Origin of the sequence: Massilia violaceinigra (genome assembly GCF_002752675.1) — a bacterium.
In the GTDB taxonomy this organism is placed as follows: domain Bacteria; phylum Pseudomonadota; class Gammaproteobacteria; order Burkholderiales; family Burkholderiaceae_D; genus Telluria_A; species Telluria_A violaceinigra.
Genome location: NZ_CP024608.1, coordinates 3,795,666 through 3,853,336 on the forward strand (window position 1 = coordinate 3,795,666; position 57,671 = coordinate 3,853,336).

Consider the following 57,671-nt stretch of genomic DNA (forward strand, 5'->3'; position numbering starts at 1 on the left):
ACGCTGGAAGGGCATCTCCGGCCGCCCGTCAATCGGATCGGCGGCGGTAGAGTCGTCCGACAGCACCAGTTTGTGGCCCGCTTCGGTATGCTCGAACCAGTAAAAGATGCCAGCCCTGGCCCAGCGCCGCTCCAGATAGTTGCTGTCGCTCTCGTCGAACTGGCAGGCGTCGGTCATCACGCCGCTGGCGCCCTGGACGCGCCAATCCCACTCGGCCAGGCTGCCATAGTCGCCGAAGATGCTCGACGTTTGCTGGTACAAGGTGGTGTTGTGGAACAGGTAGTTGTCCTTGCGCATAGTCAGGTACTTGGACCACGGACCCAGTTTCGCCTCGTAGTAAGACACGCCGCCGTCGACCGTTTTCAGGCCGAAGCTGAACACGCGTCCGGTGAAATAGCGCATCGTGCCATCCCCACGTACGAGCTGGACGCACATCATCTTTCCCTGCAAGTCCTTGAGCGCCACGTTGGGGTTGTTGGACAGCAGTTCGACCGTGAATTCAAACGGGCGCGACAGCGCCTCAAACGCGTCCAGACGGTTAACCAATAGTTGTGATGCGGGGCCGTCGCTGTTCGGAAAGGACAAACGCAAAATGCGATCATGCTGCCGATCGCTGATCAGGTCCTGGAGGCTAAAAGACGATTCGCTCATGCGATGTTCCTGTTCATTCAAAGTCAGTCAATTCGGGCGAATTGAAGCGGCAAGTTCGGTAACCCGACTGCCTGAGCGAGGGGCAAAAAAGGTGAGAACCGGGGTGGTACGAGCGCGGGAAGGATGGCCTGGCGTTATCGTTTGCACTCGTTCTTGCTGTATTTATTAATGATATTTTATCATCATTTTACATGCAAAAGTGCAATTTTTGTTACTGTGGGTAGTGCCGAAACAACACGCGCTCGGGCGCTTGGCAGGGGGCTGGCAGCACCTGCGTGTTCGGCCCGGAGGGGACGAAAGCAGGGGATATGAGCGCGGAAACGTGGCCCCGGCAACCGCGCAAAGAGTGATCGATGCGAGCTGGCTGCGGGATTGGTGGAGGCAGGCGGGAGAGGCGGCGTGGGCAGGGCGCCCACGCGTTGCGGGTTTAAGCTGGCTGCTTGCCTACCACTTGAACACCTTGGCGATTGCCAGGTACCAGGTGATGAGAGTATCGATAAATCCGGTCAACACCGGCACCACCTGAATCATCAAATCGTCCATGCTTTGTTCTCCACAGTGCGTTGACGCGGCCCGGGCGGGCCACCCAGCGAGTGTAGGGGTGTTGGCATTTCGTTATCTTGTGCGCGCCCAACAAAGCTGGCGGCGTAAAAAACCCGGGAGGACCCGGGTTCTTGAAGTGGCAACACCTGCTTAGTGAAAATGCTCCGTGCCCGCGGGCGCGTCCTCCGGCATTTCCGCATGCACCAGTTCGCCAGTTGGATCGGCAAACAGGGGCGCGTCGCAGTCGTCGCAATACTCGGTCACGAAACGCTCGTTGTGGCGCTTGATGTGGGTTACGCCAGCTTCGTTCAGGTGCCCGATGATTTCGTCAAGCGGCGCCTTCGGCTCGCCCATGCCGCCCAGGGCGGCGGCCGACAAGCCTTCGACCGGCGTGCCGTCTTCGTCTTCCTGCCCGTACAGCGGCCACACGATGCCGTAGATCACATCGGCCGTCTGGCGCATGGTGAAGCCGACGCGGTACTCGTCGATCTGGCCTTCGGCCGACTCGTCGCCGAAGCCGGCAATGACGGCGCGCAGGTCGGACGCTTCCACGCCCAGGGTATTGGTCAGGTAATGCACGGCGGCACGCACCGATACCGGACGGATCAGCTTATCCGCTTCGCGGCAGGCCACGTAGTACGCTTCCGGCAGCAGCAGTTCCACGCCGCAGCCCGGCAGCAGGCGCGTGATGGTCGGGCCGGCCTGCGCGCGCCACTGTTCGAGCGCATTGGCGCGTTCGACCATGAAGGTCGACTGGAACTGCGGCTCCTGCCAGCGGAACAGCGGGACGCCCAGCGGCGCCACGATGGCCACCATCAGGTAGCGCGTGTCGGCCAGGAAAGGCGCGGTCTCGGCCGGCTTGGCGATCGGCTTGACGGCCGTGCCCTTGTGCGCGGCCTGGGCCAGCTTGTGCGTGGTGGTGTAGGTTTCGGCGTGGGTGCGCGGCAGCTGGTCGATCGAGAACAGGGTCGGCGCCATGGCCATCTGCACGCCATCGGCCAGCAGGTGCGCCGAAAAGTGGGCGGACAGGGTCTGCAGCAGCTCGGCCGGAACGGTGCCGGACGCGATCGAAAAACGCGTCCATGCCAGGATCGGCGCCGCCACCAGCAGTGCCTGGAAGGTCTTTTCCGCGCCGTCGTGCTGCTCGACCATGGTCGACGATTCGCTGACCGCTTCGACGCCCTCCATCAGGGTGTCGTAGGCGTTCAGGTCTTCCTTGAACAGCACGTTGAGGGTGGTGTCGACGGTATCCTGGTGGCCGCTCTTGAGCAGGCGTTGGAGCTGCGTGTCGAGCTGGCGCTCCCAGGCCCGTTCTTCAATGCGGCTGGACGCCTGTACGATAGCCTGGCTGATGCTGACCAGGCGTTGGCTCTCGGCCGACAACTTATGGGATGAATCTTTGGTTGGACGACGCATGGCGTATAAGAGTCTTTGTAAGTGAATGAACGGATCAATAATGTCGGAACAATGATAAACCCTTATCAGCCGTATTGTAGTTCATTCGTCCGCCGACCATGAAGACGGCGCAAGAAGTGTGAAAAAAGTTGAGCGGGAGGGTGGGTAGCAGGCACTCACTTGGCCTTGTCGCAACACCGCGGGACGAAAAAAAACGCCGGACGAATCCGGCGTTTTTGCTCCAGCCCCGCGCTGGCGCGGGGTAGCGGATATTACGCGGCCAGCAGCTGGCGCAGCACGAACGGCAGAATCCCGCCATGCTTGTAGTAGTCGACTTCGATCGGGGTATCGATACGCAGCAGGACTTTGACTTCCTGCACGTCGCCATTGGCGCGCGTGATGACCAGGGTCGCCAGTTGCTGCGGCTTGATCTCGCCTTCCAGGCCCTTCAGGTCGAACACTTCGTTACCCGTGATGTTCAGGGTCTGCACGCTGTCGTCGCCGATGAATTGCAGCGGCAGCACGCCCATGCCCACCAGGTTCGAGCGGTGAATACGCTCGAACGAACGGGTGATGACCGCTTTCACGCCCAGCAGCTGGGTGCCCTTGGCCGCCCAGTCGCGCGACGAACCGGTGCCGTACTCTTCGCCGCCAAACACCATCGTCGGCACGCCGTCGGCCACATACTTCATGGCTGCGTCGTAGATCGACATCTGTTGACCGCTCGGCTGGTGAATCGTGATGCCGCCTTCAACCGCGGAACCGTCGGCCTTGGCGGGAATCATGCGGTTCTTGATACGCACGTTGGCAAAGGTGCCGCGCATCATGATCTCGTGATTGCCGCGGCGCGAGCCGTAGGAGTTGAAGTCGGCCTTCATGACGCCGTTGGCCAGCAGCCATTTGCCCGCTGGGCCGCTTTCCTGGATCGAACCGGCCGGCGAAATGTGGTCGGTGGTGATCGAGTCGCCGAACACGCCCAGTGCGCGCGCGCCGGAAATGCCGGTCGCTGCCGCTTTCGGGATCATCTCGAAGCCGTCGAAGAATGGTGGCTCGGCGATGTAGGTCGACTTCGGCCAGTCGTAGACCTGGCCGGTGGTGGTGGTCACGTCTTCCCACAGCTTGCCCGGTGCGCCCTTGACGTCGGCGTAGTTGGCCTTGAAGACCTTGGAGTTCATCGCGAACTTCATCAGCTTGCCGATTTCCTTCGAGGTCGGCCAGATGTCGCCCAGGTAGACGTCCTTGCCGTTGGTCCCCTTGCCGACTGGCTCGGTCATCAGGTCGCGCGTCATGTTGCCGGCGATGGCGTAGGCCACGACCAGCGGCGGCGAGGCCAGGAAGTTGGAACGGATGTTCGGGTGGATCCGCGCTTCGAAGTTACGGTTGCCCGACAACACGGCCGAAGCGACGATATCGTTTTCGGCGATGGCCGCGTTCAGTTCAGGAGTCAGGTCGCCGGCATTGCCGATGCAGGTGGTGCAGCCATAGGCGGTCACGCCGAAGCCCAGTTGCTCCAGGTACGGCAGCAGGCCGGCGGCGGTCAGGTACTCGGTGACCACGCGCGAGCCAGGGGCCAGCGAGGTCTTGATGTGCGGAGCGACCGTCAGGCCGGCTTCAACCGCCTTCTTGGCCAGCAGGCCCGCTGCCAGCAGCACGCTCGGGTTCGAGGTGTTGGTGCACGAGGTGATCGCCGCGATCAGCACGTCGCCGTTCTTGACGTGCACGCCGTTGGTGGTTTCGTAGTGGTTGGTCAGGTCGGCCGGGTTCTTGTTAAAACCGTTTTCGGTGGTCGGCTTGGAGAACAGTTCGATGAAGTTGTTCTTGACGTTGCCGATTTCGATACGGTCCTGCGGACGCTTCGGGCCCGCCAGCGACGGGGTCACCGTGGCCAGGTCGAGCGAGACCACGCGGGTGTAGTCGATGTCGCCTTCCTGCGGCACGCCGTACAGGTTCTGCGCCTTGAAGTAGTTCTTGAACGCGGTGATTTCCTCGGTGGTGCGGCCGGTGCCTTCGAAGTATTCGATGGTGGCGTCGTCAACCGGGAAGAAGCCCATCGTCGCGCCGTATTCCGGTGCCATGTTGGCGATCGTCGCGCGGTCGGTCAGCGACAGCGTTTCGGTGCCGGCGCCGAAGAATTCGACGAACTTGCCGACGACTTTTTCCTTACGCAGCATTTCGGTGATGGTCAGCACCAGATCGGTGGCGGTGCAGCCTTCGCGCAGCGCGCCGGTCAGGTTCACGCCGATCACGTCCGGGGTCAGGAAGTAGACCGGCTGGCCCAGCATGCCCGCTTCGGCTTCGATGCCGCCCACGCCCCAGCCGACCACGCCGATGCCGTTGATCATGGTGGTGTGCGAGTCGGTGCCGACCAGGGTGTCAGGGTAGTAGGTGTTGCCAGCCTTGTGCACGCCGCGCGCCAGGTACTCCAGGTTGACCTGGTGCACGATGCCGAAGCCGGGAGGAACCACGCCGAAGGTGTCGAAGGCTTGCATGCCCCACTTCATGAACTGGTAGCGCTCGTTGTTGCGCGAGAATTCCAGCTTCATGTTCAGGTCGAGCGCGCCCTTTTCGCGGTAGTGGTCGATGGTGACCGAGTGATCGACCACGAGGTCGACCGGTACCAGCGGCTCGATGTTTTTCGGGTTCATGCCCATCTTGTTGGCGACGTTGCGCATGGCGGCCAGATCGGCCAGCAATGGCACGCCGGTGAAGTCTTGCAGCACGACGCGGGCCACGACGAAAGGAATCTCGTCGGTGCGTTCGCCGTTTGGCGCCCAGTTCGCCAATTGCTTGACGTGTTCTTCCGTGACCTTCTTGCCGTCGCAGTTACGCAGCACGGATTCGAGGACCAGGCGGATCGACACCGGCAGGCGCGAGACGTTCACCCCAAGGCTTTTCTCGAGCGCCGGCAGCGAGTAGAACTTGCCTTTCTGGCCGGCCGACAGTTTGAAATCCTTGAGCGTGTTCAGAGTGTTGCGGGACATGACCTCTCCTTCAGTGGGGTATTTGTTATTTCAGTTATTTTGCTGCAGGGGCGTCAAGCGCCGCCGGTGCTGCCACGGGCGGCACCGCTGGTACTGCAAGTTCGCCCGGTGCCGGAGTTGCCGCCGGCATGGGCGCCGGGGCCGCAGGGGCGACGGGCGCCACCGGCGTTTCTACAACCGGCTTCATCTGCTCGGCGTTCTTGCATTCGTTGGCCAGCTGGCGGTTCAGGCGCGAATCGAGCAGCATGCCCTTGGCCGGAATGCCGATCCAGACCAGGCCGAAGGTCGGGTTCTCGAAGCGCTTGGCGCCCGTGGTGGTGCCCACGCGGGTGAGGCGGTGCAGGCGCTTTTTCCAGCGCAGCGCGATGTGGCCGTCGTCGCTGTCGTTATGGTAGGTCGTGACCTTGTTGCCCAGTTCGCAGTCGAAGTCGGTGGTGGTGGTGTCGCTGATGTCCGGTTCCGGCTCGGCCGGGACGACATCGACCGCCTTCGGGTGCGCGCGCGCCTTCGATTTGGCCGCCGGCTTGGCCTTCGGTGCCGCCTTGGCTCCCGGTGTCGGTTGGGCCGCGTTGGCCGACGAGGCCGCGCACAGGGTGGCCGCTGCCATCGCCAGCGAGCAGGCGAGCAGGGTGTTCTTGATCAGGGTTGGCATCGGGAATAGCTTCCGTTCAGGTGGCTGGTTGTGGGTCGTTGACGAGCGCGGCGGCGGCATCGGGCAGGGCCAGGCCCGCCAGTTTCGCGCGCTGCAGCACCGTCCAATAATAGCGATAGCTGGCGCGGTCGTGCAAGCGCCCGTTCTGCGCGATCGGGCCCCAGCTGGCGTTCTTGCCTTCGGTGAGGATGTTGGTCGCTTCGTTCACTTCCGACAGGCGCGGCGTGAACGCCTTGAGGATCGGCTTGATCTGGTCGGGGTGGATGCTCCACATGCGCGTAAAGCCGAATTCGGCGGCGGCGCGCTGGGCATCGTTGGCCACCACGGCGCTGTCCTTGATGTCGGTCGTCACGTTATGCGAGGGCACCTTGCCGTGCGCGTGGCAGGCGGCCGCCATCTCGAGCTTGGCGCGCACCACCAGCGGGTGCGTGAACTGGCCAGGGGTGCGCATGGCCGCGCCGGGAATGGCGCCGTAGTGGCTGGACACAAAATCCATGATGCCGAACGACAGGCACTCGACCTGGGGCAGGGCGGCGATCGCATCGGCTTCGCGCAGGCCGCCATGGGTTTCGATCAGCACGTGCACCGGCAGCGGCGTGGCGCGGCCGGCCTTGGCGGCATGCTGGTTGATCGACTTGATCGCGCGCGCGACTTCCGCCGCGCCATGGACCTTGGGCAGCACGATGTAGGCCAGGCGCTGGGCGGCGCCGCCGACGATCACGGCCAGGTCGCCCTCGAAAAACGGGCTGGCCACGTCGTGCACGCGCACGCCGATGCGGTTGTGGCGGTTGCCGTCGTCGTTAAGCAGACGCACGATCATTTGGGCGTGTTCGGGCTCGGCACCGGCGGTGGCGCCGTCCTCGCAGTCGAACGTGATGTCGAACAGGGGGCCAAGCTCTTGTTGCAGGGCCATCGACTTGAGCATCAGCTTTTCGGAGCCTGCATAGTGGTCGCAGGCGGGGAGCAGCAAAGGCTGGCGTTTGCCCTGGAATAAAACCTCGGAGGGATGCATGTTCATTTTCTCAGGTACAGCAGCGCTCGTGCCGCTCGGGGCGGCACGGCGCGTGCGGCGAATCGGTGGGGTTACGGGATCCACGAATCCGGCCGCGTTGAAACTCAGGCCAGCAGGTGGGCAACGCCTTCACGCTCTTCGGTCAGTTCCTTGAGCGTGAGGTTGATGCGTTCCTGCGAGAACTCGTCGATCGGCAAACCTTGCACGATCGTGTATTCGCCATTCTCGGTCGTGACCGGGAAGCCGAACATGGTGCCTTCAGGGATGCCGTACGAACCATCCGAAGGAATGCCCATCGTGGTCCACTTGCCGTTGGTGCCGAGGTACCAGTCGTGCATGTGGTCGATGGCTGCGTTGGCGGCCGACGCTGCCGACGACAGGCCGCGCGCTTCGATGATCGCAGCGCCGCGCTTGCCGACGGTCGGCAGGAAGGTGTCGCGGTTCCATGCGTCGTCGTTGATGGTTTCCTTGACCGAAGCGCCATCGATCTGGGCGAAACGGTAGTCGGCGTACATCGTTGGCGAGTGGTTGCCCCACACGCACAGTTTTTCGATCGAGGCGACCGGCTTGCCGGTTTTGGACGCGATCTGCGACAGGGCACGGTTGTGGTCCAGGCGCAGCATGGCGGTGAAGTTCTTGGCCGGCAGCGACGGCGCCGATTTCATGGCGATGTAGGCGTTGGTGTTGGCAGGGTTGCCGACCACCAGCACCTTGACGTTGCGCGAAGCGACGGCGTCGAGCGCCTTGCCTTGCACCGTGAAGATCTGGGCATTGGCTTCGAGCAGGTCTTTACGCTCCATGCCAGGACCGCGTGGACGGGCGCCGACCAGCAGGGCGAAATCGGCATCCTTGAAGGCGGTCATCGGGTCGGCGTGGGCGGTCATGCCGGCCAGCAGCGGGAATGCGCAGTCATCGATTTCCATCATGACGCCCTTGAGCGCTTTCTGGGCTTTCTCGTCAGCGATTTCCAGCAGTTGCAAAATGACTGGCTGGTCTTTGCCGAGCATGTCACCGTTCGCGATGCGGAACAGCAGGGAATAGCCGATCTGGCCGGCAGCGCCGGTGACAGCAACGCGCAGTGGGGTTTTAGCCATGATGAATCTCCAAAGTGGGAAAGAAAACGGTCGAAGCTGAGGATACGCTTGTTCGGGAAAACGGTAATGATACCAAATCGGATACCAGGATTGGATACCACGGCCTGAACTTCCCGGCCCAGCCGGAAAAAACCGCGGGGCGATACGCGCGCATGCCGGATCGACCGCGAGTGTAGGCGCGCGAAAGCGATCTGTCAATTCATATCATATATCTTATATAAGACACATAACCTCCGGCGATTGCACTGGACTGGCAAGCCCGTTTGTGTTGAAATCTCGGTCTATGAACCCAGTCCCGACCCCTCCGATCTTGCATGGTACAACGGCCAGCGGGACCGGCGCTTCCGCCGGCGCGTCGGGCAGTTCGCCGACCTTCAGTCCCCTCTATCAGCAGATCAAGGCGCTCATCACGCAGGGCCTGCAGGCGGGCGAGTGGAAACCCGGCGAAATGATTCCCAGCGAAGTCGAGCTGGCCGGCCGTTTCAAGGTCAGCCAGGGCACGGTGCGCAAGGCGATCGACGAACTGGCCGCCGAAAACCTGGTGCTGCGGCGCCAGGGCAAGGGCACTTTCGTTGCCACCCACCACGAGGCGCGCGCGCATTTCCGCTTCCTGCGCCTGATGCCCGACGAAGGCGTGCCGCACCATCCCGACAACAAGATCATCGAAGTCAAGCGCATGCGCGCGCCGGCCGAAGTGGCGCGCCTGCTGGATCTGAAGTCGGGCGACTCCGTAGTGTATATCAAGCGCGTGATGTCGTTCGACGGCACGCCGACAATTCTTGAAGAAATGTGGCTTCCCGGCCTCCTGTTCAAGGGACTGACCGCGGAACGTCTGGTCGAGTACAAGGGTCCAATGTACGGGTTGTTCGAGTCCGAGTTCGGCACGCGCATGATCCGTGCCAGCGAGAAAATCCGCGCGCTCGGGGCCGACGCCGGCGCCGCCCAGTTCCTCGGGGTGCCGGAAGGCACGCCGCTGCTGTGCGCGGAGCGCGTGTCGTTCACTTACGGCGACAAGGCGGTCGAGCTGCGCCGCGGTCTGTACCTGACCACGCATCACCATTACCAGAATGACTTGTCGTAGTTTCAAGACAAGTGTTGCCGAACCGCGATTGACCCTCGATTCAGGGGGCGGCAGTGCGACGGTGCGGTGCACAAAATGCCCGTTCCGTTTAAAATGCATTGATCATAAGAAAGTAGCGAGCATCTGCCCATATTGTTGCTGAACTTGCCAATCCCAAGAGGAATATTGGTGCATTTCGGCAAAATGGGCGAAAATTGCGGGTTAATTACAATTTAGTTAGTCAAAGGGGAGGTACTGCCATGTCCGAAGCCGTGAAGGAAGTTCCAAAAAAAGAACGGCCCGAGATCCGTAACATTCATGTTACCGATTTGATGAATTACAATATGACGCCTGGCGCCTACGTGTCGATCCTGCACCGCATCAGCGGCGCGGCGATCTTCCTGATGCTGCCGTTCCTGCTGTACCTGTTCCAGAACAGCGTCCAGTCCGAAATATCGTTCGCGTATTTCCAGGGCATCCTCTCGCATCCGCTGTCCAAACTGGTCCTGCTGGGCCTGATCTGGGCCTATATGCACCACTTCTGCGCCGGCTTCCGTCACCTGTTCATGGACATGCACATGGGCATCGAGAAGGATTCCTCGCGCCATAGCGCTGTCAGCGTGCTGGTTGTCAGCCTGATCCTGACCGCACTGGCTGGTCTCAAACTGTTTGGAGTGTTTTGATGGCAAAGAATAATGTCGGACGTAACCGCCTCGTCGTCGGCGCCCATTACGGCCTGAAAGACTGGCTGGCCCAGCGCCTCACCGCGGTCGTGATGGCCGTGTACACCTTCACCTTGCTGATCTCCTTCCTGACTGGCAATAACTTCACGTATGAAGGCTGGGCTCACCTGTTCTCGCAACAGTGGTTCAAGCTGTTCAGCCTGGTGACTTTCGCCGGCCTGTACTACCACGCCTGGGTCGGCATGCGCGACATCTGGATGGATTACATCAAACCGGTCGGCGTGCGCCTGACCCTGCAAGCGCTCACCATCCTGTGGCTGGTCGGCTGCGCAGCCTGGACTGTACAAATTCTCTGGAGCGTTTAATCGTGGCAGCAATCAAAAAAGCACTTCCTACCCGCCGTTTCGACGCGGTCATCATCGGCGCCGGCGGTTCGGGCATGCGCGCATCCCTGCAACTGGCTGAAGCCGGCCTGAACGTTGCCGTGCTGTCGAAAGTCTTCCCGACCCGTTCGCACACGGTCGCGGCCCAGGGCGGCATCGGCGCGTCCCTCGGCAACATGTCGGAAGATAACTGGCACTGGCATATGTTCGACACCGTCAAGGGTGGCGATTACCTGGGCGACCAGGATGCGATCGAATTCATGTGCCGCGAAGCACCGAAGGTCGTCTACGAGCTGGAACACTTCGGCATGCCGTTCGACCGCAATCCGGACGGCACGATTTACCAGCGTCCGTTCGGCGGCCACACCGCCAACCAGGGCGAAAAGCCGGTCCAGCGCGCGTGCGCGGCGGCCGACCGTACCGGCCACGCGCTGCTGCACACGCTGTACCAGCGTAACGTGCGCGCGCGTACCCACTTTTTTGTCGAGTGGATGGCGATCGACATCATCCGCGACGCCGAAGGCGATTGCGTGGGCGTCGTTGCGCTCGAAATGGAAACCGGCGAATGCATGATCCTGGAAGCGAAGACCACCATCTTCGCCACCGGCGGGGCAGGGCGCATCTTCGCCGCCTCGACCAATGCCTTCATTAACACCGGCGACGGCATGGGCATGGCGGCGCGCGCCGGCCTGCCGCTGCAGGACATGGAATTCTGGCAGTTCCACCCGACCGGCGTGTCCGGCGCGGGCGTGCTGATTACCGAAGGGGTGCGCGGCGAAGGCGGCATCCTGATCAACAGCAATGGCGAACGCTTCATGGAGCGCTATGCGCCGACCCTGAAAGACCTGGCGCCGCGCGACTTCGTGTCGCGTTCGATGGACCAGGAAATCAAGGAAGGCCGCGGCTGCGGTCCGAACAAGGACCACGTGCTGCTGGACCTGCGCCACATCGGCGCCGACACCATCGCCAAGCGCCTGCCGTCGATTCTCGAAATCGGCCACAAGTTCGCCAACGTCGACGCCACCAAGGAACCGATCCCGGTCGTGCCGACGATTCACTACCAGATGGGCGGTATTCCGACCAATATCCACGGCCAGGTGGTGGTGCCGAAAGACGGCAACCCGGTTTCCGTGGTCAATGGCCTGTACGCGATCGGCGAATGCGCCTGCGTTTCGGTGCACGGCGCCAACCGCCTCGGCACCAACTCGCTGCTCGACCTGATCGTGTTCGGCCGCGCGGCCGGCAACCACGTGGTCGCGTCCAACCTGAAGCAAAAGGAAAACAAGCCTTTGCCGAAGGATGCGGCCGACTTCGCCATGGACCGCATGGACCGCCTGGAACACTCGACCGGCAGCGAAAAAGTGCAGGGCGTGGCCAACGATATCCGCGCCACCATGCAGAAGTACTGCGGCGTGTTCCGCACCGACGAGCTGCTGACCCAGGGCTACAAGGAAATCATGGTGCTCGACGAGCGCCGCAAGCATGTCTCGTTCAAGGACAAGTCCAAGGTGTTCAACACCGCGCGCGTCGAAGCGCTGGAACTGGATAATCTCATTGAAACGGCGAAAGCGACCATCACATCGGCAGTGGCACGCAAGGAATCGCGCGGCGCGCACGCGCACAGCGACTTCCCGAACCGCGACGACGACGTCTGGATGAAGCACACCTTGTTCTTCTCGGAAGGCAACCGCCTCGAGTACAAGCCTGTGATCACCAAGCCGCTGACGGTCGATACCTTCAAGCCGAAACCACGTACTTTCTAAGGTCAGAACATGACACGCACCGTAAAACTGAAAATCTACCGCTACGATCCCGACCAGGATGCCAAGCCGTACATGCAAGACGTGACCGTCGAGCTGCAGGACACCGACAAGATGCTGCTCGACGCCCTGCAGCGCATCAAGTCGGACGTGGACGACTCGCTGGCCCTGCGCCGCTCCTGCCGTGAAGGCGTGTGCGGTTCGGACGCGATGAACATCAACGGCAAGAACGGCCTGGCCTGCACCACCAACCTGAACGAGCTGACCCAGCCGATCGTCCTGCGTCCGCTGGCCGGCCTGCCGGTGATCCGCGACCTGATCGTCGACATGACGCAGTTTTTCAAGCAGTACGATTCGATCAAGCCGTACCTGGTGAACGAGTCGATCCCGCCTGAAAAAGAGCGCCTGCAGACCCCGACCGAGCGCGAAGAGCTCGACGGCCTGTACGAGTGCATCCTGTGCGCCTGCTGCTCGACGTCGTGCCCGTCGTTCTGGTGGAATCCGGACAAGTTCGTCGGCCCTGCGGGCCTCTTGCAAGCCTACCGCTTCATCGCCGACAGCCGCGACGAAGCCACCGGCGAGCGCCTGGATAACCTGGAAGACCCGTACCGCCTGTTCCGCTGCCACTCGATCATGAATTGCGTCGACGTTTGCCCGAAGGGTTTGAACCCGAACAAGGCAATCGGCAAGATCAAGGAATTGATGGTTCGCCGCGCTGTATAAGGCACCTCGGCGGGCGCGGCGCGGACCACCTTGTCCGCGTCGCGCCCGCTTGCCATCCGGCATGCTTTTGCATGCCTCCCGGTATGGTGTCTGCTTGTCAGTAATACAGTAAAAGTACCGTACTGCCGAAATCCGGCAGGCGGAGTATAGTGTTGACCCAACGACGGACTCTAGAGTGAATACGCACCAATCCGACCCGGCCAACCGCTCGCGACTGCGCTGGCGCAGCCGCCGGGGGTTGCTCGAAAACGACCTGATCCTCACGCGCTTCCTTGACGCGCATGAGGAAGGGTTGACAGATGAAGAAGTCGATGCGCTGACCCGGCTGCTCGATCTGGCGGACAATCCGCTGATGGACCTGATCCTGGCGCGCAAAGAGCCCGAAGGTGAAGTCGATTTGCCGCATGTGCGCGCCTTGCTGTTGCGCCTGCAGCAAGCGTGAACGTGGCAACAGCCCGTGGCAGCAGCCTTGGCAACAACCCTTGGCAACCGCCCGTGGCAATAGCCCGACAAGTTTCGTAATTTTTATTTTGTAGACCTCACCTCCCAAGAAGGAAGTGCCATGAACATCTCTGATACCAAAGCCACCCTGTCGTTTTCCGATGGCAGCACGCCCATCGACATGCCGATTTACAAGGGCACCGTTGGCCCGGACGTCATCGACATCCGCAAGCTGTACGCCCAGACCGGCAAATTCACGTACGACCCGGGCTTCATGTCGACCGCCGCCTGCAACTCGACCATCACCTACATCGATGGCGACAAGGGCGAACTGCTGTACCGCGGTTACCCGATCGAGCAACTGGCCGTCAATTGCGACTTCCTGGAAACCTGCTACCTGCTGCTGAACGGCGAACTGCCGAACAAAGAAGAAAACCAGAAATTCAGCGACACCGTCACCAAGCACACCATGGTGCACGAGCAGATGCAATTCTTCTTCCGCGGCTTCCGCCGTGACGCGCACCCGATGTCGGTGCTGGTTGGCACCGTCGGCGCGTTGGCCTCGTTCTACCACGACTCGCTCGACATCAACGACCCGCATCACCGCGAAGTATCGGCCATCCGCCTGATCGCCAAGATGCCGACCCTGGTCGCCATGTCGTACAAATACTCGATCGGCCAGCCGTTCGTGTACCCACGCAACGACCTGTCGTACAGCGCCAACTTCATGCGCATGATGTTCGGCAATCCGTGCGAAGAATACAAAGTCAACGAAGTGCTGGTGCGTGCACTCGACCGCATCCTGATCCTGCACGCGGACCACGAGCAGAACGCGTCGACCTCGACCGTTCGCCTGGCTGGTTCGTCGGGCGCCAACCCGTTCGCCTGTATCGCTGCCGGCATCGCCTGCCTGTGGGGCCCGGCGCACGGTGGCGCGAACGAAGCGGCACTGAACATGCTCAAGGAAATCGGCACCGTCGACAAGATTCCTGAGTTCATCGCCAAGGTGAAAGACAAGAACTCCGGCGTCAAGCTGATGGGTTTCGGTCACCGCGTGTACAAGAACTTCGACCCGCGCGCCAAGCTGATGCGCGAAACCTGCCACGAAGTGCTGCAAGAGCTGGGTCTGCAGGACGATCCGCTGTTCAAGCTGGCCATGGCGCTGGAAAAAATCGCGCTGGAAGACGAATACTTCGTGTCGCGCAAGCTGTACCCGAACGTCGACTTCTACTCGGGCATCGTGCAATCGGCGCTGGGCATTCCGGTGTCGCTGTTTACCGGTATCTTCGCGATGGCGCGCACCATCGGCTGGATCGCGCAATGGAACGAGATGATTTCCGATCCAGAGCAAAAGATCGGCCGTCCACGCCAGCTGTTCGTCGGCTCGCCGACGCGCGACGTGAAACCGATGGACAAACGCTGATCGAAACGCGTTGCCATTAAAAAAAGCGAGCCGATGGCTCGCTTTTTTATTGCCCTGCCGGACTGATTATTCGCCTGCCGGCAGTTCGATCAGGCGCGCTTTCAGGTTCGCTGGTCCGCCCACCGGCTTTTTGGCCGTGAAGAAGGCGGTGGCTTTATCGGGCCATACCACCGTCTCGCTCTGGCCATTGCCCAGTTGCGCAGTCGTCGTTTTGACGGTGCCCACCTGCATCGTCATGCTCATGGTGGTGCCACCCGTCGATTCGACCGACAGCTTGTAGCGCTTGGGCGCGCTAGGGTACTTGTTCGCGACCCGGCCGAGGCCCCAGTTCGAATAGTTAATCTGGGTCATCGGCCGCGTCGTGGTCGTGCCCCACACCAGCGACTGGCTGAAGGTGTCGTACACGCCTTGCGAGCCAACGCCATCGATCAGGGTCCAGGCGCCGCGCAGCGAGAGCAGGTTGACGCGCGATTCCGGCACGCGCGGGATACCGTTGCCGTCGATGTGGCCGCTCTGTCCGAGCACCCGGCGCAGCCCCTTGCGTACCAGGTCGAGCTGGGCAGGCGGCGACGCGGACCAGTCCGCGCCAATTTCCACATAGATCGCAAAGGGCGTGTTGTAGTTGCGGTCGACGACATAGGCGCCGTATTTCATCAACGTCCTGGCGACCTTCAGCAGCCGCGCATCGGTGATCTTGCTCAGGTCGAAATCGGGCGGCAGCATGACGCGCGCGCCTTCGGGAATCCGGCCCGTGTTCGGCTTGTCCGGTATCGGGGTATCGGCTGCGGTCGCCGGATAGGTGTAGCGGTCGGCCCCGGCCAGCAATCCTGTGAAATCGAGCGACATGGACAGGGCGTGCTCGAACAGCGGTTTTCCATCATTGGCCTCGGCGATGCGGATCATGCCGCCCGTCGGCGCGGGACCGGCCGCGCGCGCTCCCTGATAGTGATGGGCCGGGTCACCCCAGCCAGTGCCGTTCAAAGGCGTCCACGACACCCTGGTCGCGGTCCACTTGCCTTCGGTGTTTTTCTTCAGGTTGGAAAACGAATAGATCCGGTTCAGGCCCGCATCGATGATATCGGCATGGCCATCGCTGCCTTTCGCGGGAACAGTGTTTGCCGGCCAATGGGGAATCGTGTAGGTCGGGGTCGACATCTCGGTGTCGGTATCGACCACGCCGCTCCTGCCGGCGACCGGGTAAATCAGCATCGGTGCGTCGCTGGCTTTCGCTTCGAAAATTCCGGATGAGTAATCGCCGCCTTGAATGGCTGGATTCCATGTGGTGGCCGGGATTTGCCAGGTGTCGAATACCGGTTTGACCGGATAGGAATTCCAGAGCGAATCGGCGGCAAAGGGTTTTTGGTAGGTGCCAAAAGGTGCCGTGGGTACGGTCTGTGCGTACGCCTGCGTCACGGACGCCAGCGCGAGTGTTCCAACAGCTACAAGTAATTTCATCTGAAAAATCCTCGGAATGGATACGGCATTGCTAAAAGCCGCAAATGGAACGGTAAGAATGGAAATGGAACGTCGTCAGGTTTGGCTGATGCTTATATCAGCGGATTTAACAATATCACATTATTCCGAAGAGAAAGTACTTTGGCTTATTTTATGCGCGATAAAGATCGGATATCCAGGAATTTACCCAATATTCATACATTCGACTTAATAAGTTTTTCCTGTTTTATTAATGGCTTTAAAAAATATAATATATGCGCCAAAGTGATAATATGAGTTGAGCTGGGTTAATAATGGTTTCTATTTAGCCATGTAGGCGGGCGCGATCCTGCCGGCTGCGTCGATCACGCCGGTGCTCGTCCGGGGCGTGTACAATCGCGTATCATCCCGCCCATTGCTTCCGGAAAGTCAGAATGAAGAAAACCCTGCTGGCCTGCATCCTGTCCCTGTTCACCCTGGCCGCGTTTGCCCAGCCATCCGACCCCGCCGCGCCCTATACGAAGCAGATCAACGCCTTCATCGACGAATGGCACGACGACGCCGCGCATGCGCGTCCGGCCTATTTCGACAAGATGGCGAAGCATGGGGTTTATATCGGCACCGACAAGACCGAGCTGTGGAACCGCGACCAGTTCAAGGCCTGGGCCAAACGCTTCTTCGACAAGGGCTCGGCGTGGTCTTTTAAAGCCACCAAGCGCAATGTATATATGTCCGCCGACAAGAAATTCATCTGGTTCGATGAACTCCTCGATACCCAGATGGGGGTGTGCCAGGCCAGCGGGGTTATGCGCAAGACGGACAAGGGATTCGAGATCGAGCATTATCAGCTCTCCATCGCCGTTCCCAATCCGGTGGCGGACAAGGTGACCAAAACGATCAAGGATTTTGAAGCGGCTCCATCCGCGAAATAACCTTCCAGCGAAACGCCAGCACGTGCTCAATCGACCTCACTATATTGGCCGCTTCGCGCCCTCGCCATCCGGTCCGCTGCACCAGGGATCGCTGGTGGCGGCCATGGCCAGCTATCTGGATGTCAAAGCCCATCATGGCCGCTGGCTGGTGCGGATCGAAGATGTGGACGAAGGCCGCAGCGTGCCGGGCGCCGCTGAGACCATGCTGGCGCTCCTGCGGTCCCTGGGCATGGACTGGGACGGCGACGTGGTCTGGCAGAGTCAGCGCAAGCAGCTGTACCAGACCGCCGCGGACAAACTCGGCGCGCACGTCTATCCCTGCGGCTGCAACCGCCGCGAAATCGCCGATTCCCGCCTCGGCACCGCACCCGATGGGTCCGCCATCTATCCCGGCACCTGCCGTAATGGCTTGGCGCCAGGCAAGACCATGCGCAGTCTGCGCGTACGGGTGCCCGACATGCGGGTACCCGACGCGGCCGGGACGGCAGGCATCATCAATAGTCGCGCCATCCCGGCCGGCAGTCCCGCGACCACGGCCGACATTCCCGCAACCCCGGCCGTTGCCGGCCTGATCGCATTCACCGACCGTGCCGCCGGTTACATGGCGCAGCATCTGGCAACCGAGTCAGGCGACTTCGTTCTCAAGCGCGCCGATGGCTTCTGGGCCTACCAGCTTGCCGTCGTTGTCGATGACGCGGAGCAGGGCGTTACCGACATCGTGCGCGGCGCCGACCTGATCGATTCGACGCCGCGCCAGATTTATCTGCAACACCTGCTGGGCGTGCCTACTCCTCGCTATCTGCATGTGCCGGTCGTGCGCAATGCGGATGGCGAAAAGCTCTCCAAGCAGACAGGCGCGCTGGCGGTAGCCCCCGACAATGAAGGCCAGGCCTTGCGCGCACTGCACGCCGCCGCCGCATTCCTGCAACTGCCAGTCGCGCAGACGGACTCCATCAGCACGTTCTGGCAGGCGGCGATCACCGCCTGGGCGCACCGTGTCGGATTATCTTGCGGGCCCGTCTGAGCGCACTAGTGCTCAGCGCCGCTTCTTGCGCGCGATGAATCCCAGTACGCCCAATCCCAATGGCATCATCGCCCAGGAACCCGGCTCCGGCACCGCCACGATGAAGCCGCGGATTTCGCCGGCCGGAAACTGCGCGGAGTGGATATTGAAGTAAGCCTTGTTGCTGGCAAAGCCCTGGATCAGCGCGGCGCGCGCCTGTTCCACGGTCCCGCCACTGGCCTGCAGGAAGCCCGGGTTGAACGCGGAGGGATCGGCCAGGCTGAGCGTGGCATTGAACACGCCTTGCCTGACATCCGTCGGAAAGCCGAACTGGTTAAGTTCGGGCGTTGCCGGCGGCGCGATGCCGGTCAGCAGATCGGCGGTGCAGCAATGGATGTGCGCCGTGGTGCTGGTGCCGCGCAGATTGAAGAAAGGAACGTTCATCGACAAGGTCATGGCAACGTCGTCGATGATGAAGGTGGCGATGCTGAATGCGGGCGATGCATTCGGTGGCGCCTCGCTCGGGCCGCTCATGGTGGCGCGGTAGGTGGTGACGTCGGCGAACGCCGGTGGTGCAAGCAGCATGGCAAACACGATTGCCAGCGATGAGAGGATACGGTTCATGCATGTTCTCCTTGGGTGACGACACGAATGGCGAATCAAGCGGTTCCAACAAGCACGGAACCGGCATTGACAACGTGAACACGCGAGGGGAGAGCAGCAGCTGGGTTGGCTTTGGGAGCACGAAGCGGGCGCCATCGACGCGGTACAGAGGTTCGACCTCGCCGCATCGAAAAATACGCCCGGGATGTTCACTATTTTTTATATCCGTCCAGGCGGCAACAGTGCTATTTCCTCTGGATCGTGATTTGCCCATCGGCTTCAAGAAATGCGCAGCGCATGTCCTTGATGTCGCAATCGGAGCAGCGCAGGGCCTGGTCAACCTCTTCGCGTGAAATCCGGCAGCGTTTCATCACTTTGTCGTACAGTTCGCCGTCGCGTCCCAGCAGCACGGCGCTGCCGTCGAGAATGTCGGACATTTTCTTGCTGTGCGATGACAGGAACGACATCGTCATATTCAGTCCGACCAGCACCACCGCCACGATGAAGCCGCCAACCAGCGATTGATCGCCGCCCGTCAGCGAATTGGACACCGCCTCGCTCAGCAGCATCACCACCAGCAGGTCGAAGGGCGTGAACTGGCCCACCGTGCGGCGCCCGGACACGCGCACCATGACCAGCAGGATCAGATACACGGCCGCACCGCGCACGACGAATTCCCACCAGGGATGGCTCATTTCGAACATCGGAATTTCCTTTCAGGGAGGCAGCATGGCCCGCTGCGAATTTTTATCATATTGTAAAGAAATGGCCGCAAACGTGGATTTCCGCAGCGTGCGCTGTTTGTCCAGCCAGTCACAACAAAAGTTGTACATACAACTCATTTTTATGTTAATTTCATGTTGCAGGGAATTATGAAAATAACTATAAAGGAGACAGGAATGAAGTTGTTGTCAGTATTGTTGGGACTCGTTTTGATCGCCCATGCACGCGCCGATGCATCCTTGCTGGGAGACACGGTCGACGCCGGCATGTACCGCACCATCGACACCGGCAAAGGTGTCGGCCGGATCAATGGCTTCGGTCTGGACAGCCCGTTTGTCGTCGAGAACGGCCTGGCCGACCAGAAAAACTACAGCGTTGCCTACACGCTTAATGTCGACGCTGACCGCTTCGTCATGGATTACAGGAACCCGTTCGCCTGGGGCGCTGGGATTGTCTTTCGCCTGACGGACCTGGACTTCAGCAACGGCGCGTCGCTGCAATCACTGATGATCGATACCAATATGGTGGGCTACGGCCTGACCTTCGGGGCCGACTACGTCGAAATCAACCTGAGCGGCGTGAGCGGCACGCGCGATGCCTACTTCAGTGGCCAGTTCATCACCACGGCCGTGCCGGAACCGACCTCGATCGCGATGCTCTCGCTGGGGCTGGCGGTGGTCGGCTTCGGCGCACATCGCGCCCGCAAGGCCCGTCAAGCCTGACGCGCACTGCGCAGCTGCTCACGCCCGCCGTGCGGCCGCTGGCGCAAGGCGGCCTGCCCGGGGCGCTAATAGCTGCGCTGGCGCCGCCGAATCGGCTGGCGCATAATGCGGCATGTTCAAACTGACCTTTCTCGGCACGTCCTCGGGCGTGCCCACCAAAAACCGCAACGTCACCGCGCTGGCGCTGCAGACCTCCCTGAACCGCGACTGGTGGCTGATCGACTGCGGCGAGGGCACCCAGCATCGCCTGCAGCACGTGCCCCTGACGGTGCACGACCTGGCCGGCATTTGCATCACCCATATCCATGGCGATCACAGCTACGGCTTGCCCGGTTTCCTGGCCAGCGCCGCCATGAATGGACGCAAGCGCCCGCTGATCCTCATCGCGCCGCTGGCCGTCAAGGCCTGGCTGGACGCGACCATGCTGCATACCGAGCTGTTCCTGCCGTTTCCGCTGATCCATGTGGATGTCGCCGGCGGGCAGCAGGTGCATCAGGAACCGGGCCTGACGATCGAGCGCCATCATTTGTCGCACCGGGCGCCGAGCGTCGGCTTTCGCTTCGCCGTCGAGAGCGTCAAGTGGAAACTCGACAGCGCCGCCTTGCGCGCGCGCGGCGTGCCGTCCGGTCCGCTGTGGGGCAAGTTGCAGGCCGGGCACGATGTGACGCTCGACGATGGCACCACGCTGGCGGCCGCCGATTTCCGCGTGTCCGATGTCCAGCGCGCGGTGGCGGTGATTGGCGGCGACAACGATACCCCGTCGCTGCTGAGCGACGCCTGCGCGGAGGCGCAAGTGCTGGTGCACGAGGCCACCTACACCGAGGCCATCCTGCAGAAAGTCGGACCCGGGCCGACCCACAGCTCCGTGCAGCGCGTGGCGCAGTTCGCCACCGAACGCGGCTTGCCGAATTTGATCCTGACGCATTTCAGCGCGCGCTATGACAACCCGGAAGGCATGGCGGAACTGGAAGCCGAGGCGCGCCAGCATTACGCGGGCAACCTGTTCCTGGCGCAGGATTTTGCCAGCTATGAACTCGATGCGGCCGGGGTAGTGCAGGAGCTGTCGGTGCTGGGCTCCCGTGGCGCTACACAATAAAATCGGACGGGAATTGGTATTGATGACAGTCTCCTGGGCGCATTTGGGCTACGCAAAGCGTAGCTTTCAGTCGTCCCGCATATCAAAAATTCTTGTGTCGGGTAATTTGCGTCCGGAAACTGAGCGAACGTCCGCTGTCACTGACTGCGCCGCCTGAGCTCTGTTGGTGTCGACGTCGCGATTTGATGGACTACTTTGATGCGCTGGCCGGCAGCTTACTTTTCTGGTATTTTTCGCTTTGGAACCAACAAGATAGGTCACGTCTTAGACATTTGACATCTCAATTTCAAACTGGCGGACAATATTGGAAGCGGATTTCTTTCACAAATACAAGTCGAAGGTCGTGTCCCATTGATACAGGGATCTCCCAAATGCCGCGCCATTCTATCCCAAGGCTCAGCACTTGCGAGACATACACGCAACCGCCAAATTAGGTGATTTATATTTAAAAAACTGCTATATCGAAGTAGTCAGTAAATGGACCGGCAGGTCAAAACCATACTTTGGTAAGGCGGCGTATTTATACCTGGGTCTGCTTTCCTTTGCTCGTCCCATGACGATCACTTGCAGCCTGCACCCACGTAAATTGTGCTAGTATGAAATACAGCATGCATTATTCCTGTAACATGTACGTATTTAGGAAGCTAGACATCCATAATGAGACGGTCATTGTTGCGCAACAGACGAAATCCGCCGCCCTCGACACCTCCAGCATCTCCGGTTCCCCCACCGCCAACACCCCCACCTCTACCGCCTTTGACTCCAGCCAGTCATGTCGCATTTGTGCCATCGAGGCTTGACGTTAATTTAGCTCGTCTTGCCAACATTGCGACAGCAAGCACGCTGCTATTGGCTGTGTTCGGTTACTTTTATACCGTGCTACCAGTTTTTCAAAACCAGAAGCTTCAGGAAGACAATGCCAGGCTCGAATTAGAAAGTGCGCGAGAGCGGAAGCTATTGTCCGAGCTTCGCGACCGTCAATTTGCTGTACAGAAAAAAATTGCTGAACTTGATGCAGCGCTGACACACGCCAGAGGTAGGGCCTTGGTGAGTGATGAGCGCGCGAGCCTCTCTGAAGAACGGGAGCGAGCTGCAAGATATACGGCTCTGTTAGCGGAGAATCGGGAGCGTGATGCGTTGGGTTCGGCTAGAAACGCCGCAAACGACTTAGCGAGCGAGATCAGACATTTAGACACTGCGCGGCGCACGATTTTGGTAAGTCAATTTGGCATGGCCGTAGCATTTCGTCGGGTTCGTCAGCAGGACGAATTTATCGAAATTTTATATAGATCAGGCCGCGAAAAAGACGGAGAAGATCTTGTCAAGGCGGCTACGTTTTTCCTTTCTCCAACCAAAATACTGGCGGATGCGGTAGAAGATATATCACAGCCACCAGGACGGATTCTGGACGCGTATCTTGCTGAGTTGAAGGGTGCGGTCGCCGGTGAGAAACCGATAAGTTGCGTTGTTCCAAACGCCCCTGAGCTACAGATTTCATATTCGCAGAAAGACGCCCAGATAGCTGCTCTAAGCGCAATAGACGCGAACAATGAGATTGAAAAGCAACGTCTAACCGTAGAGAAATCTAATGCGCGTCTTATTGTTACGAAGAAAGACATCGATACTCTTGCGGCGAGCTTTGAAAGGGAACGCCGATTTTCTCTCAGCCAAGAATTTCGAGAGAAGTTTTTGAATGCAGATCGGCAGTGCGGAATGTTGCTGGATCATGCAGTAAAGCGAATAGCTGACCAACTTGGGCCGAAGGACACGGCGCGTTAGGCAGCGACATCCGCCCCCAACCTAACCTTGCAAATGGCGTCAACTCCGGTGTTTAGCTGCAGCCTAAGCTACCTAAGAAGTTCGTCAATTTTTGGTGTCAAACTTTGATGGTCAGCGATGCAGGAGTCGACGTAACGAAACTACTAATATTGAACGAAGTTGAGCAACATACATTGCGCGAAACGGGCGTGTTTCATCCGCATCCACGTGCCCGGATAAGCGCACAAGCGATAGTGCGGTTGAGCCAAGGGCTGACCTTGCAACAAACTGCGGACTAATTCCATGTTCATCTCAACAGTGTCGAGGCATGGCGGCAGCGCTGGAACAAGCAAGGCCTCAAGGGCCTGTATAAAGGGCGTCATACAGGCCGCAAGCGCAAGTGGACAGCCGAACAGCAAGAGACGTTACGGGCATTGGCCCAAGCTCAGGGCGGTAGTGCCAACAGTCTGTTGCGCAGCATCGCCTCATTGGATTTTCCCGCCATCAGCGAAGAAACGGCAATGCGCTATCTGCACGAAATGCATTTTAGTTATGAGACCGTCAAGTGGAAGCTCGACAGCGCCGCCTTGCGCGCGCGCGGCGTGCCGTCCGGTCCGCTCTGGGGCAAGTTGCAGGCTGGGCACGATGTGACGCTGGACGACGGCACGACGCTGGCGGCCGCCGATTTCCGCGTGTCCGAGGTCCAGCGCGCGGTGGCGGTGATTGGCGGCGACAACGATACCCCGTCGCTGCTGAGCGACGCCTGCGCGGAGGCGCAAGTGCTGGTGCACGAAGCCACCTACACCGAGGCCATCCTGCAGAAAGTCGGACCCGGGCCAACCCACAGCTCCGTGCAGCGGGTGGCGCAGTTCGCCACCGAACGCGGCTTGCCGAATTTGATCCTGACGCATTTCAGCGCGCGCTACGACAATCCGGAAGGCATGGCGGAACTGGAAGCCGAGGCGCGCCAGCATTACGCGGGCAACCTGTTCCTTGCGCAAGATTTTGCCAGCTATGAACTCGATGCGGCCGGGGTAGTGCGAAAGTTTCAGGCTGCATGAGTCACTAGCCGATTTCGCACTACCGCGCTTTGCACACTCGCGTATGCAGGCACCGCGGGCGTTGATGTGCGTCAGATGTCTGCACAGCCGACTTGTCATCATCAGAAGCTCTTACCGTTGACTTCTGATGCGACGAATTTATGCAGCCCTTTGACTTCCTGATCCCCAGGCGCCCCGTTTCATTACAGACGAAGAATCGCAGGAATCTTCAAGTGTGGAAGGTTTTCGTCCAACGTCAAGCAAGGATGGTCTGGGTCGCAGGCCGTCCGCCAGTGTCATCCTGTGCGTTGAGGTGCACGATCGTCTATCTTTGCGGCAGCGCTCCGGCGGACGTCGACAACATCGAGAAACCAATTCAAGATGCACTTGTCGGATTAGTCGTTGATGACGATATTCAGGTATCCGACGTCGACAGCCATCGCCGCTTCTTGCGTGACCCGATCGACGCCACAGTCCTGCCATTTCTGCTTCGTGCGGGAATTGCCCGGGGGGACGGAGTGCGTATATGTAAGGATATCTGATGCGCAAGATCTGAGGAGCTATTTATGAATACCGCTGCGAACACCTTTTACGAGGATCGGCTGGAGACGCTGGCGAGTGCCTATGCAAACGATGGCTATGCCGTTGTAAAACACCCTGCGGCTGAGCAGCTTCCGTTTGATCTGTTCGGGTATGTGCCAGACCTGCTTGCCATCAAGGGCGATTCCGGACTGATCGTGGAAGCGAGGACGAGTGCCGCCTGCACTTCGGTCGATCATTTTCACGCAATTGCCCAGGAAATCGCCGAACATCCCGGATGGCGATTCGTGCTGGTGACGGTCGATGATGCCGACGTTGCGAACCTGCCCGACCGGGCCGGCGATCTACCGACGTGGGCGCAGTTGATCGAGAAGTTGAACCAGGTTGACGCGCTGGTGGACGACGGCGCGTTGGAACCCGCGTACTCTACTTGGGGAGTCTGTTCGAGGTAGCGCTCCGCAAGCGGGCGATTGATCAACATATCCCGATTGAACGCTTTCCTCCAGCGATGCTTCTGGATCACCTGTATTCGCAGGGCGAGGTATCGGTGGATGACATCGATTTTTTCCATGAACTGATGAATATCCGCAATCGGATCGCCCATGGGGCGAATGCGACGCTCGACGCTGGCATGGCACGCAAACTGGCGGAAGCGGTAAGAAAGCTGGTGACCGAGGAATGGAATGAAACGCCGCCACAACAGGGCTGACAGTAACTGGCAGGCTGTCGACAGCGACGCATCTAGCGCACCGCTTGGGTAAGCGCAGCACCCACGCATCGGCAATTTCTGCCTCAAACGAGCTACCCGGCAAACTCGGCGACTGCATAGGCAAAGCGGGCGGAAGCACGTATAGTTGAGATATCAATCATGCTCACTGTCCCGCTCCCATGAAAAAACGCTTGTCTGTTCTCCTGTTGGCCTGTGCCAGTACGTGCGCAACGGCGGGCCCGGAAACCATCGTCGACTGTCGCGATCCTGACCACCCGGTTCCGAATATGCCCTGGCTGCCGGACGGGGCCAAGACCAACGCATGTCACCAGACGCTCATCGGCGCCGGACTCAATGCCAACTACGACGTCATTACCAACGGTGTTGCCGCGTGGCGCGACGGCTTGCTGAGCGCTGTGCGCGACCAGCATGCATCCGCGGCATTTCAGCAGCAGGCGTATCCGGCCGGCGACTGGCTCGAGCACGGCAGTACCGGCCAGGCCGGCGAACTGTGGTGGGGACGGACCGGGCGCTATCACGTCATCGCCGGCCAGGAAAGCTTCAAGCGCTTGCAAAGGGAAATGCGGCTGTTGCCGGTGCGCGAGCAGATGGCGATGAGCGCCTGGGCCACCCAACGCCTGATGGCGCAGGTCAGCAAGAAACCCATGCCGCGCCAGCCCGGCGACACGAAGTACATGATGTTCACCAAGCCGTCGATCAATTACCGCCAGTTCGGCGCCACCACGGCCACCTTTGAGGGTGGTTATGGCGGCGACGGACAGGTGCCGCCAAGCGCGGTGCAGGACGCCCGCATTACGCTGCAAACGTCCCCGGTGGTCAGCGGCACGCTGACCTTCACGCTCAACGTGGACGGAAAGCGGCGCGCGTTCAGCGTTCCTCTGATGGTCACGCCGGAAACAGAATATCGGATTCATGCGGCGGCGCCGACGCTGGTCAACGGCGCGCCGGTCGAGTGCCGCAAACGCCCGCCACCGAGGCAACCGATGGGCGACGCATGCGAGTATGGCGTGGCCGTGCCGGCCAGCCAGTACGATCCGCCGCCGGAGCGCTATGACGCGCTGGGCGCCTTCTTCGGCGACCGTGCCGGCATGGTGGGCGTGCGCTTTCGCCTGACCCTCAACATCAAGGAGCGCAACCGGAGGGAGACCGTGGTCACCGGCGCGATTGCGCTGCGTGCCGAACCATAGCGTGCCGCGTCAGCGGGTTGGCGTTGACTCGCTGTCGGCGTCACCTGGCAGCCGGTCCTGAACGGCTGTGTTATTTGCTGGCCGGTGCGCCCGGATGTCGAGATTGCCAAGCTGCCATCTCGATCCTGTAGCGATCCATCGCATCGTCGTACAGATCGAATACGCAGGGCGTGCAGCCGCTGCGGCAGCAATCCTCCAGGCCGGGCTGGACCGGTGGCAGCGGAGCGGATTCTTGCCGGGAGGCTGCCTTGGCAACCGTCGCGATGCCCTTGGACGAAGACTTACGCGGCATATGCGAGCAGTCCCTCCATCAGCGACAACGACGCGTCGCGGTTCAGGTCGATGTTCACGCGACTGTCCTCACTTTTCCTGATCCAGGATCGCCTGAATCTCGGCCCGTTCGCGCGCGCTCACATGGCCGCGCAACGCCGCCAGCACCAGTTCCTTGCCGGACCCCGAAAACGCCTTGTGGATCAGTTCCTTGATCAGGCTGGTCTGGAGCGAATCCTGCGGCTGCGCCGGCGCGTACACATGCGCGCGGGCGCTTTCGTCGCGCGTGAGCAAGCCCTTGGTGTGCATCAGCTGGAGCAGGCGCAGCACGGTCGCGTACGCCATGTCGGGACGGCTGGCCACAGCCGCCTGGTGCACCTGTTTGGCGCTGGCCGGGCCGAGTTGCCACAGCAGGCGCAGCATCTCCAGTTCCGATGCGGTGGGCTTGGGGGTGGCGGACGGCTCGGACATGGGGGAAGGTACTGGTGGGAATGCATCTAGAATAAATTATCTAGATGCGAAAGTCCAGTTCAGATCTCCGACCACATCCGCAGCAGGTTGTGATAATGCCCGGTCAGGCCGACCGTTTCCTCGGTATCGCCAAGGCGGGCGCGCAGGCGAACGATGGTCTGGTCGAGTTCGAGCAGCATGGCGCGGCGGCCATCGTCGCGCACCATGCTTTGCACCCAGAAAAAGGAGCAGACGCGGCTGCCGCGCGTGACCGGCTCGACTTTGTGCACACTGGACGAAGGGTAGACGATCATGTCGCCTGCCGGCAATTTGACTTCATGCACGCCGTAGGTATCGTTGATGATCAGTTCGCCGCCATCGTAGTCCTCGGGCTCGCACAGGAACAGGGTGCAGGACAGGTCGGTACGCAGCGGCAAGGCGCTGCCAGCCACGTTGCGCACGGCGCCGTCCACGTGTGCGCCGTAGTGTTCGCCGCCGGTGTAGCGGTTGAACAGCGGCGGCACGGTGCGCAGGGGCAGGGCGGCGGCGAAGTAGAGGGGATTGGTGGCCAGAGCCGCGAGGATGATGCGGCCCAGTTCAGCAGCCACGGGACCGTTGTCGGGCAGTTGCTGGTTGTGCTTGACCTGCGCGCCCTGGGCTCCGACGGTGGCACGGCCGTCGGTCCAGTCGGCGTTGTCGAGCGCCAGGCGCATGGTGGCGACCTGGTCGGGACTGAGCACGTGGGGAATATGGAGCATCATGGCAATAAATGGTGGCGAAGGAAGTGGAAAGCCAAACACCGTCATGCCTGCCAGTGGCGGACATGACGGTGTTCGACGATGCCGGTAATGCGTTTAGAAGCGGAAGTTCGCCGTCAGACTCGCCGAGCGTGGCGCGCCTGGCGTGTAGCGATAACCGCTCTTGTTAATCTGCGCAATGTACTCCTTGTCCGCCAGGTTGTACACGTTCAGCTGCACGTCCAGGTTCTTGCTCACGCTGTACGACGCCATCGCATCGACCACCCAGTACGCATCGGCATACGCCGGCGTGCCGACCGCGCCGTCGGCGCCGCGCAGCAGCTTGCCGACATAACGCGCGCCGCCGCCCACTTTCAGGCCCATCGGCAGAGTGTACGAGGTCCACGAGGTGAACGCATCTTTCGGCGTGTAGTTCAGGCTATTGATCCCGCTGGCGGTCACGATCTTGCCGTTGCTCACTTCGGTATCCATGCGGGCATAGCCGGCGCTTACCAGCCAGTTGCGTGCCACTTCACCCGTCACGCCCAGTTCGATGCCTTTGACTTGCTTGCGCCCGGTCTGGTAGTACACCAGGTCCACCGGATCTTGCTCGAGCTCGTTCTTGACCGTGGTGCGGTACAGCGCCGCCGTGACCGACAGCTTTTGCTTGAGGAAATCCCACTTGGTGCCGATTTCGGTCGTGGTCGATTGCTGCGCATTGTATTTCGGGTTCGATGCGCTGTTGGCCGACGCCGACAAGGCCATGTTGGTGCCCGGCGGGTTCTTCGACGTCGCCAGCAGCGCGTACACGCTGCTGTCGGCAGTCGGTTTGTACAGCGCCGACACCTTGCCGTTGCCCACCGTGTCGCTCAGCTTGAGCGTGGTCGGCAGCAGGGTGCCCACCGGCAGCGCCGGATTGGCGGCGGCGGTCGACAGGCTGGTCGCGTTGTAGTTCACGTTGAAGTGGTCCATGCGGGCGCCCACGTTGAAGATCCACTTCTCGCCCAGCTTGATGGTGTCGAACAGGTACACGCTCTGGGTGTCGACCTTCGAGTTGGTGCTCACGCCATTGCGCACCAGGTTCAGGCCGGTGATTGGCGAGGCGGGATTGGGCGCGTACAGCGAATCGACCGTCATCGTGCCCGCGCCAAGGTAGCCGTAGGTGGTCTGTTCTTCGCTGGTCAGCTCCAGCCCGCCCACGAAAGTGTGCTTCATGCCGCCCAGTTCCAGGCCCACCGTGGCCACGCTCTGGTTGGTGAGGATCGAGTTGGTCTGGTCCTTGACGGTGCGGGTGCCGCGCGTGATGGTCCAGCTGGCCGGGTCGTTCGGGTTCGGCGTTTTCAGGTTGGCGCTGTTGCCCATGAACGCGGTCAGCAGGTAATCCTGCGACGTCTTGCCGTAGCGCGTCGTGTTCTGCAGCTTGACGTTCGGCGAAAAATCATGCTCGACCTTGGCGGTGAACATGTCGGCCGTGACTTCGTCGTAGTCGGTCACGGAACCGTAGAAATTGCCCGGATCGACGCGCGGCGCGCTGGTCAGGAAAGTGCGCGCGTCCGGGCTCTTGTAGCCAGGCAGGCCGATGGTCGGCACGCCGCCGTTGGGCACGTTGTCCTGTTCCACATGCAGGTAGTTCAGGTAGGCGCGGGTCGGGCTGTTCAGGCCGAATGCGATCGAAGGCGCCAGCGCCCAGCGCTGGTCCTTGACGACATCGCGCCCCGCAACGCCGCTGTCCTGGGCCAGCGCGTTCAGGCGCAGGGCGATGCCTTTTTCGGCGTTCAGCACCTGGGCGTAATCGACCGTGGCGCGCTTTTGCTTGCCGCTGCCGGCGATCACCGAGCCGGTCGTGCCGGACTCCATCACAGCTTGCTTGGTCACCATGTTGACCGAGCCGGTCGGCGACGCGCGTCCGGTGTCGGTGCCGGCCGGGCCCTTGAGCACGTCGAGCTGCTCGACGTTGAACACGTCGCGCGAGATCGAGCCGATGTCGCGCACGCCATCGACAAAAATGCTGGTCGACGAATCGAAGCCGCGCATGTAGATGCTGTCGCCGGTGGTCGTGTTGCCGTTTTCCCCGAGGAAGAAGGCGCCCACGCCGGGCGTGTTGCGCAGCGCTTCGGTCAGGGTCACCGCGCCTTGCTGCTGGATCAGTTCTTTCTTGATGACGGTGACCGATTGCGCGGTGTTGATCAGCAGTTCAGTGTATTTCGGCGACGCGGCGCGCTCGGCCTTGAAGTCGTTGACGGTCTCGTCGCCGGTTTTGCTGACGACCTGGACTTCCGGCAGGGTGCGTGCCTGGGGGGCGTCGGCGGCAGCGTGGGCAGCCACCGGCACCAGCAGCGCGGCAAGCGCGACGCTCATGTGTTGATTGAAACGGGATTGCGCGTGCTTGCGGCTTTTGATCGGTGCCATCTGCTTCTCTTCTTCGACGTAGGGTGGGCGCCGGCGCCCGAACATGCGCACCGGTGGGCATAAATTGCCAACAACCTGGTCATTTTAGGAGAAATGTAAAACCATGTAAATGAGAATCGTTATCAACACGATTCTCATTATTATTTGACAAATAGATCAAAACTATTCGATGTGCATATTTACGCACGTGAAAATTGGCGTCAGTACACGTCACGCCGGTAGCGGCCGCTGTCGTCGAGCATGGCCATTGTGTCGCCGCCGAGCACCGTTTCAAGGGTCGCGTGCACCGCCCCGGCCATGCCTTGCAGGCTGCCGCAGACATAGATGGCCGCGCCCGCATCCACCCACGCGCGCAGCTGCGCGGCTTGCGCCTCGAGCGCGTGCTGGACGTAGCGCGCGCTTCCCCCATCGCGCGAAAACGTCAGGCTGAGCGTCTCGAGCATGCCGGCCTGCCGCCACACCGCGATATCGGCGGCGCAGTACAGGTCATGCGCTTCATTGCGTTCGCCGAAGATCAGCCAGTTGCGCGCCTCGCCCGCATCGGCGCGGCTTTTCAGGTGCGCGCGCAGGCCGGCGATGCCGGTGCCGTTGCCGATCAAAATCAGCGCCCGCCCGGCGTTCTCGCCGATGCGAAAGCGCTTGTGCTGGCGCACGCGCAGCAGTACCGCATCGCCTTCCCGCGCTTCGCGGCACAGCCAGCCGGAGGCCAGCCCCAGGCTGCCGTCGTCGCGCACGTGCAAGCGCACCAGCAGCGACAGGCAGCCTTCGGCCATGGTCGAGGCAATCGAATACTCGCGCGGATAATCCGGCTCGCCCGGCGCGCTTACTTGCACCAGGTCGCCCGCTTCCCAGCCGGGCAAGTCGCCGGAAGCGGGCAGCAGGTCGATGCGGTACACCGGCGCACCCGCGCTGCCCGGGTTGAGCAGGTGGCGCGCGGCGACGCGCCAGTCACCGTACGCTGGCGCGCTCCAGTCGGGGGCGTCGCTGGTGCCCGCAAGGTGGCTCAGGTGATGCTGCCAGGCGTCGATGGCGGCGGCGCGCCCGCGGTCCACCTCCACCCGCTCGAACAGCGCCTGCGCGCCGCGCGCCCGCAAGGCGTCATCGAGAAGGCGCCCGAAGCCGCAGTAATTGACGTAGCTGCTGTCGCCCAGCGCCAGCACGGCGTAATGCAGCTGGCCGAGCGCAAGACCGGGCTGGTCGAGCAGGCGGGCCAGGCGCGCCGCGCTGTCGGGCGCGTCGCCCTCGCCATAGGTGCTGGCGATGAACAGGATGCGCGCGGCGCCGCGCAAGGTGGCCTCATCCAAGTGCTCGACGCTGATCGCGCGCGCCGACAGGCCGCCCGTGCGCAGGGTCGCCGCGGTGTGTTCGGCCAGCGCTTCGCCGGTGCAGGTCTGGCTGGCATAGGCCACCAGCCAGTCGGCGTTGCCGGCATCGACGTCCTGGCGCAGGCCGCGGCGCGCGCGCAGCAGCGCCAGGCACATGCCCGCATAGGCCGCCACGGCGACAGCCGCGCCGCCCCAGCGCACCGGATCGACACTGATCATCATTGCAGCAGTTCCTGATAAGCGCTGGAGACGACTTCGCGCAGGCCGCCGCTTTGCCGCAGCAGAAAGCGCGCGGCCAGGTGCCGGCTTTCGGCGAAGGCCAGGCCCTCGTCCGGGCCGAGCACCGACAGCGCGGTCGACAGCGCATCGGCCGCCATGCATTCGGTGTGCAGCACGGTGACCGAGGCCACGTCGTTGCGGATCGGCGTGCCGGTGCGCGGGTCGAGCGTGTGCGAGGCGCGCCGGCCGCCATGCTCGAAGTAGCGCCGGTAGTCGCCGGAGGTGGCAATGGCCAGCCCGTGCAGCGCCACCGTGGTCTGGCCCGCGCCGCCGCCGGCATCGGGCACGCCTTCCAGCGCGACCCACCACGGCTGGCCGTCGGCCTTGGTGCCGGCGCCGCGCAATTCGCCGCCGATTTCAACCAGATAGTGATGCAAGCCCTGCGCTTCCAGGCAGCGCGCCAGCAGGTCGACCGCGTAGCCCTTGGCCACCGACGACAGGTCGATCCGCACGCCGCCCGGCTGCAGCGCGCGCCGGCTGCCGGCGTCGAGCCGCATGCGCTGGCGGTCGCCGCGCGCCACGATGGCCGCGCTGGCAGCCGGCAGCGGCGCGTAAAAATTGGCTTCGTTGTAGCGCTGGCGGGCGCCGAAGCCCCAGGCGTCGACCAGCGCGCCGGCGCACGGATCGTAGGCGCCGCCGCTGGCCTCGGCCACCTCCAGCGCGTAGCTGAGCACCGTGAAAAATTCATCCGGCAGGCGATGCCAGTTGCCTGCCGGGGCGCTGTTAAAGCGGCTCAGGTTCGAGTCGCGTTCCCAGTGGCTCATTTGCGCCACCACCAGGTCGAGCTGGCGCTGCAGGTCTTCCAGCAAGGCCGCCCGGGCGCCGCCCGGGGCCATCACGCGCGCCGACCAGCTGGTGCCCATGGTGCTGCCGCCAAGGTCGTGCAGCGTGCTTGCGCGCGGCGGCAGGGCCGGCGCAATCGCGAGGGGGACGAGAACGTGGCGTCGCATCTGCTCTGGCTTACTCTGGCAGCACTTCGAGCGTGGCGGCGTAGCTGTAGCGGCGCGTCACCGCCGGCGCATCGGCCGCGGCCGGGCCTTTCGGCTGGGCCGCCGGAAAGCCGGCGTTGAGCCAGTACATGCCTGGCGCCGGCAAGATCACCGCCACTTCGCCTTTGGCGTCGGTTTCGAGGCGCACTTCACCGAGCACGCCGCGATAGCGCACGCCGCCCGGAATCAGGCTGAAGGCGAACTTGGGCAGCGGCTTGCCATCGAGCTGGAAGCGCCACCTGGCCGTTTCGCCCGCGCGCAGGTCGGTCGGATTGGTCAGCGGGATCATCTCCAGCCCCACGCCGCTCGCTTTCAAGGCGCCGTCGCTGGTCTTGTTGGCGCTCACAAACGTCTCCAGGCGCTGGTGGGCGTAGGTGGTTTTCAGTTCTTGCGCGTCGGCCGGCACTTCCTTGGCGAAGGCTTCCTCGCTGCCGCGGAAACGTTTGGGTTCTCCAGCCTTGTCCTTATAGCTGGCCATCACGTTGCGGCTGACGATACTGATCTTGTAGGTGCCGTTCTTGGTCATCTTCAGGTCGAACGTGCTGCGCTGCTTGCCCATGTAGCCGGCCGGCGCCGGGGTGCTGACGCCATCCGGGTCGGTGACGGTGGCGCCATCGAGCTTGAGGGCGACGTGCTCGATGTCGAACAGGCCTTCCGAAATAGCGCCGTCGATGGTCACCCACGGCTCCTTCGATTCGACCATCGTCGCCTGCGGGTACAGCCAGCCACGGTGCGCGGAGGCGCTCAGGGAGACGGCCGCCAGGGCCAGCGCGAGCAGGGTTTTGTTCATCATTGTCTTAGTCATGTTGGGGCAATCAAGGAGTGATCTGGAGGGAAACCGCGCCAAGTTCTTCCTTGCCGCGCGCACTGAACGTTTGCTTGCCCTTGAGCGGCAGCGTGAAGGGCACGCGTACCAGTTCGCGGCCGCCCGATTCGCGCGCCGCTTCGATCACCAGCTTGTAGTCGCCGGCCGGCAGCTTGTCGATGCCGGTGCGGGCCGGGCCGAAGCTGATGGTCTGCTCGCCGGCGGAGCGCGTGGCGCCGCTCACGCCATCCATCGGCAGTTCCACGTCGCGCCCGGCCTTGCGCCACCAGGTGCGCAGGTCCTTGACCCATTTGGTGCCGCCGTTGTCCTTCTTCTTGACGTCGTACAGCACCGACAGATTGGCCGCCACGCTCTGGTCGGCGCGTTCGAGCCACATCGCCACGTACGGACGGTGGTATTCGGCCACGTTCAGTTGCGGGATCTCGAACTTGACGGCCAGGTCGGCGCCGACGGCCCAGCTGCTCAGCATGGGAAGGGTAAGGGCAAGCGTGTGCTGTAGTTTCATGGTGGGCAGACTTAGTGGGTAAATTAGTGGGTAAACAAGAGGGCGAGCAAGAGCGGCAGCAGGATGCCGGCACCGATCACCGGCCAGGTGGACGGGCGGTTGGCCGCGTGCAGTTTCATGATCAGGAAACCGGTGAGCGAAAACACCACGCAGGCGAGCGCGAAAATATCGATGAACCAGCTCCATACGGGACCGGCGTTGCGGCCCTTGTGCAGGTCGTTGAGCCAGGAAACCATGCCGCGGTCGGTCTTCTCGAATTCGGCGGCGCCGTCGACGGCGATGCGCAGCCAGGCGTCGCCGCCGGGGCGGGGCAGGGCGACATAGGCATCTTCCTCGGTCCACTCGGCCTCGATGGCGCCCACGTCCAGGCCGAATTCGCGGTCGGCCCAGCTGGCCACGCGCGGCGGCAGCGGCGCGCGCGCATCGGCATGCCGGCTTGCTGCCTGCTCCAGGTCGCGCCGCAGCGGCGCGGGCAGGGTGGCCGTGCGCTTGCTGACGACCGGTTTGGCTTCGATCTGGGTGGCGTGGTTGAGCGTGATGCCGGTGATGCTGAACAGCAGCATGCCCATCAGGCACAAAGCCGAGCTGATCCAGTGCCAGCGGTGCAGATTCTTGAGCCAGGCGGCGCGGCTGGCGCTGGGGAGCGTGGCAGGGGAGGACATCGGGTGCTTCCGTCAACGAACTAAACGCAAATGATAACTATTATCATTTGCGCGGTCAATGGACTGGTCCCGGATTTACAATACGCAACAATCGCTTGTTTTAAAGGCGGAAGACCAGATAGGGGTATTGAGATAGCGCAGAAAACCAGCTTGCTAACTAACCACAAAATTGTGCCGTGTCAATTTCTTCAAGGGCCAAGTCGTGGTTTTGTTATCGCCCAATACAAAAAGATGATTGGCAACTTTTTTCGTAAGATGGAATGTTACGCTACAATACGCGTGCTATTCTTCCGACGTCGTAAGAATGCTGCGAGCTTTACAAGTCCTTCCCCACAACTTGATGTGCAATCCGCTAACCGGTCAGGCCGTGTCGCGGAAGGTTAGATTAACCCGCCAAACTCGCGAAGCGCGAAGAAAGGTGAGCAAGATGATGCAAGAACAAACCGCGAACTCCTATTTGTTCGGTGGTAACGCGCCGTACGTTGAAGAGCTGTACGAGGCCTACCTCGACAATCCAGGCTCGGTGCCAGACAACTGGCGCGCCTATTTCGACTCCATGCAGAACGTCCCTGCGGTCGACGGCTCCAACAAACCCGACGTAGCCCACGCTTCCGTCATCGCCTCGTTCGCCGAACGCGCCAAGGCCGGTCCGATCCGTGTCGTGACCGCCTCGCACGATCCTGAAATGGGCCGCAAGCGCGTCGCCGTCACCCAGCTGATCGCCGCGTACCGCTATCTGGGCTCCCAGTGGGCCAACCTGGACCCGCTGCAGCGCCAGGAACGGCCGATGATCCCGGAACTCGATCCGGCGTTCTACGGCTTCACCGATGCCGACATGGACATCGTGTTCAACATCAGCAATACCTACTTCGGCCCTGAAACCGCATCGCTGCGCGACCTGCTGAACATGCTGCGCGATACCTACTGCCGTTCGATCGGCGCCGAATTCATGTACATCGGCGATCCGGCGGAAAAGCGGTGGCTGCAGGAAAAGCTCGAAGCGATCCGCTCGACCCCGAACTTCACGGCCGAGAAAAAAGCCCACATCCTCGAGCGCCTCACGGCCGCCGAAGGCCTGGAGCGCTATCTGCACACCAAATACGTCGGCGCCAAGCGCTTCTCGCTGGAAGGCTCCGAGTCCTTCATCGCGTCGATCGACGAAACCATCCAGCGCGCCGGTGAAAAAGGCGTGCAGGAGATCGTTATCGGCATGGCCCACCGCGGCCGCCTGAACGTGCTGGTGAACACCCTGGGCAAGTCGCCGCAGGAACTGTTCGAAGAATTCGAAGGCAAGCATGGCGACGACCTGCCATCGGGCGACGTCAAGTACCACCAGGGCTTCTCGAGCGACATCGCCACCGCCGGCGGTCCGGTTCACCTGTCGCTGGCCTTCAACCCGTCCCACCTCGAGATCGTCAACCCGGTCGTCGAAGGCTCGGTCAAGGCGCGCATGGAGCGTCGCGGCGACAAGGATGGCGCGCAAGTGCTGCCGATCCTGGTGCACGGCGATGCGGCCTTTGCCGGCCAGGGCGTGGTCATGGAAACGCTGAACCTTGCGCAAACCCGCGGCTACGGCACGGGCGGCACGGTGCACATCGTGATCAACAACCAGATCGGCTTCACCACGTCCGACCCGCGCGATGCGCGTTCGACCCTGTACTGCTCGGACGTCGTCAAGATGATCGAAGCACCGGTGCTGCACGTGAACGGCGACGATCCTGAAGCGGTCGTGCTGGCGACGCAAATCGCGCTCGACTACCGCGTCCAGTTCAAGAAAGACGTCGTGGTCGACATCATTTGCTACCGCAAGCTCGGTCACAACGAGCAGGACACCCCGGCGCTGACCCAGCCGCTGATGTACAAGAAAATCGGCCAGCATCCGGGTACCCGCAAGCTGTACGCGGACAAGCTGATCGCCCAGGGCACCCTGGCGGCCGACGGCGGCGACAAGATGGTGTCGGCCTACCGCGACGCCATGGACGCCGGCAAGCACACGATCGATCCGGTCATTTCGAACTTCAAGAACAAGTACGCGGTCGACTGGCTGCCGTTCCTGAACCGCAAATGGACCGACAGTGCCGACACCGCCGTGCCGATGACGGAACTCAAACGCCTGGCCACCCGCATCACCACCGTGCCGGACGACTTCAAGGTCCACTCGCTGGTCGAAAAAGTGCTGGCCGACCGCGCCTCCATGGGCCGCGGTGAACTGAACCTGGACTGGGGCATGGGCGAGCACCTCGCTTACGCTTCGCTGGTCTCGTCCGGCTACGCCATCCGCCTGTCGGGCCAGGATGCCGGCCGCGGTACCTTTACCCACCGCCACGCCGTGCTGCACGATCAGAACCGCGAGCGCTGGGATGCGGGCAGCTATGTCCCGCTGTGCAATGTGTCGGAAAGCCAGGCGCCGTTCGTCGTCATCGACTCGGTGCTGTCGGAAGAAGCGGTACTCGCGTTCGAATACGGTTACTCGACCGCCGAACCGAATACCCTGACCATCTGGGAAGCCCAGTTCGGCGACTTCGCCAACGGCGCCCAGGTCGTGATCGACCAGTTCATCGCGTCCGGCGAAGTCAAATGGGGCCGCGCGTCGGGTCTCGTCATGATGCTGCCGCACGGTTACGAAGGCCAGGGTCCGGAGCACTCGTCGGCGCGTCCTGAACGCTTCCTGCAGCTGTGCGCGGACAACAACATGCAAGTGGTGCAGCCAACCACCGGCGCCCAGATTTTCCACCTGCTGCGCCGCCAGATGGTGCGCCAGTTCCGCAAGCCGCTGGTCATCCTGACGCCGAAGTCGCTGCTGCGTAACAAGGACGCCAGCTCGCCGCTGACCGACCTGGCCAAGGGCGCCTTCCACACCGTCATCGGTGAAGTCGACGAGAAAATCGACGCCAAGAAGGTCAAGCGCGTGATCGCCTGTTCGGGCAAGGTCTATTACGACCTGGTGAACGCCCGCAAGACGCGCGGCCAGCTTGATACCGCCATCATCCGTGTCGAACAGCTGTATCCGTTCCCGCACAAGTCGTTCGCGGCTGAACTGAAAAAGTTCCCGAATGCGACCGAAGTGGTATGGACCCAGGATGAGCCGCAAAATCAGGGACCATGGTTCCAGATCCAGCACAACATCTTTGAAAGCCTCGAATCGGGCCAGCGCCTGGCGTATGCGGGCCGTCCGGCTTCGGCCTCGCCTGCGGTCGGTTACGCCGACAAGCACAACGCGCAGCAGAAGGAATTGCTGGAAACGGCGTTCGCGAAGCTCAAGGGTTTCATCCTGACCAAATAATGACGGTGCGCCCCGGCTTCTGAGCGGGGCGCCGCAAAAAACAATACACGGAGTTTTACATGGCACAAATCGAAGTCAAAGTCCCAGTTCTGTCGGAATCGGTAGCGGAAGCGACCCTGCTGTCGTGGCACAAGAAAGTCGGCGAGCCAGTCTCGCGCGACGAAAACATGATCGATATCGAAACCGACAAGGTCGTGCTCGAACTGCCTGCGCCGAACGCCGGCATCATCACCCAGATCCTCAAGGGCGACGGCAGCACCGTTGTCGCCGGCGAAGTCATCGCCATCATCGATACCGAAGCCGCTGCCCAGGTCAGCCCGCTGCAAGTATCGTCCGCGCCGGTGCAGCCCGCGCCGGCGGCCGCCGATCCGGTTGCCGCCGCCATCAGCGCCATCGCCTCGAAAGCGAATGTCGCCATGCCTGCCGCCGCCAAGCTGCTGGCCGATAACAACCTGACCACGTCCGACGTTGCCGGCAGCGGCCGCGATGGCCGTGTCACCAAGGGCGACGTGCTCGGCGCGCTGGGTTCTGCAACCCAGCCCGGCGGCGTCAAGCCTGCGGCACCAGCCCCACTGGCAGCGCCCGCCGCGCCAGCCAAGGCCCCGCTGCAGCAGGTGGCCGCCCCCGCCGCCGCCAACCTGGGCGAGCGTCCGGAAGAGCGCGTGCCGATGAGCCGCCTGCGCGCCCGCATCGCCGAGCGCCTGGTGATGTCGCAGTCGACCAACGCCATCCTGACCACGTTCAACGAAGTGAACATGCAGCCGGTGATCGACCTGCGCAACAAGTACAAGGACAAGTTCGAGAAAGAGCACGGCGTCAAGTTGGGCTTCATGTCCTTCTTCGTCAAGGCCGCTGTCGCCGCGCTGAAAAAGTACCCGATCATCAACGCCTCGGTCGACGGTAACGACATCGTTTACCACGGCTACTTCGACATCGGCATCGCGGTCGGTTCGCCGCGCGGCCTGGTGGTGCCTATCCTGCGCAACGCCGACCAGATGTCGATCGCCGAAATCGAGAAGAAGATCGGTGAATTCGGCCAGAAAGCCAAGGAAGGCAAGCTGACCCTGGAAGACCTGACCGGCGGTACGTTCTCGATCTCGAACGGCGGCACCTTCGGCTCCATGCTGTCGACCCCGATCATCAACCCGCCGCAGTCGGCCATCCTGGGCGTGCACGCGACCAAGGACCGCGCCGTCGTCGAAAACGGGCTCGTTGTGGTGCGTCCGATGAACTACCTGGCGATGTCGTACGATCACCGCATCATCGACGGCCGCGAAGCCGTCCTGGGCCTGGTCACGATGAAGGAAACGCTGGAAGATCCTGCGCGCCTGCTGCTGGACCTGTAAGCACGCAGCGCGCCTCGCCGCCGCATGCTCCCCAGCGTGCGGCGGCCGATGTGGATATTCGTACCAGTAGAATAAAACAAGGGAATCAATAATGAGTGATGCAAAACAATTCGACGTGGTCGTCATCGGCGCTGGCCCTGGCGGCTACATCGCCGCCATCCGCGCGGCGCAACTGGGTTTCAAGGTTGCCTGTATCGATGAATGGGCCAACGCCAAGGGCGGTCCCGCTCCGGGCGGCACCTGCACCAACGTCGGCTGCATTCCATCGAAAGCGCTGCTGCAGTCGTCCGAGCACTACGAACACGCCGGCCATGCGTTCGCCGAGCACGGCATCGATTTCGCCGGCCTGTCGCTGAACCTGCCGCAGATGTTGAAGCGCAAGGAAACCGTCGTCAAACAGAACAACGACGGCATCCTGTTCCTGTTCAAGAAAAACAAGATCACCTTCTTCCACGGCCGCGGTGCGTTCACCGGCGCCGCTGAAGGCGGTTACCAGATCAGCGTCACCGGCGCCAATGCCGACACGCTCTCGGCCAAGCACGTCGTCATCGCGACCGGTTCCAACGCCCGTGAACTGCCGGGCGCACCGTTCGATGAAAAACTGATCCTGTCGAACAGCGGCGCGCTGACCATCAGCTCCGTGCCGTCCACCCTCGGCGTGATCGGCGCCGGCGTGATCGGCCTGGAAATGGGCAGCGTCTGGCGCCGCCTCGGCGCCAAGGTCACGGTGCTGGAAGGCTTGCCGACGTTCCTGGGCGCGGTCGACGAGCAGATCGCCAAGGAAGCGCACAAGCTGTTCACCAAGCAGGGCCTGGAGATCAACCTGGGCGTGAAGATCAGCAAGGTCACCGCCGGCGAGAACAGCGTCACCGTCGATTACGCCAACGCCGCCGGCGAAGCGCAGAGCGCCGTGTTCGACAAACTGATCATCTCGATCGGCCGCGTGCCGAACACCATCGGCCTGGGTGCCGACGCGGTTGGCCTGAAGCTCGACGAGCGCGGCTTCATCGCCGTCGACGACGACTGCAAGACCAATCTGCCGAACGTGTGGGCGGTGGGCGACGTGGTGCGCGGCCCGATGCTGGCGCACAAGGCCGAGGAAGAAGGCGTTGCCGTGGCCGAGCGTATCGCCGGCCAGCATGGCCACACCAACTTCAACACGATTCCGTGGGTGATCTACACCTCGCCGGAAATCGCGTGGGTCGGCCAGAACGAGCAGCAGCTCAAAGCGGCCGGCGTGGCCTACAAGGCAGGCACTTTCCCGTTCATGGCCAATGGCCGTGCGCGTGCGCTGGGCGATACGTCCGGCATGGTCAAATTCCTGGCCGATGCGACCACCGATGAAATCCTCGGCGTGCATATCGTCGGCCCGATGGCGTCCGAACTGATTTCGGAAGCCGTCGTCGCGATGGAATTCCGCGCTTCGGCCGAAGACATTGCGCGCATCTGCCACGCCCACCCATCGCTGTCCGAAGCGACCAAGGAAGCCGCGCTCGCCGTCGACAAGCGGTCGCTGAACTTCTAAATCCGTACCCCGCCGGGCGCGCCAGTTTGTCGATTGGCCCGCCCGGCTTTCTGCATTGCCTCCCCTGATGAATGTCCAAGAGTTCTACCAGCACGCCTTATCCCAACGCGGCTTTACCTCGGACGCGGCCCAGCAGCGCGCGGTCGACCGCCTGCAGCGCGCCTATGAGGAATGGGTCGAATTCCGCTCGCAGCGTTCGTCCACCTTCAAGCGCCTGATCAACCGCCCGGACGTGCCGCGCGGGGTCTACCTGTGGGGCGGGGTAGGGCGCGGCAAGTCGTTTTTGATGGACAGTTTTTATTCGGTGGTGCCGGTGGTGCGCAAGACGCGCCTGCACTTCCACGAATTCATGCGCGGCGTGCACCGCGAGCTCGATGAGCTCAAGGGCGTGGCCGATCCGCTCGACGAAGTGGCGCGCCGCATCGCCAAGAAATACCGCCTGATCTGCTTCGATGAATTCCACGTGTCGGATATCGCCGACGCCATGATTTTGTATAATCTGCTGACCGCCCTGTTCAACAACGGCGTGTCGTTCATCATGACGTCGAACTACGATCCCGACCTGCTGTACCCGGACGGCCTGCACCGCGACCGCATGCTGCCGACCATCGCCCTGCTCAAGGACAAGCTCGATGTGCTCAACGTCGACGCCGGCATCGATTACCGCAAGCGTGCGCTGGAACAGGTCGAAAGCTACTACACGCCGCTCAACGCCGCTTCCGACGAGGCGCTGCGCACGGCCTACGCGCGCATCGCCGAGACGGCCGACGAAGACCCGCGCATCCGCATCGAGGAGCGCGAAATCCGCGCGCTGCGCCATGCGGGCGGCATCATCTGGTTCGATTTCGCCACCCTGTGCGGCGGGCCGCGTTCGCAGAACGATTACCTGGAAATCGCCAGCCGCTTCCACACCGTGGTGCTGTCGGGGATACCGGCCATGTCGGCCGCCCAGTCGTCCGAGGCACGCCGGTTTACGTGGCTGATTGACGTCTTTTACGACCACAAGGTTAAACTGCTGATGTCGGCCGCCGTGGCGCCGGAAGAGCTGTACACGCAAGGGACGCTGTCGAACGAGTTTCACCGCACCGTCTCGCGTATTATTGAAATGCAGTCGCGTGAGTACATGGATGCGGAGCGCCGCGGCGCCGCCGACTCCCTCTCGTGACAGCCTACAGGACAAAGAACATGAAGAACTTCGCTTTTCCCCTGATCCGCGGCGCGGCGCTGGCGCTGCTGGCCGCTGGCCTGGGCGCCTGTTCCAACAGCCTGCTGCCGACTTCCATGGCGCCGGTGGTGCCGGCCACGGTGTCGCTGGAGCAGGCCGAACTCAAACTGGAGCAGGTGCGCACCCAGCGCGCCGCCACCGAAGCGCGTTATGCCAACAGCGAAGTGACCTGCTACGAGCGTTTCTTCGTCAATGACTGCCTGGACGAAGCGCGCGAATACCGGCGCGTGACGCTGTCCTACCTGAACGCGGTCGAGGACGAGGCCAAGCATTTCCAGCGCAAGGCCTCGGCCGATGCGCGCGACGTCGCGGTCGCAGAATCGGTGCGCGCGGCGGAAGCGGAAGAAGCGCGCCTGGCGGCCAATCCGGCGCCGGTGCCGGTGGAGGCGCCGCCCAAGGTGAAGGGACCGTCGACGAAGCCGACGCTGGAAGCGCGCAAGGCGGCGCAGGCGGCCAAGCTGGCGCGCATCGCGCAGCAAGAGCAGGCGGCCGTGCCGGAGCGCGCGGCCAACGCGGAAGCGTTTGCGCAGAAGCGCATCGATTCGGAGAAGCGCCAGCGCAAGGTCGAAGAGAAGAAAGCGGCCAGCGCGAAGAAGGCGGAGAAGGCGGCGAAAGATGCCGAAGCGGCGGCGCAGCCGAAGGAAGTCAAGATTTCCAAATAATTAGTCAGGCGTCGTTCACGCCTCTCCAGCGCTATGCTCGAAACCGTCGTCTCTGGCATTGCCAGAACCGACTTCCCGCGCCAAGGCGGCACTCGGCGGGAACCCAAGTTTCGATAGTCCGCGACTATATTACGGACTTGGGTTCCCGCCTGCGCGGGAACGACGAGCTAGCGGGAACGACGAGCTAGCGGGAACGACGAGCTAGCGGGAACGACGAGCTAGCGGAACGCGCAAACTCCTCAGACCGCCCGGCGCATCCGTTCGACCGTGTAATTCGGCACTTCCTTGGGTGGCTTGACCAGTTTGATGATCGCCATGGTGCAATTGCCGCCCTTGCCCTGGGCCCGTTCCACCGCCTTGTTGATCAGCAGTTCCGACGCCTGGCGCGGCGTGTTCTTGCTCGTCACGGCGCCCAGTTCGCTGTCCGTGAAGAAGTGCCACAGCCCGTCCGACGCCAGCAGAAAGGTGTCGCCCGCAGCCAGGTTTTCGTGGAAGCCCACGGCCACGAACGGCTCCTTGCGGCTGTTGCCCAGTACATTGACCAGCAGCTTGGAATGGCGGTGATTCTTGGCCGCTTCCAGCGGCAGCTTGTCGGTGCCGACCAGGTGCTCGACGTAGGGCAGGTCGCTGGTGCGCACCGCGCACTCGGCCCGGGTGAAGCGGTACAGGCGCGAATCGCCCACATGCGCCCACACCGCCGTGCCCTTGGGCGTGATCACCAGCCCGACGAAGGTCGTATGCGCCTCGGTCTTGCTGGTGAGCGCATTGAGATTGAGAACCGTGTGGGTTTCAAGCACGATCTCGCGCAGCAATGTCTGCAGGCGCTCGATGCTGGGATCGTCGCCCGGCTTGAAATTGTCGAATTGCTGCTTGGCCGTCAGCAGCACCTGGTCGGACGCGGTGGCGCCGCCGGATACGCCATCGGCCAGCACCGCCATCATGTAGCCGGGCGCGCGTGCCCCCGTGAACAGGGCGGTGCGGTCGGTCTGCTCTGGCCTGTTACCGATATGCTGCGCGGTTCCGGCCTCGATCTTGTAGTCATTCATATGCTTGGGGTAAAAGTCCTGGCTGCGTTACCATACGACTCTCTCGGCTGTCGTATTCGATATTATTGGCTGCAACGGCGCCGTAGATTAAACTATGCACTGAGTCGCCTCCTTGTTGCAAGCAGATACATTTTTCTGTGCGACAAAAATTGTTTCCGATTGTATGCGTTTTTGGGCAGCAGTTGATGAAATTTTTGAAATGAACTTGTCTGGAATGCCACACATGAACGATGTCCACACTATCCAGCGCCGCCTGATCGAACTCGATGTGGAACATCGCGACCTGGATGCGGTCATAGATATGTTGACCCTGGACGGGCACCACGACCAGTTGCAGCTGCGCCGGCTCAAAAAGCGCAAGTTGCAACTGAAAGACCATATTACCCTGTTGAAAATGCAATTGGTGCCTGATGTCCCGGCCTGATCCGTCTTCGCTTCACTGAAATGCCACCTTGACCGATCCTCTACTCGCGCCCGGGGCGCTACGCGACGCGCTCCCTGCCGCCGCCGACGGCGACGATGCGCCGCCCGCCGGCAAACACGATGCCGAAGTCGACCGCCTGTTCAGCGCGGGCGGCCCGCTCGCGCCCTCCGTCGGCAGCTTCAGCCCGCGCCGCTCGCAGACCGACATGGCCAAGTCGATCGCCCAGGCCATCGCCGACCAGAGCACGCTGATCGCCGAGGCTGGCACCGGCACCGGAAAAACCTTCGCCTACCTGGTCCCGGCGCTGCTGTGGGGCGGCAAGACCATCATTTCGACCGGCACCAAGAACTTGCAGGATCAGTTGTTCCTGCGCGACATCCCGACCGTGCGCGCCGCCCTCAAGGCGCCGGTTTCGGTGGCGCTGCTCAAGGGCCGCTCGAACTACGTCTGCCATTACCATCTCGAACGCACCCTGCAGAACGGGCGCATGACCTCGCGCGACGACGTCGGCAACCTGCGCGAAATCTCGCGCTTCATCAAGATGACGACGTCCGGCGACAAGGCCGAACTGTCCAAGGTACCGGAAAACGCCCTGATCTGGAACCTGGTCACCTCCACGCGCGACACCTGCATGGGCGCCGAGTGCCAGTATTACCAGGATTGCTTCGTGATGAAGGCGCGCCGCGAAGCCCAGCAGGCCGATGTGGTGGTGGTCAACCACCACCTGTTCTTCGCCGACGTGGCGCTGAAAGATACCGGCGTGGCCGAGCTGCTGCCGTCGGCCAATACCATCATCTTCGACGAAGCGCACCAGTTGCCCGACACGGCCACCTTGTTCTTCGGCCAGACGGTGTCGACCTCGCAAATCCTGGAACTGTGCCGCGACGTGCTGGCCGAGGGCCTGGCGCACGCGCGCGGCGGCCCGGACTGGGCCAAAGTGGTCACGGTGGTCGAAAAGGCCGCGCGCGACCTGCGCCTGACCTTCCCGCAAGACATCATGCGCCTGTCGCTGGCGCAGATCATGCCGTCGTCCGAGTTTTTCCCGGCTCTCAATACGCTCAAGGAAAAGCTGGCCGAGATGATCGACGTGCTCGAAGACCAGGCCGCGCGCGCCGAAACCATCGAGCAGGTGCGGGTGCGCGCGGTCGAACTGGCCGCCGCGCTGGACGCCTGGAAGCAGGATGGCAAGGGAAAAGTGGTCGAAGGCGACCAGGCGGTGCTGTGGGTGGAGGCGTTTTCATCTTCGCTGCAGCTGCACAAGACGCCGCTGTCGATCGCGCCGATCTTCAATAACCAGCGCGAAGGCACGCCGCGCAGCTGGATCTTTACCTCGGCCACCCTGGCGGTCAAGAATGACTTCAAGCATTTCTCGAACCAGATGGGCTTGACGGGCGAGCCGGCCAAAACCTGGCCGAGCCCGTTCAACTACGAAGAGCAGGGCTTGCTGTACGTGCCGAACGGCTTGCCGGAACCGAATTCCTTCGGCTACACCGACGCCGTCATCGATTGCGCACTGCCGGTGATCGAGGCGGCCGGCGGACGCACCTTTTTCCTGTGCACCACGATCCGCGCGGTCAAGCAGGTGTCCGAGCGCCTGCGCGACGAGTTCGCCAAGCGCGGGCTCGACTTTCCGCTCTTCGTCCAGGGCGAGCGCGGCCGCACCGAATTGCTCGATTCCTTCCGCAATGCCGGTAACGGCGTGCTGGTCGGCTCGCAAAGTTTCTGGGAAGGCGTCGACGTGCGCGGCGATGCGCTGTCGCTGGTGATCATCGACAAGCTGCCGTTCGCGCCGCCCGACGATCCGGTGCTGGCCGCGCGCATCGACGTGATGGAAAAGCAGGGCTTGAACGGCTTCATGCACCACACCCTGCCCGAGGCCATCATCAACCTCAAGCAGGGGGCAGGGCGCCTGATCCGCGACGAGGCCGACCGCGGCGTGCTGATGATCTGCGACCCGCGCCTCATTTCCAAGTCGTACGGCAAGCGCGTCTGGCAGAGTCTGCCGTCATTCAAGCGCACCCGCCTGCAGGAAGATGTGATCGCCTTTTTTAAACCGCCTCAAGAAATCCAGGACTAAGCCATGACCGTGCTGCGCTCGCTGTTACTTTCCGCCTTGATGGGCACGACCGTGGCCGCTGGCGCCGTGGACCAGGCTGCGGCCCGGATCAAGGCCCAGGTTCCCGCGCCGCCGCCTCTGGCCGCTGAGGCAAAAATGGCCGCCAATCCGGCTGCGCAGCTGGCCCAGCTGGCCGAACGCTATTACGAGGAGCAGGCGCGCTACGAGCCGGTCAACGCCACCTTCGCCGGCGACAACCGCTTCGACGACTTGCTGCCGATGACCCTCGTGCCATCGGTGCGGGCGCGCCAGTTCGCCATGCTGCACGAGGTGCGCGACGAGCTGGCCCGGATCGACCGCAGTAAACTCACGGCGCTCGACCTGACCACCTACGACATCCTCGGTTTCGAGGTCAACAACCTGCTGCGCTTCGAGTCGCTCAAGGATTACCTGCTGCCGATGAACCAGATGGACAGCCTGCCCGTGCTGCTGGCCAATTTCGGCGCCGGCGATGGCTCGCAGCCGCTGGCCACCGTGGCCCATTACCAGGCTTACCTCAAGCGCATCACGGCGTTGCCGCAGTGGACCGACGCGGCGATTGCCAACATGCGCACCGGCATCAAGCAAGGCGTGGTGCAGCCCAAGGCATTGGTGCAGGCGCTGCTGCCGCAGATCAAGGCGCTGGCCGCCGCAACGGTCGACACCAGCCAGTACGCCGCGCCGGTGCGCGCGCTGCCGGCATCGTTCAGCAAGGGCGAAAAGGCGCGCATGACGGGCGCCTACCGCGAAGCGGTGCGGGTGCAGGTGCTGCCGTCGCTGCGCAAGCTGGCCGCCTTTTTGGAAACCGAATACCTGCCGGCCGCGCGCGAGACCGCCGGCTGGGGCAGCCTGCCGGACGGCGGCAACTGGTACCGCGCCTGGGTGGCGGCGCAAACCACGAGCGCGCTGGCGCCGGAAGAAATCCACCGCATCGGGCTGGCCGAGATGACCCGCATCAATGCCGAATTCACCAGGCTGGCGCCCAAGCTGGGCTACACGGGGGCGCCGGCCGGCTTGCCGCGCTGGCTGACGCAGCAGCCCAAGTACCGGCCGTTCAAGACCGAGGAAGACGTGCTGCAGGCCTACCGGGCGCTGAACGCGCGCATCCTGCCGATGCTGCCGCGCCTGTTTGCGACCATGCCCAAGGCGCCGCTGGAAATCCGCGCCGAACCGGCCCTGTCGCGCGATACCGCGTCCGACCATTACACGGCCGCGGCGGCGGATGGCTCGCGTCCGGGCATCTTCTGGGCCGTGATTCCCGATCCGGCCAAATACGCCAGCACGCGCATGACGTCGCTGTTCCTGCACGAAGGCCATCCCGGCCACCATTTCCAGTTGTCCAAGCAGCAGGAGTTGCCGATTCCAAAGTTCCGCAAGTTCGGCGGCAACAATGCCTATATCGAAGGCTGGGCCCTGTACGCCGAATCGCTGGGCAAGGAAATGGGCTTGTATGAAGACCCGAACGCCTATGCCGGCCACCTGATGCTCGACATGATGCGCGCGGCCCGGCTGGTGGTCGATACCGGCCTGCACGCCAAGGGCTGGACGCGCGAGCAGACCATCCGTTTCCTGGTCGATGAGGCCGGCAGCACCGAAGACGATGCGCGCAACGCGACCGAACGCTACATGGCGTGGCCGGCGCAGGCGCTGGGCTACAAGGTGGGGGCGCTGAAGATCATGGAACTGCGCCAGCGCGCGCAGACGGCGCTGGGCGACAAGTTCAGCCTGGCGAAGTTCCACGATGCGGTGCTGGCCGACGGCACCTTGCCGCTGGCGCTGCTGGAGACCAGGATGAATGCCTGGATCGCGCAGCAGGCCAAGTAGAGGCGGCTTGGCCGCCCGGCAGCTCAGGCGTCCGGCACGATCACCACCTTGCCGGTGACCTTGCGCGCGGCCATGTCGTTCAGTGCCTGCGCCGTCTGTTCCAGTGCGTAGCGGCCTGATATGCGCGGCCGGATCTTGCCTTCGGCCAGCCATCCCATCAGTTCGCGCATGGCCGCCATATTGGCCTTCGGTTCGCGCTTGGCGAACTCGCCCCAGAACACGCCCATCAGCGAGGCGCCCTTGAGCAGGGTCAGGTTGAGCGGCAGCTTGGGGATGTCGCCGTTGGCAAATCCGACCACCAGGTAACGCCCGCGCCAGCCGATCGACCGGAAGGCCGGCTCGGCGTAGATGCCGCCCACCGGATCGTAGATCACATCCGGCCCCTTGCCGTCGGTGGCGGCCTTGATCGCTTCGCGCAAATCCTCGTTGCTGTAGTTGATGGTGGCGTCCGCGCCATGCTCGCGGCACACCGCCAGTTTGTCGTCGGTGGACGCGGCCGCGATCACGCGCGCGCCAAGCGCCTTGCCGATTTCAATGGCGGCCAGGCCCACGCCCCCGGCCGCGCCCAGCACCAGCATCGTTTCGCCCGCCTTGAGGGCGGCGCGGTCGACCACCGCGTGGTGCGAGGTGCCGTAGGTGAGGGTGATGGCGGCGGCGGTGTCGAAATCCATGCCGGGCGGCATCGGCATGACCGCCTGGGCCGGCACCACGATCTGCTGCGCGAACGCGCCCTGGGCGGTAAACGCGATCACCCGGTCGCCCAGCTTGACGTTGGTCACTCCCTCGCCCAGCGCGCTGACCACGCCCGACAGTTCGCTGCCGGGGGTAAATGGCAGCTCGGGCTTGAACTGGTACTTGCCCTGGATGATCAGCACGTCCGGGAAGTTGACCCCGGCCGCCTTCACGTCGAGCAGCACCTGGCCGGGTCCGGCCACCGGGGCGGCCACTTGTTCCACTACCAGGCTGTCGGGCAGCCCCCACGCTTTGCAAACCACGGCTTTCATTGGTGTCTCCGATGAGTGTTATAAAAAAATAGTACGACCGTTTGATTTTTTATTATGCCTCAATTCCGTGCGCCCGGGTTGGCGGCGGACGGCTGAAACGCGCCGGGCCCGGCCGGGACACTCAGCGGTTTGCGCGTGCGCAAAGCCACCTCGGCCGCGCTTGTTAAAGTCGACAGCGCGAGCGCATCAGTGGGACCACCGGAGAGGGAGGCTGACATGGCAATCCGTTATGGCTGTTTCTTTAGTTACGCCCACGGTCGCCGCGATGGACTGATGAACCAGTTCAAGATCGCCCTGTCGGACGCCATCCGCTGCTATCTGGAACCGTATTTTGACAATGAGGACGAGCTGTTCATTGACACGGAACAGCTCGGCGGCGGCGACGATATCGACCGCCGCATCGCGCGCGCCATGTGCGAGAGCGTCACCATGATCCTGATCTACTCGCCCAAGTACGAGGCCCACGGGTACACGCGGCGCGAGTTCGCGGCCATGCAGCAGATCGAGGCCGAGCGAAGTCGGTGGTACACCATGCCCAGCCACCTGATTATTCCCGTGATTATGACCATGCACCCGGCCCGCCTGCCGCCCCAGATTGCCGGTTCCAATTTTTACGTGGATTTTTCGCATTTCACGATGGCGACGGGCGACCTGAAATCGCACCCGGAGTTCCTGCCCGATATCAAAAAGATCGTGAACAGGATTGTCATCCAGTATGAGTACCTAAAAAAGTACACCCCTGTCGGCCATGATTGCAACCAATTCGTGCTTCCCGATGTCCCACCCGTGTGGCGCGATCTGCCGGATCTGACTTTTCCGAAAAAATAAGAGGAGCAACATGGAAATCAAACGCATTACCCTGCCGCCGCTGGCCGGCCCCGGTGACGTGACGACGTTCTATTCGTTCGAGAGCGGCTCGGCGCGCAGCACGGCCCTGTCGACCATGGCGCTGCTGCTGGCCGGACGGCAAAACGCGACCGTGCCGGTGCTGATGATCGACTTCGACACCGCCGCGCCGGGCCTGCACCATTATTTCGAGCGCCCCGGAGAACGGCCCGGCCTGCTTGAATATTTCCAGGCTTGCCGCGATCACCTGCGCCTGTTCGGGCGCGGCGCCGCCGCGCGCGACGATGCCGCGCTGGCGCGCCAGGTGCTCGAGGCGGTCGACTGGGAACCGTTCGTGGAACGGGTCGACCAGAGCCGCCCGCTGTACCTGATGCGCGCCGGCCGCTTCGACGACAGTTACGGCGAGCGCGCCGACCAGTTCGACTGGGATGGCTTGTTCGAGGCGTGTCCGGCGCTGTTCCGTTGCTTCGCCGACTACATGGCGCAGCGCTTCGCCCACGTGCTGGTCGATGCGCGCAGCGGGCGCTCGGCCGCCGTGAGCATCTGCACCACCTTGCTGCCGCGCCGGCTGGTGGCCGTGTTCACGCCCAACCAGGGCAGCCTGGACGGGCTGTCGGGGGTGGTCACGCGCGCCATCGATTACCGCTGCAGCCACGAGGATGAACAGCGCCCGCTGCTGGTCTATCCGCTGCCCTCGTCGATCGACAGCGCCGACGTCCAGCGCCGCCTGCTGTGGCGGCGCGGCGACCCGCAGCGCGCGCTGGCCGGCTACCAGAGCGTGATCGAGCAGTTGCTGCGCCAGTGTTACGGCGTGGCGCGCATCTCGCTCGACAGCTATTTCGATGAAATCCAGTTGCAGCAGATCCATGCGGTGGCCGGCGGCGAAGCGCTGGCGGCGGGCGCCGAACGCGATTGCGACCGCTTTTCGCCGGCACGCACCTTCTCCACCTTGCTCGACTGGATGAGCGGCAATTATTTCCCCTGGCAATCGCACGCCGAGGTGCGCCTGTGCGCCGCCATCAGCGCTGCCCGCGAGCGCCTGGGGCGGGGCATCACCACGGCGCTGTCGCTGCCGCTGGCGCACGACCTGTACCAGCTCGGCCTGCTGTACCGCGGCAACGGGCGCGTCGACGACGCCATTGCCTGCTTTGAAGAAAGCACCAGCCTGCGCCAGCGCCTGCTCGGCGACGAGCATGCCGACACCCGCGCCACCCGGGCCCTGCTGGCGGTGCTGCTGCGCCAGCAAGGGCGGACGGCGGAGGCGCGCCTGCTGCAGGAGTTGCTCGTCGACGATTGCGCGCGCCTGCTCGGGACCGACCATCCCGACACCCTGGCCGCGCGCGCCGCGCTGGCCGCGACGCTGGCTCACGCCGGCGAATTCGCGCGCGCGCTGGGCCTGCACGAACAGATCATCGAGGCCAGTGAACGCGTGCTCGGCTGCGGCCACCTGCACACCCTGGACCGCCTGGCGGGGCAAGCCCAGACCCTGGCCCGCCATGGCGAGTTCAGCCGCGCGCGCATGGTCTACGAACGGGTGCTGGAAGGGCGCGAGCGCCTGCTCGGCAGCGAGCACGAGGACAGCCTGCGCTGCGCCCAGCAGCTGGCGGCCCTGCTGCTGGAACTGGGCGACCTGGGCAATGCGCGCAAGCTGCAGGAAGGGGTGGCCGGCGCGCGCGAACGCAACGCCGGGCCCGACCATCCAGCCACGATGCAGGCGCGCGAGCTGCTGGCCGAAATCATGGCCGCCCAGAGCGATCTGGGCGGAGTGCGCGCGATGCTCGAACTGCTGGCCAAAAGCCGCGAGCGCTGCCTCGGGGCGGACCATCCCGACACCATCACCAGCCAGACCCGGCTGGCCTCGACCCTGAGCGAGCAGGGCGACCTGGACGCGGCCCGGCGCCTGCAGCAAAAGCTGGTCGACGTGCACGAGCAGGTGCACGGCAGCGACGACACGCACACCCGCGACATCAACATGGCGCTGGCGTCCACGCCTTCGCGCCAGGGGCACGGCGTCGACGCGCGCAAGCTGGCCGACAGCGTGCAGCAGGGCGGCGTGCGGCGCAGCGGCATCCTCGACGCGCCCGACAGCGGCGACAGTCTCGGCCATAAGCTGGCCCAGCTGCAGGAACTGATCGACCAGCGCTGCGAACGCGAGGCGCGCGCACTGGCCGACAGCCTGCGCAAAATCGTGCTTCGGCGCAATGTGCCGGCACTGCTGCGCCTGCGCGGGGTAGCCCTGATCAAGCAGGTTTATCAGCGCAACAACGACAAGGATGCGCTGCTCGCGTTTGCCCAGGACGAGGTCTCGGCGCTGCAGCAGGCGCTCACCGACGCCGTCGGCGGGCGCCCGGTCAGCGTCCGCTAAGGCCATCTGGCGCGCCCGGCGCACAATTTGTTGGGCGCGGGCCAGCGTGGCGCTCATTGCATCAGGTAAAATCGGTGCATGAGAATTCTTATCAGCAATGACGACGGCTATCTCGCCCCCGGCATCCAGGCCCTGGCCGAGGCCCTCGCCGCGGTGGCCGAGATCGTCGTCGTGGCGCCCGACAGCAACCGTTCCGGCGCGTCCAATTCGCTCTCGCTGGACCGCCCGCTGTCGGTGCAGAAGGCGGCCAACGGCTTTTACTTCGTCAACGGCACGCCGACCGACTGCGTCCACATCGCCCTGACTGGCATGCTCGACTACCGCCCCGACCTGGTCGTGTCCGGCATCAACAATGGCCAGAACATGGGCGACGATACCCTGTATTCGGGCACCGTGGCGGCCGCGACCGAAGGTTATCTGTTCGGCATTCCGGCGATCGCCTTTTCCCAGGTGGCGCACGGCTGGGAGCACATCGATGGCGCCGCCCGCCTGGCGCGCGACATCGTGCTGCGCCGCTTCGACGAGCTGCCATCGCCGTACTTGCTCAATGTAAATATTCCCAACCTGCCTTACGAGGCCTTGACCACGGTGCGCGCGACCCGGCTGGGCCGGCGTCACCAGGCCGAACCGGTGATCCGCGGGCTCGATCCGCGCGGGCGCGAAATCTTCTGGATCGGCCCGCCGGGCGCCACGCGCGACGCCGGCGAGGGCACCGATTTCCATGCCACCGCCCAGGGCGAGGTCTCGGTCACCCCGCTGCAGGTCGATTTGACCCATCGCGACCAGCTGGCGCTGCTCTCGCGCGGCCTCGCATGAGCGACAAGCCGGACAAATGCAGCACCTTTCCGCTGCCGCTGTCGTCGGTGACGGGCGATGCGCGCAAGGGTCCCGCCTTCGCGCCCGCCAGGGTGGCAACGCCCCGGGTTGCTAATCCGCAAGTTGCGACCCCACGAGTCGCCACGCCCCAGACCGCGACCCGGAATGCCGCCAGGAACGGGGTGCAGCCGAACGGCCCCAGTCCCTACGTGGCACGGGTAGTGGCATCGCCCTCGAAGTCGCACAGCGACGCCCTGCTGCGCGCCCAGCCGCTGCCGGTGACGCCGCCGCGGCCCGACATGGGCGTGTCGGACGCGATCCGGCGCGCCATGGTGGCGCGGGTGGCGCGCCAGGGCGTCAAGGATACGGTGGTGCTGGGTGCGCTCGAAACCGTGCAGCGCCACCGTTTCATCGAGCCGGCCCTGTCGGCCCAGGCCTATATCGATGCATCCTTGCCGATCGGCCACAACCAGACCATTTCCCGTCCCTACATCGTGGCGCGCATGCTGGAAGTGCTGCGCAACGGCGGCCCCTTGAACCGCGTGCTGGAGATCGGCACCGGTTGCGGCTACCAGGCGGCGGTGCTCTCGTGCATCGCCAAGGATGTGTATTCGGTCGAGCGGATTCGTCAATTGCACGAGCTGGCCAAGACCAATCTGCGCCATCTGCGCATCGTGAATCTGCGCTTGCACTACGGAGATGGTATGCTAGGCTTGCCCCAAGCCGCCCCATTCGACGGTATCATTCTGGCTGCGGCCGGTCTGGAGGTGCCGCAGGCACTGCTCGATCAGCTCAGCGTGGGTGGCCGCCTGGTCGCCCCGGTGGGTGCGCAGGTCCAGCACCTGCAACTGATCACCCGTACCGGCAAGGCCGAATGGATGAGCGAAACCCTGGAAGGCTGCCACTTCGTGCCCTTGCGCCCGGGCACCGTTTAAGCGTTCGCCCGGCCTGCGCCCATGGTGCGCGCCCCAGCTTAACAGAACACGACACACATAACATGAGAATGAAATACACAAGCCATCTTCCCCTGCTGTTCCTTACGATCGGCCTGCTCAGCGCCTGTCATACCGCTCCCCGCCGTCCCGTGCCTGTGGTCGACCGCCTGCCGGCCGGCGACATCCGCGCCCCGCGCGCCACCGACGACGCTAAAGACGAACGCGGCATGTACACGGTCAAGCGGGGCGATACCCTGATCCGCATCGCCCTCGATCACGGCCAGAATTACCGCGACCTGGTGGCGTGGAACAACCTGGCCAATCCGAACGACATCAAGGTCGACCAGGTGCTGCGCGTGATGCCTCCGGACAGCGTGGTGATCAGCAAGATCGACATGCCGCCGTCGGAACCGAAAAAGCCGACGCCGCCGCCGGTCGCGGACGTGGTCAAAAAGACCTCGCCGCGCGCCGACAAGCGCCCCTACAGCGACAGCGCGCTGGCCGAGCTGCAAAAAAACGAGGGCGGCGCCGCCAGGCCGGACCCGAAGCCGGCCGAGAAACCCGAGCGCGTCGCGCCGCCGCCGGCCGTCGCCGTCGCGCCGCTGCCCGCGGTCACGCCGGGCAGCACCGTGACCGCCACCGACGACGAAAAGCTGAGCTGGATGTGGCCGTCGGACGGCAAGATCGTCGCCACCTTTGACGAAGGCAAGAACAAGGGAATCGATATCGCCGGCAAGGCGGGCCAGCAAGTCATGGCCGCCGGCGCCGGAAAAGTCATGTACGCGGGCAGTGGCATCCGCGGTTATGGTAATCTGGTGATTGTGAAGCACAGCAACAGCCTGCTGTCCGCCTATGCCCATAACCGCAGCATCGTGGTCAAGGAAGGGCAGAGCGTCAACAAGGGCCAGATCATTGCCGAAATGGGCGATTCGGATGCCGATTCGGTCAAGCTGCACTTCGAGATCCGCCAGCAGGGCAAGCCGGTCGATCCTTCGCGTTTCCTGCCTAACCGCTGACGAACTGCCGCGCAATTGATCCGACACCGGCCCGTGGACCCTATGACGCATTCGAGCTACCAGCAAGGCGACGATCCGGTTCCCGATGAGTTTTCGGACGAGCCGGCCGAGGTCGACGCCGACGCCGATCCGGATATCGACCCGGATATCGACCCGGATGCGGAGCCCGGCCTTGGCGCCGATGCCGTGCCGGTGGCCGGCGCGGTGCTCGAAAGCGTCGACGAGCTGAAAAAAGTGCTGGCGGCCGAGCTCTCGACCGATACCACCCAGCACTACCTGAACCAGATCGGCACCCGCGCGCTGCTCACGGCGCCCCAGGAAGTGCACTACGCCACCCTGGCCAAGGCGGGCGACTTTCCCGCGCGCCAGACCATGATCGAGCACAACCTGCGGCTGGTGGTGTCGATCGCCAAGCATTACATCAACCGCGGCGTGGTGCTGCTCGACATGATCGAGGAAGGCAACATCGGCCTGATGCGCGCCATCGACAAGTTCGAGCCGGAGCGCGGTTTCCGCTTTTCCACCTACGCCACCTGGTGGATCCGCCAGAGCATCGAGCGCGCCATCATGAACCAGGCGCGCACGGTGCGCCTGCCGGTCCACATGGTGCGCGAGCTGAACCAGATCCTGCGCGCCAAATACCACCTTGAAGCCCAGCACCACAACGGCAAGGATGCCAGCGCCGAAGACATCGCCCACCTGGTCGGGCGCCCGGTCGAGGAAGTGCAGGATATCCTGGCCCTGTCCGAGCACGCCACCTCGCTCGACGCCCCGCTCGACAACGATCCGCAGTCGAGCCTGATGGACATGCTGCCCGGCGACGCCGACGACAGCCCCGACGCCCGCGCCGAACACCATGAAATGACGGTGCTGGTGCGCGACTGGCTCACGCGCTTGCCGGACAAGCAGCGCATCGTCATCATGCGCCGTTTCGGGCTCGACAACGACGATCCGGCCACCCTGGAGACCCTGGCCGAGGAGATGGGCGTCACGCGCGAGCGGGTGCGCCAGATCCAGCAGGAAGCCCTGGTCAAACTGAAACGGGCGATGGCCGCCCGTGGCGTGGTGCGCGATTCCTTGCTATGATGCGCGCGGGCTGACACGGCTGCGCGCCTCCTCCTCCTTTTCCCCTTAATCCTCTTTTGCACACGCCTCGCGCGTGTTTTTCGCCATGCAAGACACCATTCTCGACATCAAATCCCTGGACATGGACGCCCGCGGCGTCGGCCACCTCGCCAACGAGGACGGTTCGCCGGGCAAGGTCATCTTCGTCGAGGGCGCCTTGCCGGGCGAAAAGGTCAGCTTTCATACCTTCAAGAAGAAGAAAAACTGGGAAGCGGCGCGCATGACGGTGCTGCACAAGCCGTCGTCGATGCGGGTCGAACCGAAATGCCCGCATTTCGACAATTGCGGCGGCTGCTCGATGCAGCACCTGGAGCCCTCGGCCCAGGTGGCGATGAAGCAGCGCGTGCTGGAAGACAATTTGTGGCATATCGGCAAGGTCAAGCCGGGCAATGTGATGCGCCCGATGTATGGCCCGACCTGGGGCTACCGCTACCGCGCGCGCCTGTCGGTGCGCCATGTTGCCAAAAAAGATACGGTGCTGGTGGGGTTTCACGAAAAGCGCTCGGCGTTTGTCGCCGACATGAGCGACTGCAAGATCCTGCCGCCGCACGTGGCCGCCATGCTGCTGCCGCTGCGCGCGCTGGTGGGCGCCTTGTCGATCTTCGACCAGATGCCGCAGATCGAAATCGCGGTCGGCGAGGAAACCACGGCCATGGTGCTGCGCATCATGGCGCCGCTCACTGGCGCCGATGAAACGGTGCTTAAAAGCTTTGCCGACCAGTGGAATATCCAGTGGTGGCTGCAAACCAAGGGTCCGGAAACGGCCGCGCCGTTCTATCCGCTAGGCAAGGAACTGTATTACACCCTGCCCGAGTTCGGCGTGAAGATGCCGTTCAAGCCGGTCGATTTTACCCAGGTCAACCACCACATCAATCGGGTGCTGGTCGGAAAAGCGCTCAATCTGCTGGAGGTGCAGCCGAGCGACCGCGTTGCCGACCTGTTCTGCGGCCTGGGCAACTTTACCTTGCCGCTGGCCACGCAGGCCAGGGAAGTGGTCGGCATCGAAGGCAGCACCACCCTGACCGAGCGCGCGCTGTCGAATGCGCGCGCCAACGGGCTGTCGGAGAAGACCAGCTTTTCGACCCGCAACCTGTTCGAGGTGACGGCGGAAGA

General features: G+C 62.9%; 51 protein-coding genes and 1 pseudogene (2 of these 52 cut by a window edge). 32 read left to right on the forward strand and 20 right to left on the reverse strand.

Translation table 11 applies throughout. The features are described 5' to 3' along the window. The 6 genes from CR152_RS16940 to CR152_RS16965 form a co-directional block, all read right to left on the reverse strand. Window positions 1–651 carry the beginning of a type VI secretion system Vgr family protein gene (locus CR152_RS16940; RefSeq protein WP_099876287.1) on the reverse strand. The gene continues 1,617 nt to the left of window position 1, outside the view, so only the first 651 of its 2,268 coding nucleotides appear in the window; the start codon lies at window positions 649–651; the stop codon falls past the left edge of the window. Window positions 652–1,344: 693 nt separating this feature from the next. Next, entirely contained in the window at window positions 1,345–2,610 is a 1,266-nt protein-coding gene (locus tag CR152_RS16945; RefSeq protein ID WP_099876289.1) for a DUF2863 family protein, read from the reverse strand. A 251-nt stretch (window positions 2,611–2,861) separates the two neighbouring features. After that, a complete protein-coding gene (gene acnA / locus CR152_RS16950) occupies window positions 2,862–5,570 on the reverse strand; it encodes an aconitate hydratase AcnA (RefSeq protein WP_099876291.1) in 2,709 nt (902 codons plus the stop codon). Between the two features lie 34 nt (window positions 5,571–5,604). Continuing rightward, window positions 5,605–6,222, reverse strand: a complete 618-nt coding sequence (locus tag CR152_RS16955) for a hypothetical protein (RefSeq protein WP_307718583.1) — start codon at window positions 6,220–6,222, stop codon at window positions 5,605–5,607. A gap of 16 nt (window positions 6,223–6,238) precedes the next feature. Continuing rightward, window positions 6,239–7,234, reverse strand: coding sequence for an HpcH/HpaI aldolase/citrate lyase family protein (locus tag CR152_RS16960; protein ID WP_099876292.1), 996 nt, complete (start codon window positions 7,232–7,234; stop codon window positions 6,239–6,241). A gap of 104 nt (window positions 7,235–7,338) precedes the next feature. After that, window positions 7,339–8,328 (reverse strand): malate dehydrogenase, encoded by a 990-nt coding sequence (locus CR152_RS16965; RefSeq protein WP_099876294.1) that lies wholly within the window; start codon window positions 8,326–8,328, stop codon window positions 7,339–7,341. A 283-nt stretch (window positions 8,329–8,611) separates the two neighbouring features. On the opposite strand from CR152_RS16965, the gene CR152_RS16970 reads away from it, so the two are divergent. The 7 genes from CR152_RS16970 to CR152_RS17000 all read left to right on the forward strand — a co-directional run bounded on the left by CR152_RS16970 (window position 8,612) and on the right by CR152_RS17000 (window position 14,801). After that, entirely contained in the window at window positions 8,612–9,409 is a 798-nt protein-coding gene (locus CR152_RS16970; RefSeq protein WP_099876296.1) for a GntR family transcriptional regulator, read from the forward strand. A gap of 239 nt (window positions 9,410–9,648) precedes the next feature. Next, window positions 9,649–10,071 (forward strand): succinate dehydrogenase, cytochrome b556 subunit, encoded by a 423-nt coding sequence (gene sdhC / locus CR152_RS16975; protein WP_099876300.1) that lies wholly within the window; start codon window positions 9,649–9,651, stop codon window positions 10,069–10,071. Beyond that, window positions 10,071–10,436 carry a succinate dehydrogenase, hydrophobic membrane anchor protein gene (gene sdhD, locus CR152_RS16980; protein WP_099876302.1) on the forward strand — a complete coding sequence of 122 codons (366 nt, stop codon included), beginning with the start codon at window positions 10,071–10,073 and terminating at the stop codon, window positions 10,434–10,436. The genes sdhC and sdhD overlap by 1 nt, the downstream gene beginning before the upstream one ends. A 2-nt stretch (window positions 10,437–10,438) precedes the next feature. Further along, window positions 10,439–12,217 carry a succinate dehydrogenase flavoprotein subunit gene (gene sdhA, locus CR152_RS16985; protein WP_099876304.1) on the forward strand — a complete coding sequence of 593 codons (1,779 nt, stop codon included), beginning with the start codon at window positions 10,439–10,441 and terminating at the stop codon, window positions 12,215–12,217. A 9-nt stretch (window positions 12,218–12,226) separates the two neighbouring features. Then, the gene (locus CR152_RS16990; protein ID WP_099876306.1) at window positions 12,227–12,937 is read left to right on the forward strand and encodes a succinate dehydrogenase iron-sulfur subunit; all 711 of its coding nucleotides are present in this window, start codon (window positions 12,227–12,229) and stop codon (window positions 12,935–12,937) included. 175 nt (window positions 12,938–13,112) lie between these two features. Next, window positions 13,113–13,379 carry an FAD assembly factor SdhE gene (locus CR152_RS16995; protein ID WP_099876308.1) on the forward strand — a complete coding sequence of 89 codons (267 nt, stop codon included), beginning with the start codon at window positions 13,113–13,115 and terminating at the stop codon, window positions 13,377–13,379. 120 nt (window positions 13,380–13,499) lie between these two features. Beyond that, on the forward strand, window positions 13,500–14,801 hold the full coding sequence (locus CR152_RS17000) for a citrate synthase (RefSeq protein WP_099876310.1): 1,302 nt from the start codon (window positions 13,500–13,502) through the stop codon (window positions 14,799–14,801). 66 nt (window positions 14,802–14,867) lie between these two features. Here CR152_RS17000 and CR152_RS17005 read toward each other — a convergent pair whose 3' ends face one another. Beyond that, window positions 14,868–16,256, reverse strand: a complete 1,389-nt coding sequence (locus CR152_RS17005) for an Atrophin-1 multi-domain protein (protein WP_157778555.1) — start codon at window positions 16,254–16,256, stop codon at window positions 14,868–14,870. Window positions 16,257–16,669: 413 nt separating this feature from the next. Between CR152_RS17005 and CR152_RS17010 the strand changes: the two genes are divergently transcribed. Both CR152_RS17010 and gluQRS read left to right on the forward strand, forming a co-directional pair. Continuing rightward, window positions 16,670–17,167 (forward strand): nuclear transport factor 2 family protein, encoded by a 498-nt coding sequence (locus tag CR152_RS17010; RefSeq protein WP_099876314.1) that lies wholly within the window; start codon window positions 16,670–16,672, stop codon window positions 17,165–17,167. Between the two features lie 22 nt (window positions 17,168–17,189). Further along, window positions 17,190–18,191 (forward strand): tRNA glutamyl-Q(34) synthetase GluQRS, encoded by a 1,002-nt coding sequence (gene gluQRS / locus CR152_RS17015; protein WP_099876315.1) that lies wholly within the window; start codon window positions 17,190–17,192, stop codon window positions 18,189–18,191. Between the two features lie 12 nt (window positions 18,192–18,203). Here gluQRS and CR152_RS17020 read toward each other — a convergent pair whose 3' ends face one another. Together CR152_RS17020 and CR152_RS17025 are read right to left on the reverse strand one after the other, a co-directional pair. Next, window positions 18,204–18,794, reverse strand: coding sequence for a CHRD domain-containing protein (locus CR152_RS17020; protein WP_157778556.1), 591 nt, complete (start codon window positions 18,792–18,794; stop codon window positions 18,204–18,206). Window positions 18,795–19,018: 224 nt separating this feature from the next. Next, the gene (locus tag CR152_RS17025) at window positions 19,019–19,477 is read right to left on the reverse strand and encodes a DUF421 domain-containing protein (protein WP_099876317.1); all 459 of its coding nucleotides are present in this window, start codon (window positions 19,475–19,477) and stop codon (window positions 19,019–19,021) included. 195 nt (window positions 19,478–19,672) lie between these two features. Here CR152_RS17025 and CR152_RS17030 point away from each other — a divergent pair, with 195 nt between their 5' ends. The 8 genes and pseudogenes from CR152_RS17030 (at window position 19,673) to CR152_RS17070 (ending at window position 26,569) form a co-directional block, all read left to right on the forward strand. Further along, window positions 19,673–20,218: a PEP-CTERM sorting domain-containing protein gene (locus CR152_RS17030; protein ID WP_157778557.1), complete on the forward strand. Its 546-nt coding sequence runs from the start codon at window positions 19,673–19,675 to the stop codon at window positions 20,216–20,218. A gap of 112 nt (window positions 20,219–20,330) precedes the next feature. After that, window positions 20,331–21,314, forward strand: coding sequence for a ribonuclease Z (locus tag CR152_RS17035; protein WP_099876320.1), 984 nt, complete (start codon window positions 20,331–20,333; stop codon window positions 21,312–21,314). Window positions 21,315–22,070: 756 nt separating this feature from the next. Continuing rightward, entirely contained in the window at window positions 22,071–23,093 is a 1,023-nt protein-coding gene (locus CR152_RS17040) for a hypothetical protein (protein ID WP_157778558.1), read from the forward strand. 311 nt (window positions 23,094–23,404) lie between these two features. After that, window positions 23,405–23,593: pseudogene (locus CR152_RS35045) on the forward strand (helix-turn-helix domain-containing protein); the annotation flags it as partial. Next, entirely contained in the window at window positions 23,594–24,133 is a 540-nt protein-coding gene (locus CR152_RS17050) for an MBL fold metallo-hydrolase (RefSeq protein WP_208640138.1), read from the forward strand. 545 nt (window positions 24,134–24,678) lie between these two features. Next, window positions 24,679–25,104, forward strand: coding sequence for a hypothetical protein (locus CR152_RS17060; RefSeq protein ID WP_099876327.1), 426 nt, complete (start codon window positions 24,679–24,681; stop codon window positions 25,102–25,104). Next, window positions 25,083–25,361, forward strand: coding sequence for a hypothetical protein (locus tag CR152_RS17065; protein ID WP_157778559.1), 279 nt, complete (start codon window positions 25,083–25,085; stop codon window positions 25,359–25,361). Before CR152_RS17060 ends, CR152_RS17065 begins: the two co-directional genes overlap by 22 nt. A 287-nt stretch (window positions 25,362–25,648) precedes the next feature. Next, on the forward strand, window positions 25,649–26,569 hold the full coding sequence (locus CR152_RS17070) for a hypothetical protein (protein WP_099876331.1): 921 nt from the start codon (window positions 25,649–25,651) through the stop codon (window positions 26,567–26,569). A 70-nt stretch (window positions 26,570–26,639) separates the two neighbouring features. On the opposite strand, the gene CR152_RS17075 is transcribed toward CR152_RS17070, so the two are convergent. From CR152_RS17075 to CR152_RS17115, 9 genes are all read right to left on the reverse strand, one after another. Then, window positions 26,640–26,861, reverse strand: a complete 222-nt coding sequence (locus tag CR152_RS17075) for an oxidoreductase-like domain-containing protein (protein WP_099876333.1) — start codon at window positions 26,859–26,861, stop codon at window positions 26,640–26,642. A gap of 68 nt (window positions 26,862–26,929) precedes the next feature. Next, window positions 26,930–27,310, reverse strand: a complete 381-nt coding sequence (locus tag CR152_RS17080) for a BlaI/MecI/CopY family transcriptional regulator (protein ID WP_099876335.1) — start codon at window positions 27,308–27,310, stop codon at window positions 26,930–26,932. A 59-nt stretch (window positions 27,311–27,369) separates the two neighbouring features. Beyond that, window positions 27,370–28,050 (reverse strand): Fe2+-dependent dioxygenase, encoded by a 681-nt coding sequence (locus CR152_RS17085; RefSeq protein WP_099882414.1) that lies wholly within the window; start codon window positions 28,048–28,050, stop codon window positions 27,370–27,372. 93 nt (window positions 28,051–28,143) lie between these two features. Next, the gene (locus CR152_RS17090) at window positions 28,144–30,435 is read right to left on the reverse strand and encodes a catecholate siderophore receptor Fiu (protein ID WP_099882416.1); all 2,292 of its coding nucleotides are present in this window, start codon (window positions 30,433–30,435) and stop codon (window positions 28,144–28,146) included. 200 nt (window positions 30,436–30,635) lie between these two features. Next, complete coding sequence (locus CR152_RS17095; RefSeq protein WP_099876336.1) at window positions 30,636–31,982, reverse strand: sulfite reductase subunit alpha; 1,347 nt, start codon at window positions 31,980–31,982, stop codon at window positions 30,636–30,638. Further along, window positions 31,979–32,989: an FAD:protein FMN transferase gene (locus CR152_RS17100; RefSeq protein ID WP_099876338.1), complete on the reverse strand. Its 1,011-nt coding sequence runs from the start codon at window positions 32,987–32,989 to the stop codon at window positions 31,979–31,981. Before CR152_RS17100 ends, CR152_RS17095 begins: the two co-directional genes overlap by 4 nt. A 10-nt stretch (window positions 32,990–32,999) precedes the next feature. Next, window positions 33,000–33,821 (reverse strand): DUF4198 domain-containing protein, encoded by an 822-nt coding sequence (locus tag CR152_RS17105; protein ID WP_307718584.1) that lies wholly within the window; start codon window positions 33,819–33,821, stop codon window positions 33,000–33,002. A gap of 22 nt (window positions 33,822–33,843) precedes the next feature. Next, complete coding sequence (locus CR152_RS17110; RefSeq protein WP_099876340.1) at window positions 33,844–34,359, reverse strand: DUF2271 domain-containing protein; 516 nt, start codon at window positions 34,357–34,359, stop codon at window positions 33,844–33,846. Window positions 34,360–34,382: 23 nt separating this feature from the next. Then, window positions 34,383–35,021 carry a PepSY-associated TM helix domain-containing protein gene (locus CR152_RS17115; protein WP_099876342.1) on the reverse strand — a complete coding sequence of 213 codons (639 nt, stop codon included), beginning with the start codon at window positions 35,019–35,021 and terminating at the stop codon, window positions 34,383–34,385. A gap of 427 nt (window positions 35,022–35,448) precedes the next feature. On the opposite strand from CR152_RS17115, the gene CR152_RS17120 reads away from it, so the two are divergent. From CR152_RS17120 to CR152_RS17140, 5 genes are all read left to right on the forward strand, one after another. Further along, window positions 35,449–38,304: a 2-oxoglutarate dehydrogenase E1 component gene (locus CR152_RS17120; RefSeq protein WP_099876344.1), complete on the forward strand. Its 2,856-nt coding sequence runs from the start codon at window positions 35,449–35,451 to the stop codon at window positions 38,302–38,304. Window positions 38,305–38,363: 59 nt separating this feature from the next. Next, window positions 38,364–39,650, forward strand: coding sequence for a 2-oxoglutarate dehydrogenase complex dihydrolipoyllysine-residue succinyltransferase (odhB, locus tag CR152_RS17125; RefSeq protein ID WP_099876346.1), 1,287 nt, complete (start codon window positions 38,364–38,366; stop codon window positions 39,648–39,650). A 91-nt stretch (window positions 39,651–39,741) separates the two neighbouring features. Next, window positions 39,742–41,175: a dihydrolipoyl dehydrogenase gene (gene lpdA, locus CR152_RS17130; RefSeq protein ID WP_099876348.1), complete on the forward strand. Its 1,434-nt coding sequence runs from the start codon at window positions 39,742–39,744 to the stop codon at window positions 41,173–41,175. 67 nt (window positions 41,176–41,242) lie between these two features. After that, window positions 41,243–42,340 (forward strand): cell division protein ZapE, encoded by a 1,098-nt coding sequence (zapE, locus tag CR152_RS17135; RefSeq protein WP_099876350.1) that lies wholly within the window; start codon window positions 41,243–41,245, stop codon window positions 42,338–42,340. 20 nt (window positions 42,341–42,360) lie between these two features. Then, entirely contained in the window at window positions 42,361–43,062 is a 702-nt protein-coding gene (locus tag CR152_RS17140) for a hypothetical protein (protein WP_099876352.1), read from the forward strand. A 239-nt stretch (window positions 43,063–43,301) separates the two neighbouring features. Here CR152_RS17140 and CR152_RS17145 read toward each other — a convergent pair whose 3' ends face one another. Beyond that, a complete protein-coding gene (locus CR152_RS17145) occupies window positions 43,302–44,108 on the reverse strand; it encodes a PP2C family protein-serine/threonine phosphatase (RefSeq protein WP_099876354.1) in 807 nt (268 codons plus the stop codon). A 223-nt stretch (window positions 44,109–44,331) separates the two neighbouring features. Here CR152_RS17145 and CR152_RS17150 point away from each other — a divergent pair, with 223 nt between their 5' ends. The 3 genes from CR152_RS17150 to CR152_RS17160 are packed head-to-tail and all read left to right on the forward strand — an operon-like array spanning window position 44,332 to window position 48,451. Beyond that, on the forward strand, window positions 44,332–44,532 hold the full coding sequence (locus CR152_RS17150; protein WP_099876356.1) for a YdcH family protein: 201 nt from the start codon (window positions 44,332–44,334) through the stop codon (window positions 44,530–44,532). A 28-nt stretch (window positions 44,533–44,560) separates the two neighbouring features. Beyond that, complete coding sequence (gene yoaA / locus CR152_RS17155) at window positions 44,561–46,609, forward strand: DNA repair helicase YoaA (RefSeq protein WP_099876357.1); 2,049 nt, start codon at window positions 44,561–44,563, stop codon at window positions 46,607–46,609. Between the two features lie 3 nt (window positions 46,610–46,612). Further along, window positions 46,613–48,451 carry a DUF885 domain-containing protein gene (locus CR152_RS17160; RefSeq protein ID WP_229413428.1) on the forward strand — a complete coding sequence of 613 codons (1,839 nt, stop codon included), beginning with the start codon at window positions 46,613–46,615 and terminating at the stop codon, window positions 48,449–48,451. A gap of 23 nt (window positions 48,452–48,474) precedes the next feature. Here CR152_RS17160 and CR152_RS17165 read toward each other — a convergent pair whose 3' ends face one another. After that, a complete protein-coding gene (locus CR152_RS17165; RefSeq protein ID WP_099876359.1) occupies window positions 48,475–49,455 on the reverse strand; it encodes an NADPH:quinone oxidoreductase family protein in 981 nt (326 codons plus the stop codon). Between the two features lie 135 nt (window positions 49,456–49,590). Here CR152_RS17165 and CR152_RS17170 point away from each other — a divergent pair, with 135 nt between their 5' ends. The 7 genes from CR152_RS17170 to rlmD all read left to right on the forward strand — a co-directional run. Continuing rightward, window positions 49,591–50,283, forward strand: coding sequence for a toll/interleukin-1 receptor domain-containing protein (locus tag CR152_RS17170; protein WP_229413429.1), 693 nt, complete (start codon window positions 49,591–49,593; stop codon window positions 50,281–50,283). Between the two features lie 10 nt (window positions 50,284–50,293). Continuing rightward, entirely contained in the window at window positions 50,294–52,666 is a 2,373-nt protein-coding gene (locus CR152_RS17175) for a tetratricopeptide repeat protein (RefSeq protein ID WP_157778560.1), read from the forward strand. A 78-nt stretch (window positions 52,667–52,744) separates the two neighbouring features. Continuing rightward, on the forward strand, window positions 52,745–53,482 hold the full coding sequence (surE, locus tag CR152_RS17180) for a 5'/3'-nucleotidase SurE (RefSeq protein ID WP_099876363.1): 738 nt from the start codon (window positions 52,745–52,747) through the stop codon (window positions 53,480–53,482). Beyond that, the gene (locus tag CR152_RS17185; protein ID WP_099876365.1) at window positions 53,479–54,417 is read left to right on the forward strand and encodes a protein-L-isoaspartate(D-aspartate) O-methyltransferase; all 939 of its coding nucleotides are present in this window, start codon (window positions 53,479–53,481) and stop codon (window positions 54,415–54,417) included. Before surE ends, CR152_RS17185 begins: the two co-directional genes overlap by 4 nt. A 68-nt stretch (window positions 54,418–54,485) precedes the next feature. Then, window positions 54,486–55,433, forward strand: coding sequence for a peptidoglycan DD-metalloendopeptidase family protein (locus CR152_RS17190; RefSeq protein WP_099876367.1), 948 nt, complete (start codon window positions 54,486–54,488; stop codon window positions 55,431–55,433). 42 nt (window positions 55,434–55,475) lie between these two features. Next, entirely contained in the window at window positions 55,476–56,519 is a 1,044-nt protein-coding gene (gene rpoS / locus CR152_RS17195) for an RNA polymerase sigma factor RpoS (protein WP_099876369.1), read from the forward strand. 85 nt (window positions 56,520–56,604) lie between these two features. After that, on the forward strand, window positions 56,605–57,671 hold the 5' portion of the coding sequence (gene rlmD / locus CR152_RS17200) for a 23S rRNA (uracil(1939)-C(5))-methyltransferase RlmD (RefSeq protein WP_099882422.1). 274 nt of this gene lie beyond the right edge of the window; only the first 1,067 of its 1,341 coding nucleotides appear in the window; the start codon lies at window positions 56,605–56,607; its stop codon lies beyond the right edge, outside the window.

Coding starts and splice junctions, on each gene's coding strand:
- CR152_RS17175 (WP_157778560.1), top strand. CDS start 50,294: ATGGAAATCAAACGCATTACCCTGCCGCCGCTGGCCGGCCCCGGTGAC.
- CR152_RS17050 (WP_208640138.1), top strand. CDS start 23,594: ATGCGCTATCTGCACGAAATGCATTTTAGTTATGAGACCGTCAAGTGG.
- CR152_RS16960 (WP_099876292.1), bottom strand. CDS start 7,234: ATGCATCCCTCCGAGGTTTTATTCCAGGGCAAACGCCAGCCTTTGCTG.
- CR152_RS17185 (WP_099876365.1), top strand. CDS start 53,479: ATGAGCGACAAGCCGGACAAATGCAGCACCTTTCCGCTGCCGCTGTCG.
- zapE (WP_099876350.1), top strand. CDS start 41,243: ATGAATGTCCAAGAGTTCTACCAGCACGCCTTATCCCAACGCGGCTTT.
- rpoS (WP_099876369.1), top strand. CDS start 55,476: ATGACGCATTCGAGCTACCAGCAAGGCGACGATCCGGTTCCCGATGAG.
- CR152_RS17025 (WP_099876317.1), bottom strand. CDS start 19,477: ATGTTCGAAATGAGCCATCCCTGGTGGGAATTCGTCGTGCGCGGTGCG.
- CR152_RS16955 (WP_307718583.1), bottom strand. CDS start 6,222: ATGCCAACCCTGATCAAGAACACCCTGCTCGCCTGCTCGCTGGCGATG.
- CR152_RS16965 (WP_099876294.1), bottom strand. CDS start 8,328: ATGGCTAAAACCCCACTGCGCGTTGCTGTCACCGGCGCTGCCGGCCAG.
- CR152_RS17010 (WP_099876314.1), top strand. CDS start 16,670: ATGAAGAAAACCCTGCTGGCCTGCATCCTGTCCCTGTTCACCCTGGCC.
- CR152_RS17100 (WP_099876338.1), bottom strand. CDS start 32,989: ATGCGACGCCACGTTCTCGTCCCCCTCGCGATTGCGCCGGCCCTGCCG.
- CR152_RS17000 (WP_099876310.1), top strand. CDS start 13,500: ATGAACATCTCTGATACCAAAGCCACCCTGTCGTTTTCCGATGGCAGC.
- CR152_RS17090 (WP_099882416.1), bottom strand. CDS start 30,435: ATGGCACCGATCAAAAGCCGCAAGCACGCGCAATCCCGTTTCAATCAA.
- surE (WP_099876363.1), top strand. CDS start 52,745: ATGAGAATTCTTATCAGCAATGACGACGGCTATCTCGCCCCCGGCATC.
- lpdA (WP_099876348.1), top strand. CDS start 39,742: ATGAGTGATGCAAAACAATTCGACGTGGTCGTCATCGGCGCTGGCCCT.
- CR152_RS17085 (WP_099882414.1), bottom strand. CDS start 28,050: ATGATGCTCCATATTCCCCACGTGCTCAGTCCCGACCAGGTCGCCACC.
- CR152_RS17030 (WP_157778557.1), top strand. CDS start 19,673: ATGAAGTTGTTGTCAGTATTGTTGGGACTCGTTTTGATCGCCCATGCA.
- CR152_RS17140 (WP_099876352.1), top strand. CDS start 42,361: ATGAAGAACTTCGCTTTTCCCCTGATCCGCGGCGCGGCGCTGGCGCTG.
- acnA (WP_099876291.1), bottom strand. CDS start 5,570: ATGTCCCGCAACACTCTGAACACGCTCAAGGATTTCAAACTGTCGGCC.
- CR152_RS17145 (WP_099876354.1), bottom strand. CDS start 44,108: ATGAATGACTACAAGATCGAGGCCGGAACCGCGCAGCATATCGGTAAC.
- CR152_RS17150 (WP_099876356.1), top strand. CDS start 44,332: ATGAACGATGTCCACACTATCCAGCGCCGCCTGATCGAACTCGATGTG.
- odhB (WP_099876346.1), top strand. CDS start 38,364: ATGGCACAAATCGAAGTCAAAGTCCCAGTTCTGTCGGAATCGGTAGCG.
- CR152_RS17080 (WP_099876335.1), bottom strand. CDS start 27,310: ATGTCCGAGCCGTCCGCCACCCCCAAGCCCACCGCATCGGAACTGGAG.
- CR152_RS17190 (WP_099876367.1), top strand. CDS start 54,486: ATGAAATACACAAGCCATCTTCCCCTGCTGTTCCTTACGATCGGCCTG.
- CR152_RS17060 (WP_099876327.1), top strand. CDS start 24,679: ATGAATACCGCTGCGAACACCTTTTACGAGGATCGGCTGGAGACGCTG.
- CR152_RS17075 (WP_099876333.1), bottom strand. CDS start 26,861: ATGCCGCGTAAGTCTTCGTCCAAGGGCATCGCGACGGTTGCCAAGGCA.
- CR152_RS16970 (WP_099876296.1), top strand. CDS start 8,612: ATGAACCCAGTCCCGACCCCTCCGATCTTGCATGGTACAACGGCCAGC.
- CR152_RS17095 (WP_099876336.1), bottom strand. CDS start 31,982: ATGATGATCAGTGTCGATCCGGTGCGCTGGGGCGGCGCGGCTGTCGCC.
- CR152_RS17115 (WP_099876342.1), bottom strand. CDS start 35,021: ATGTCCTCCCCTGCCACGCTCCCCAGCGCCAGCCGCGCCGCCTGGCTC.
- sdhC (WP_099876300.1), top strand. CDS start 9,649: ATGTCCGAAGCCGTGAAGGAAGTTCCAAAAAAAGAACGGCCCGAGATC.
- CR152_RS17005 (WP_157778555.1), bottom strand. CDS start 16,256: ATGAAATTACTTGTAGCTGTTGGAACACTCGCGCTGGCGTCCGTGACG.
- sdhD (WP_099876302.1), top strand. CDS start 10,071: ATGGCAAAGAATAATGTCGGACGTAACCGCCTCGTCGTCGGCGCCCAT.
- CR152_RS17020 (WP_157778556.1), bottom strand. CDS start 18,794: ATGAACCGTATCCTCTCATCGCTGGCAATCGTGTTTGCCATGCTGCTT.
- CR152_RS16945 (WP_099876289.1), bottom strand. CDS start 2,610: ATGCGTCGTCCAACCAAAGATTCATCCCATAAGTTGTCGGCCGAGAGC.
- CR152_RS17105 (WP_307718584.1), bottom strand. CDS start 33,821: ATGATGAACAAAACCCTGCTCGCGCTGGCCCTGGCGGCCGTCTCCCTG.
- CR152_RS17120 (WP_099876344.1), top strand. CDS start 35,449: ATGATGCAAGAACAAACCGCGAACTCCTATTTGTTCGGTGGTAACGCG.
- CR152_RS17070 (WP_099876331.1), top strand. CDS start 25,649: ATGCCCTGGCTGCCGGACGGGGCCAAGACCAACGCATGTCACCAGACG.
- CR152_RS17160 (WP_229413428.1), top strand. CDS start 46,613: ATGACCGTGCTGCGCTCGCTGTTACTTTCCGCCTTGATGGGCACGACC.
- CR152_RS17035 (WP_099876320.1), top strand. CDS start 20,331: ATGTTCAAACTGACCTTTCTCGGCACGTCCTCGGGCGTGCCCACCAAA.
- CR152_RS17110 (WP_099876340.1), bottom strand. CDS start 34,359: ATGAAACTACAGCACACGCTTGCCCTTACCCTTCCCATGCTGAGCAGC.
- CR152_RS17165 (WP_099876359.1), bottom strand. CDS start 49,455: ATGAAAGCCGTGGTTTGCAAAGCGTGGGGGCTGCCCGACAGCCTGGTA.
- CR152_RS16990 (WP_099876306.1), top strand. CDS start 12,227: ATGACACGCACCGTAAAACTGAAAATCTACCGCTACGATCCCGACCAG.